This is a genomic window from Catellatospora bangladeshensis, from assembly GCF_016862575.1.
Taxonomy (GTDB): domain Bacteria; phylum Actinomycetota; class Actinomycetes; order Mycobacteriales; family Micromonosporaceae; genus Catellatospora; species Catellatospora bangladeshensis.
In genome coordinates this window covers 1-55,509 of sequence record NZ_BONF01000018.1, presented here as the reverse complement: position 1 = coordinate 55,509, position 55,509 = coordinate 1, and the positions used below count along the sequence as shown (strand labels likewise).

Annotated in this window: 57 protein-coding genes and 1 pseudogene (1 of these 58 only partly in view); 30 read left to right on the top strand and 28 right to left on the bottom strand. The window is 70.3% G+C overall.

From position 1 onward, the window contains the following. Positions 1-73, bottom strand: the 5' portion of a protein-coding gene (locus Cba03nite_RS17365; protein WP_203746961.1) for a DUF2510 domain-containing protein. It extends 455 nt beyond the left edge of the window; 73 of the gene's 528 nt are visible here — the first part of the coding sequence; its start codon is at positions 71-73; the stop codon falls past the left edge of the window. A 184-nt stretch (positions 74-257) separates the two neighbouring features. Here Cba03nite_RS17365 and Cba03nite_RS17360 point away from each other — a divergent pair, with 184 nt between their 5' ends. Beyond that, entirely contained in the window at positions 258-782 is a 525-nt protein-coding gene (locus Cba03nite_RS17360; protein ID WP_239125813.1) for a DUF3885 domain-containing protein, read from the top strand. Between the two features lie 78 nt (positions 783-860). Here the strand turns inward: Cba03nite_RS17360 and Cba03nite_RS17355 are convergent, their stop codons facing one another. Both Cba03nite_RS17355 and Cba03nite_RS17350 read right to left on the bottom strand, forming a co-directional pair. Then, positions 861-1,073 (bottom strand): hypothetical protein, encoded by a 213-nt coding sequence (locus Cba03nite_RS17355; RefSeq protein ID WP_203746959.1) that lies wholly within the window; start codon positions 1,071-1,073, stop codon positions 861-863. Positions 1,074-1,555: 482 nt separating this feature from the next. Beyond that, positions 1,556-2,026, bottom strand: coding sequence for a hypothetical protein (locus Cba03nite_RS17350; protein WP_203746958.1), 471 nt, complete (start codon positions 2,024-2,026; stop codon positions 1,556-1,558). A gap of 256 nt (positions 2,027-2,282) precedes the next feature. Between Cba03nite_RS17350 and Cba03nite_RS17345 the strand changes: the two genes are divergently transcribed. Beyond that, positions 2,283-2,741: a DUF3592 domain-containing protein gene (locus Cba03nite_RS17345; RefSeq protein WP_203746957.1), complete on the top strand. Its 459-nt coding sequence runs from the start codon at positions 2,283-2,285 to the stop codon at positions 2,739-2,741. A 1,052-nt stretch (positions 2,742-3,793) separates the two neighbouring features. On the opposite strand, the gene Cba03nite_RS17340 is transcribed toward Cba03nite_RS17345, so the two are convergent. The 3 genes from Cba03nite_RS17340 to Cba03nite_RS17330 all read right to left on the bottom strand — a co-directional run bounded on the left by Cba03nite_RS17340 (position 3,794) and on the right by Cba03nite_RS17330 (position 7,049). Continuing rightward, the gene (locus Cba03nite_RS17340; RefSeq protein WP_203746956.1) at positions 3,794-3,976 is read right to left on the bottom strand and encodes a hypothetical protein; all 183 of its coding nucleotides are present in this window, start codon (positions 3,974-3,976) and stop codon (positions 3,794-3,796) included. 244 nt (positions 3,977-4,220) lie between these two features. After that, the gene (locus tag Cba03nite_RS17335; RefSeq protein ID WP_203746955.1) at positions 4,221-4,679 is read right to left on the bottom strand and encodes a hypothetical protein; all 459 of its coding nucleotides are present in this window, start codon (positions 4,677-4,679) and stop codon (positions 4,221-4,223) included. Positions 4,680-4,682: 3 nt separating this feature from the next. After that, a complete protein-coding gene (locus Cba03nite_RS17330; protein ID WP_203746954.1) occupies positions 4,683-7,049 on the bottom strand; it encodes a molybdopterin oxidoreductase family protein in 2,367 nt (788 codons plus the stop codon). Positions 7,050-7,144: 95 nt separating this feature from the next. Between Cba03nite_RS17330 and Cba03nite_RS17325 the strand changes: the two genes are divergently transcribed. The 12 genes and pseudogenes from Cba03nite_RS17325 to Cba03nite_RS17275 all read left to right on the top strand — a co-directional run bounded on the left by Cba03nite_RS17325 (position 7,145) and on the right by Cba03nite_RS17275 (position 16,129). After that, positions 7,145-7,474, top strand: coding sequence for a DUF2795 domain-containing protein (locus tag Cba03nite_RS17325; protein WP_203746952.1), 330 nt, complete (start codon positions 7,145-7,147; stop codon positions 7,472-7,474). Between the two features lie 81 nt (positions 7,475-7,555). Beyond that, the gene (locus Cba03nite_RS17320; protein WP_203746950.1) at positions 7,556-8,737 is read left to right on the top strand and encodes an alcohol dehydrogenase catalytic domain-containing protein; all 1,182 of its coding nucleotides are present in this window, start codon (positions 7,556-7,558) and stop codon (positions 8,735-8,737) included. A gap of 152 nt (positions 8,738-8,889) precedes the next feature. After that, a pseudogene (locus Cba03nite_RS40645) lies at positions 8,890-8,976 on the top strand (hypothetical protein); the annotation flags it as partial. A gap of 97 nt (positions 8,977-9,073) precedes the next feature. After that, positions 9,074-9,952 (top strand): RNA-guided endonuclease TnpB family protein, encoded by an 879-nt coding sequence (locus Cba03nite_RS17315; protein ID WP_203746948.1) that lies wholly within the window; start codon positions 9,074-9,076, stop codon positions 9,950-9,952. Positions 9,953-9,964: 12 nt separating this feature from the next. Then, positions 9,965-10,357 (top strand): STAS domain-containing protein, encoded by a 393-nt coding sequence (locus tag Cba03nite_RS17310; RefSeq protein WP_203746947.1) that lies wholly within the window; start codon positions 9,965-9,967, stop codon positions 10,355-10,357. 119 nt (positions 10,358-10,476) lie between these two features. Then, positions 10,477-11,244, top strand: coding sequence for an ATP-binding protein (locus tag Cba03nite_RS17305; protein WP_275411597.1), 768 nt, complete (start codon positions 10,477-10,479; stop codon positions 11,242-11,244). Between the two features lie 85 nt (positions 11,245-11,329). Continuing rightward, a complete protein-coding gene (locus Cba03nite_RS17300) occupies positions 11,330-11,701 on the top strand; it encodes a nitrogen regulation protein NR(II) (RefSeq protein ID WP_203746945.1) in 372 nt (123 codons plus the stop codon). Beyond that, positions 11,698-12,342 carry a PAS domain-containing protein gene (locus tag Cba03nite_RS17295; RefSeq protein ID WP_203746944.1) on the top strand — a complete coding sequence of 215 codons (645 nt, stop codon included), beginning with the start codon at positions 11,698-11,700 and terminating at the stop codon, positions 12,340-12,342. The genes Cba03nite_RS17300 and Cba03nite_RS17295 overlap by 4 nt, the downstream gene beginning before the upstream one ends. Positions 12,343-12,417: 75 nt before the next feature. Continuing rightward, a complete protein-coding gene (locus Cba03nite_RS17290; protein ID WP_203746983.1) occupies positions 12,418-13,650 on the top strand; it encodes a glycosyltransferase in 1,233 nt (410 codons plus the stop codon). A gap of 153 nt (positions 13,651-13,803) precedes the next feature. Next, entirely contained in the window at positions 13,804-14,319 is a 516-nt protein-coding gene (locus Cba03nite_RS17285; protein ID WP_203746943.1) for a hypothetical protein, read from the top strand. A 162-nt stretch (positions 14,320-14,481) separates the two neighbouring features. After that, positions 14,482-15,438, top strand: a complete 957-nt coding sequence (locus Cba03nite_RS17280; RefSeq protein WP_239125811.1) for a cyclase family protein — start codon at positions 14,482-14,484, stop codon at positions 15,436-15,438. 130 nt (positions 15,439-15,568) lie between these two features. Continuing rightward, entirely contained in the window at positions 15,569-16,129 is a 561-nt protein-coding gene (locus tag Cba03nite_RS17275) for a hypothetical protein (protein ID WP_203746942.1), read from the top strand. Positions 16,130-16,333: 204 nt separating this feature from the next. Here the strand turns inward: Cba03nite_RS17275 and Cba03nite_RS17270 are convergent, their stop codons facing one another. Continuing rightward, a complete protein-coding gene (locus Cba03nite_RS17270) occupies positions 16,334-16,966 on the bottom strand; it encodes a DUF305 domain-containing protein (protein WP_203746941.1) in 633 nt (210 codons plus the stop codon). Between the two features lie 122 nt (positions 16,967-17,088). Then, positions 17,089-18,009, bottom strand: a complete 921-nt coding sequence (locus Cba03nite_RS17265; protein WP_203746939.1) for an MBL fold metallo-hydrolase — start codon at positions 18,007-18,009, stop codon at positions 17,089-17,091. A 179-nt stretch (positions 18,010-18,188) separates the two neighbouring features. On the opposite strand from Cba03nite_RS17265, the gene Cba03nite_RS17260 reads away from it, so the two are divergent. Beyond that, on the top strand, positions 18,189-18,824 hold the full coding sequence (locus Cba03nite_RS17260) for a TetR/AcrR family transcriptional regulator (protein WP_275411596.1): 636 nt from the start codon (positions 18,189-18,191) through the stop codon (positions 18,822-18,824). Here Cba03nite_RS17260 and Cba03nite_RS17255 read toward each other — a convergent pair. From Cba03nite_RS17255 to Cba03nite_RS17240, 4 genes are all read right to left on the bottom strand, one after another. Continuing rightward, positions 18,821-19,246 carry a hypothetical protein gene (locus Cba03nite_RS17255; RefSeq protein ID WP_203746935.1) on the bottom strand — a complete coding sequence of 142 codons (426 nt, stop codon included), beginning with the start codon at positions 19,244-19,246 and terminating at the stop codon, positions 18,821-18,823. The genes Cba03nite_RS17260 and Cba03nite_RS17255 overlap by 4 nt on opposite strands. A 70-nt stretch (positions 19,247-19,316) precedes the next feature. Next, complete coding sequence (locus Cba03nite_RS17250; RefSeq protein ID WP_203746933.1) at positions 19,317-21,575, bottom strand: heavy metal translocating P-type ATPase; 2,259 nt, start codon at positions 21,573-21,575, stop codon at positions 19,317-19,319. Further along, on the bottom strand, positions 21,575-22,540 hold the full coding sequence (locus tag Cba03nite_RS17245; RefSeq protein WP_203746931.1) for a DUF8832 domain-containing protein: 966 nt from the start codon (positions 22,538-22,540) through the stop codon (positions 21,575-21,577). Before Cba03nite_RS17245 ends, Cba03nite_RS17250 begins: the two co-directional genes overlap by 1 nt. Then, positions 22,537-22,749: a heavy-metal-associated domain-containing protein gene (locus Cba03nite_RS17240; protein ID WP_203746929.1), complete on the bottom strand. Its 213-nt coding sequence runs from the start codon at positions 22,747-22,749 to the stop codon at positions 22,537-22,539. Before Cba03nite_RS17240 ends, Cba03nite_RS17245 begins: the two co-directional genes overlap by 4 nt. 288 nt (positions 22,750-23,037) lie before the next feature. On the opposite strand from Cba03nite_RS17240, the gene Cba03nite_RS17235 reads away from it, so the two are divergent. Both Cba03nite_RS17235 and Cba03nite_RS17230 read left to right on the top strand, forming a co-directional pair. Next, complete coding sequence (locus Cba03nite_RS17235) at positions 23,038-23,457, top strand: DUF6153 family protein (RefSeq protein ID WP_203746927.1); 420 nt, start codon at positions 23,038-23,040, stop codon at positions 23,455-23,457. 79 nt (positions 23,458-23,536) lie between these two features. Continuing rightward, positions 23,537-24,142: a DUF305 domain-containing protein gene (locus Cba03nite_RS17230; RefSeq protein WP_203746925.1), complete on the top strand. Its 606-nt coding sequence runs from the start codon at positions 23,537-23,539 to the stop codon at positions 24,140-24,142. A gap of 39 nt (positions 24,143-24,181) precedes the next feature. On the opposite strand, the gene Cba03nite_RS17225 is transcribed toward Cba03nite_RS17230, so the two are convergent. Then, the gene (locus tag Cba03nite_RS17225; protein ID WP_203746923.1) at positions 24,182-24,496 is read right to left on the bottom strand and encodes a metal-sensitive transcriptional regulator; all 315 of its coding nucleotides are present in this window, start codon (positions 24,494-24,496) and stop codon (positions 24,182-24,184) included. Between the two features lie 92 nt (positions 24,497-24,588). On the opposite strand from Cba03nite_RS17225, the gene Cba03nite_RS17220 reads away from it, so the two are divergent. The 3 genes from Cba03nite_RS17220 to Cba03nite_RS17210 all read left to right on the top strand — a co-directional run bounded on the left by Cba03nite_RS17220 (position 24,589) and on the right by Cba03nite_RS17210 (position 29,054). Continuing rightward, a complete protein-coding gene (locus Cba03nite_RS17220) occupies positions 24,589-24,846 on the top strand; it encodes a cation transporter (protein ID WP_203746921.1) in 258 nt (85 codons plus the stop codon). Between the two features lie 43 nt (positions 24,847-24,889). Then, a complete protein-coding gene (locus tag Cba03nite_RS17215; protein ID WP_203746919.1) occupies positions 24,890-26,338 on the top strand; it encodes an MFS transporter in 1,449 nt (482 codons plus the stop codon). Between the two features lie 136 nt (positions 26,339-26,474). Next, a complete protein-coding gene (locus Cba03nite_RS17210) occupies positions 26,475-29,054 on the top strand; it encodes a copper-translocating P-type ATPase (RefSeq protein ID WP_203746917.1) in 2,580 nt (859 codons plus the stop codon). A gap of 101 nt (positions 29,055-29,155) precedes the next feature. On the opposite strand, the gene Cba03nite_RS17205 is transcribed toward Cba03nite_RS17210, so the two are convergent. Together Cba03nite_RS17205 and Cba03nite_RS17200 are read right to left on the bottom strand one after the other, a co-directional pair. Next, positions 29,156-30,172, bottom strand: a complete 1,017-nt coding sequence (locus tag Cba03nite_RS17205; RefSeq protein WP_203746915.1) for a C40 family peptidase — start codon at positions 30,170-30,172, stop codon at positions 29,156-29,158. A 290-nt stretch (positions 30,173-30,462) separates the two neighbouring features. After that, on the bottom strand, positions 30,463-31,032 hold the full coding sequence (locus Cba03nite_RS17200) for a TetR/AcrR family transcriptional regulator (RefSeq protein ID WP_203746914.1): 570 nt from the start codon (positions 31,030-31,032) through the stop codon (positions 30,463-30,465). A gap of 126 nt (positions 31,033-31,158) precedes the next feature. Between Cba03nite_RS17200 and Cba03nite_RS17195 the strand changes: the two genes are divergently transcribed. Both Cba03nite_RS17195 and Cba03nite_RS17190 read left to right on the top strand, forming a co-directional pair. After that, positions 31,159-31,302 (top strand): hypothetical protein, encoded by a 144-nt coding sequence (locus Cba03nite_RS17195; protein WP_203746913.1) that lies wholly within the window; start codon positions 31,159-31,161, stop codon positions 31,300-31,302. Beyond that, positions 31,302-31,817 (top strand): DUF2269 domain-containing protein, encoded by a 516-nt coding sequence (locus tag Cba03nite_RS17190; RefSeq protein ID WP_203746912.1) that lies wholly within the window; start codon positions 31,302-31,304, stop codon positions 31,815-31,817. The genes Cba03nite_RS17195 and Cba03nite_RS17190 overlap by 1 nt, the downstream gene beginning before the upstream one ends. Positions 31,818-31,995: 178 nt before the next feature. Here Cba03nite_RS17190 and chrA read toward each other — a convergent pair whose 3' ends face one another. From chrA to Cba03nite_RS17150, 8 genes are all read right to left on the bottom strand, one after another. After that, positions 31,996-33,150 carry a chromate efflux transporter gene (chrA, locus tag Cba03nite_RS17185; protein WP_203746911.1) on the bottom strand — a complete coding sequence of 385 codons (1,155 nt, stop codon included), beginning with the start codon at positions 33,148-33,150 and terminating at the stop codon, positions 31,996-31,998. 139 nt (positions 33,151-33,289) lie between these two features. Beyond that, a complete protein-coding gene (locus tag Cba03nite_RS17180; RefSeq protein WP_203746910.1) occupies positions 33,290-33,682 on the bottom strand; it encodes a VOC family protein in 393 nt (130 codons plus the stop codon). Continuing rightward, the gene (locus Cba03nite_RS17175; protein WP_239125810.1) at positions 33,679-34,434 is read right to left on the bottom strand and encodes an arsenate reductase/protein-tyrosine-phosphatase family protein; all 756 of its coding nucleotides are present in this window, start codon (positions 34,432-34,434) and stop codon (positions 33,679-33,681) included. The genes Cba03nite_RS17180 and Cba03nite_RS17175 overlap by 4 nt, the downstream gene beginning before the upstream one ends. Before the next feature lie 110 nt (positions 34,435-34,544). Continuing rightward, positions 34,545-35,807, bottom strand: a complete 1,263-nt coding sequence (locus Cba03nite_RS17170; protein ID WP_239125809.1) for an MFS transporter — start codon at positions 35,805-35,807, stop codon at positions 34,545-34,547. 1 nt (position 35,808) lies between these two features. Continuing rightward, the gene (locus tag Cba03nite_RS17165; RefSeq protein ID WP_203746908.1) at positions 35,809-37,215 is read right to left on the bottom strand and encodes an FAD-dependent oxidoreductase; all 1,407 of its coding nucleotides are present in this window, start codon (positions 37,213-37,215) and stop codon (positions 35,809-35,811) included. Positions 37,216-37,248: 33 nt separating this feature from the next. Next, complete coding sequence (locus tag Cba03nite_RS17160) at positions 37,249-37,416, bottom strand: hypothetical protein (RefSeq protein ID WP_203746906.1); 168 nt, start codon at positions 37,414-37,416, stop codon at positions 37,249-37,251. A 73-nt stretch (positions 37,417-37,489) separates the two neighbouring features. Then, the gene (locus Cba03nite_RS17155; protein ID WP_203746904.1) at positions 37,490-37,975 is read right to left on the bottom strand and encodes a GNAT family N-acetyltransferase; all 486 of its coding nucleotides are present in this window, start codon (positions 37,973-37,975) and stop codon (positions 37,490-37,492) included. 11 nt (positions 37,976-37,986) lie between these two features. Next, positions 37,987-38,334: an ArsR/SmtB family transcription factor gene (locus tag Cba03nite_RS17150; RefSeq protein WP_373315756.1), complete on the bottom strand. Its 348-nt coding sequence runs from the start codon at positions 38,332-38,334 to the stop codon at positions 37,987-37,989. Positions 38,335-38,423: 89 nt separating this feature from the next. On the opposite strand from Cba03nite_RS17150, the gene Cba03nite_RS17145 reads away from it, so the two are divergent. The 5 genes from Cba03nite_RS17145 (at position 38,424) to Cba03nite_RS17130 (ending at position 41,670) form a co-directional block, all read left to right on the top strand. Beyond that, positions 38,424-38,780: an ArsR/SmtB family transcription factor gene (locus Cba03nite_RS17145; RefSeq protein WP_203746900.1), complete on the top strand. Its 357-nt coding sequence runs from the start codon at positions 38,424-38,426 to the stop codon at positions 38,778-38,780. A gap of 82 nt (positions 38,781-38,862) precedes the next feature. Next, complete coding sequence (locus Cba03nite_RS17140) at positions 38,863-39,180, top strand: ArsR/SmtB family transcription factor (protein WP_239125808.1); 318 nt, start codon at positions 38,863-38,865, stop codon at positions 39,178-39,180. Further along, positions 39,180-39,911 carry an aquaporin gene (locus tag Cba03nite_RS39820; protein WP_239125807.1) on the top strand — a complete coding sequence of 244 codons (732 nt, stop codon included), beginning with the start codon at positions 39,180-39,182 and terminating at the stop codon, positions 39,909-39,911. Before Cba03nite_RS17140 ends, Cba03nite_RS39820 begins: the two co-directional genes overlap by 1 nt. Before the next feature lie 114 nt (positions 39,912-40,025). Beyond that, positions 40,026-40,436, top strand: a complete 411-nt coding sequence (locus tag Cba03nite_RS39815; protein ID WP_239125806.1) for an arsenate reductase ArsC — start codon at positions 40,026-40,028, stop codon at positions 40,434-40,436. 556 nt (positions 40,437-40,992) lie between these two features. Continuing rightward, positions 40,993-41,670: a YncE family protein gene (locus Cba03nite_RS17130; RefSeq protein ID WP_203746898.1), complete on the top strand. Its 678-nt coding sequence runs from the start codon at positions 40,993-40,995 to the stop codon at positions 41,668-41,670. Positions 41,671-42,310: 640 nt separating this feature from the next. Here Cba03nite_RS17130 and Cba03nite_RS17125 read toward each other — a convergent pair. Next, positions 42,311-45,043, bottom strand: coding sequence for a LuxR family transcriptional regulator (locus Cba03nite_RS17125; RefSeq protein WP_203746896.1), 2,733 nt, complete (start codon positions 45,041-45,043; stop codon positions 42,311-42,313). Positions 45,044-45,221: 178 nt separating this feature from the next. Here Cba03nite_RS17125 and Cba03nite_RS40515 point away from each other — a divergent pair, with 178 nt between their 5' ends. After that, positions 45,222-48,731, top strand: a complete 3,510-nt coding sequence (locus Cba03nite_RS40515) for a M28 family peptidase (RefSeq protein ID WP_203746894.1) — start codon at positions 45,222-45,224, stop codon at positions 48,729-48,731. A gap of 152 nt (positions 48,732-48,883) precedes the next feature. Here the strand turns inward: Cba03nite_RS40515 and Cba03nite_RS17115 are convergent, their stop codons facing one another. The 3 genes from Cba03nite_RS17115 to Cba03nite_RS17105 form a co-directional block, all read right to left on the bottom strand. Beyond that, positions 48,884-50,215 (bottom strand): site-specific integrase, encoded by a 1,332-nt coding sequence (locus tag Cba03nite_RS17115; protein WP_203746892.1) that lies wholly within the window; start codon positions 50,213-50,215, stop codon positions 48,884-48,886. A 956-nt stretch (positions 50,216-51,171) separates the two neighbouring features. After that, entirely contained in the window at positions 51,172-51,498 is a 327-nt protein-coding gene (locus Cba03nite_RS17110; RefSeq protein WP_239125805.1) for a helix-turn-helix domain-containing protein, read from the bottom strand. Next, positions 51,495-52,613, bottom strand: a complete 1,119-nt coding sequence (locus tag Cba03nite_RS17105) for a tyrosine-type recombinase/integrase (protein WP_203746890.1) — start codon at positions 52,611-52,613, stop codon at positions 51,495-51,497. Before Cba03nite_RS17105 ends, Cba03nite_RS17110 begins: the two co-directional genes overlap by 4 nt. 168 nt (positions 52,614-52,781) lie before the next feature. Between Cba03nite_RS17105 and Cba03nite_RS17100 the strand changes: the two genes are divergently transcribed. Beyond that, entirely contained in the window at positions 52,782-53,036 is a 255-nt protein-coding gene (locus tag Cba03nite_RS17100; RefSeq protein WP_203746888.1) for a hypothetical protein, read from the top strand. 351 nt (positions 53,037-53,387) lie between these two features. Here Cba03nite_RS17100 and Cba03nite_RS17095 read toward each other — a convergent pair whose 3' ends face one another. Then, complete coding sequence (locus Cba03nite_RS17095) at positions 53,388-54,362, bottom strand: DMT family transporter (protein ID WP_275411595.1); 975 nt, start codon at positions 54,360-54,362, stop codon at positions 53,388-53,390. A gap of 302 nt (positions 54,363-54,664) precedes the next feature. On the opposite strand from Cba03nite_RS17095, the gene Cba03nite_RS17090 reads away from it, so the two are divergent. Beyond that, entirely contained in the window at positions 54,665-55,150 is a 486-nt protein-coding gene (locus tag Cba03nite_RS17090) for a hypothetical protein (protein ID WP_203746884.1), read from the top strand. Positions 55,151-55,509: the final 359 nt, after the last annotated feature.

Below are 55,509 nucleotides of genomic sequence, written 5' to 3'. Positions count from 1 at the left end.
AGCGTTCGCCGGTCCAGTAGCGCAGGTAGTCGTCGGCGCCGGGGTACCACCCGGCTGGTGGCGACTCCGTCATGTGCTCTCCTGGTCCTCGCGTGGAGCAGGAGCCTAGCGGTATCCGTCCGATCCATGTCGCCCGCCCGGTCCCCACAATCCGTGGCTTCCGGGTGCGGTAGAACTGCACGATGATCTCCAGTCGGTACCCGCGACCGCAGGCTCTGACCGACCTGTGGGAGCAACAGTGGCCGGAGTGCCCGCCGATGGCGTACCTGCTGCGCTCGCACTACCCGGATCGGTGGGTCAGGTTCCACAGCTTGCCCGGTTCCAAGCGTTATCCCGAGAACGAAGACGAGTACGGCACGGTGCTCGAACGGCATTACACCGTTCTCGACCAGCTGGGAGCCGGGCCGCTGGTCCTCGTCATCACCACCGAGTGGACCGACACGGAAGAACTCACACCTCAGCGGTGGCCGCGGCGTGCGGAGGTCGCACCTCGGGCACACCACTGGCGAACGTTCGTGGAAGACCCCGAAGATCCGGAGTACCGGACCTGCCATCAGCTCTACGTCGAGGCGTTGCAGTGGACACCCCATTGCGTCGACGGACTGCTACGAGCCGTCGCCGACGACGAACTCGCGAACGTCATGGTCGCGCCCCTGGACCTGCGCTGGCTCTACCACCCGTACGACGGTGGGGCCGACGTCGTCCTGCCGACGCGCGAGCAGCGCGATGAGCTGAAGCACCGCTACCGCGACTGGCTGTCCGACCACCCGTCAGGGCTCTGATCCGTTTGCCATCCGTGGCCAGACCGGGCTTGCCGAACGGTATGGGGTAGCCGGGCGTCTGCCCTTGATCACCACCGTTCACTTGGCGACCAGCAGCGCCTGGGGTGCGGCGGCCTTGAGCTGGGTGGTGAGCCAGCCCTGCTGGACCTTGGTCTCGGCCTGGCAGGCGGCGACCACGGCGATCAGCTCATGGTCGTGCAGGGCCTGCGCGGCCTGGCACACGGCGGTCCAGCTGCAGTCCACCAGCGTGGCAAGCAGCAGCAGGTCCTGCAGGTCCCGCAGCATACGCACGCTGCCGGTGGGACTCCGGCAAGGGCGCGATCGCGAACTTCACCGCCGGTCTGGCACAGCTGCCCGGCGACCGCAGCATCCGCGTCAGCCCACAAGCACATGTTCACCCTGGCCGACGGCACCGGCGTCACCGGCCTGGATCAGTGGGACGGCGACGCCCCGACGGCAGAATCGACAGCCCCACCACGAAGCTGAACCGGCTGGCGCCGGGCGAGCAGTTCGCCTACGTCTTCGACTTCGGCAGGAACTGGGCCTGTGGTAGGCGGGTTGGCCCAGGCCGCCAGCGGCAGCATGCGCATCAATCAACATCATCCGACCCATCGACTAACGTCACTGTCCACAAAAGGATGCCGATCGCACGCTCAGCGTAGGCCGCCGCAACGAGGGGGCGGCTGAGTCCGGCTGAGTCCGGCCCTCTACGACTGTTCACGGGAACATGACGGGACGGCTTCGGACACCGGTTGGTAACTCTGATCGCAGTGTCACCCGTTGACCTCGGCATCACACTCGTCAAGCACATTCAGTAGGTCTAAGGCTGCTTGCCGCGTCCCTCGATCTGGGGCGTTGAGTAACCGCAGGTAGTCACCTCGACCGGCTCGGATGGCCCGCTGCGTCCGTTCGTGCACTCCGGAGTTGCCGTGGGTGATCTCGGGGTGAAACGGCTCAGTGGTTAGGTCGATGAGTAGAAGGAGCGACTGGCGGACTACTGCCGGCCGGTCTGATGAACACAAGCCGACCAGGAACGGAGCCACATACTCGGCGCTCTGGACGATGCAGGCTGAGTGTTCGTGCACGACGAGCTGGTGCAACCTGTCGGCCCATTGCTCGGGAACGCCGTCGACCTCCTCGGCGAGTCGGCGCAACTGCAGCGGCACTTCGAGCGAGTTGTTCAGGCTGCTCGACCGGATGTGAGCCCAGGGGACGAGGTCAAGGCCGATCAGCGTGTCTGTCACAACAGGTCAGCGTAATGCTGGATCTTGACGTGTTGCGGGATGGGTGGATCGCTACGACGACGAGTGAACGCCTAACTCCGCTTCCACGACTTCCTACTGCCGACCCTGGACCTACGGATTACTGGCGACAAGGTCGGCAGCGGCTGTAGACGATGTTCTCGGCAGGCTCGGGGTCGAACACGGCTGGGTGCGGGCGTCAGGGTTGCTGTACATCGCTGCTGTACTAAAATCGGGCGTTAGATGATCATGAACGTAGATGGGTGAGGCGATGGCGCTATCGTCGGGTACAGCACGTTCTCTGCGGTTGGTGATCATCGGCAGTCTGTTCTTGGCCTTCGCCGTCGGCCTGTACTTCTACCTGGACGATGTGATCGAGGACCGGCGCGACGGTGGAATTCAAACCGTCGGCACGGTTGTCGACCGCGATGATCTGCGCATGAGCAGGGCAGCGAAGGAGTTGCGGTTAACAATCCGGTACCTGGCTGACGTTCGCACGGTGGAGGTTAAGGCAATGGCGCTGAACTTTGGTGCGCCAGAGATCGCCGTCGGTGAGGCCATACCTCTGTCGTACGACCGTGACGCTCCCGAGCGCATGGCAACCGAGAGTGGTTACGCGAGCGAGGACGTTGTGCTCATCTTGCCCAGGCTTATGGGTGTTATTGGTCTCTGTTTGCTTATGGTCGCGATGGTCAACTACCTCGTTTCCACTCGTTGATCGGTACGGCCGTAACACGATCTTGTGCGCCTGCTGGCAGAGAGCTGATCCCCTCGGACTGGCGGGCTCTGCCTAAGCGCAGGGTGGGGTCCGGAGTACCTATCGAGGCTTCAAGATTCTTTCTGCCGTAGGCGTTCAGAAAGAATCTTGGAGTGGCAGGTACGGAGTGGCCCCAGCCTGTGCTTACCTGTGGCGACTGGCCGAGGGGATCTTGCCGATCCCCGAGCGTCGGGCCGGGGTTTGGGGCGGAGCCCCAAGGTCTTCGCCTTGAAGGCGGCAGGCCGCACGAGTGTCAGCGGCGGGAGCTACGGGGATGTAGTCCGGCTTGAGTACGACAAATTGATTATAAAAATCATCATCAAACGATCTTCACAATCGTGATCATCTTGACGACAAAGGATCAAATCATCTCGCCGAGCGGTCCCCCAAGCCTGATCATCTCCGGCGCGCTCTGCCGCTTCACGTCGCTGACTAGCATCGCGGCGACAGCCGCTCCGATCATCAGCAGCACTGATCAGACGCTGACCTGCGGCTACCCGTTTCGCCTGGTCGCGGTCGGTCTTCCCTGTCGTGGTGTGGCGTCTGCATCTGGCTGCCGGGGTCCGGGGTCAGGGACGGCGCGCGCCGAAGGCTGGCGTGTCGGCCCGGTGCCCCTGGGGCCCCGGCGCGGCCGCTTGCGGCCGCCTTGACCCTCGTGAGGAAAGTTTCGACAGCGCCGTCGATGCTCGGCATATGAGCTTTGAAGGCCCACGTGTCACTTGGCGTTGAACTGATGGGCCAGCCCGGCAGCCTGCCGCGAGGTGAGGCGTCGGGCTTTCTGCCAGCGCGAACGCTGGCAACGTTGGTCGTCATTGGTGGTCACCCATTGACCTCCGACGGCCTGGCGACGGCCTGGCGCTCATCAACCCGCGGAAGGGGTTCGTCAATCGTGGGCACCAGCCCGCCGGACTTGGCGCTTTTGCTCGACGAACCTGGATCGCGCTCTAGATCATTTTGTGTATGTTCCGCGCGATGGCGACCCAGTTCCCAAGGAACGCGCGTCCTGCGCTAGCTCAAGAAGACGGATGGGAATGGTCGCTGGAGCCGAACTCAGCCGCCATAGCCGCGCGGCAGCGGGCCACTTGGTCGGAGGCTTCCTCCATGAACCAGCGCATGATCTCGAACGGGACAACCCGCTCGTCCTGAGCGCGGATGTGGATGGTCGGCTCCAGGTCCGGATCTTCGTCGGGCACCATGGCGACTATGAACGCGGGTCCATGCACGTGCGTAAGCGCACCCGGGACGTCAACCCGCGGCTTCGCAACTGGCCTCGCCTCGCTCAGTTCCACACACCAGGCATCGTCACTTAGGGCGTAGTGGAACACCAGGGCATAGTGACGACCGGCATGTTCTCGCAGTTCAGGCACGCTCGATGGTCCCACAAGCAGCGAACCTTGGGGGTAGAGAATCTCGGTCTGGCGTGCTTGAAGAGTCCGTGCTTCACCTGGCGACCAGTAGCGCCTGGGGTGCGGCGGCCTTGAGCTGGGTGGTGAGCCAGCCCTGCTGGACCTTGGTCTCGCCCTGGCAGGCGGCGACCACGGCGATCAGCTCATGGTCGTGCAGCGCCTGCGCGGCCTGGCACACGGCGGTCCAGCTGCAGTCCACGAGCGTGGCGAGCAGCAGCAGGTCCTGCAGGTCGCGCAGCAGACCCACGCCGCCGGTACGGGCCTCCGGCAGCGCTTCGGCGTGCAGCCGGTCCGGCTCGTCCTCGCGGTGCTCGCCGTAGCGCTCGACGATCGGCGCCAGCGCGTTCACATGCGCGCGGCACTGCGCGGCGAGCAGCCGACAGGTGTGGGCGATCCCGGCCTCGTCGGCGTGGCCGGTGCGCACCACGTCGTAGGTGTCGGCGAGCGCGTTCTCCCCGCCGTGCAGCAGTCCGAGGTAGGTGGCGATGTGCACGGTTCAGCCCTCCCTGCCGGCGGCCGCCGAGGCGGTCTGCGCGGGTGCCGGGGCGGTGCCGTCGTCGGGTCCGGCGCGGCTGAGGCGTACCGCCGCGAGTTTGAACTGCGGCTGTTTGGAGACCGGGTCCCAGGCGGTCTCGGTGAGTTCGTTGGCGGCCCGGTGCGGGTCGGCGGGGTCGTCCCACCAGCCGTAGTGGAACGGGATGAACACCACGCCGGGGCGGCCCCGCGCGATGCGCACGGGCAGCCGCACCGCGCCGCGGGCCGACTCGACCAGGGCGAGGTCGCCTTCGGCAAGGCCGAGTTCGGCGGCGTCGGCGGTGCTGACCTCCACCCAGGGCGCGGGTGCGGCCGCGTTCAGGTGCGGGGCCCGCGCGGTCTTGGTGCGGGTATGGAAGTGGTACGCAGTCCGGCCGGTCGTCAGCAGCAGCGGGAAGTCGCCGGCGCCGAGGTCGGGCCGCAGGTAGTGGGCCGCCTTGAGCACGGCCCGGCCGTCGGGGCGCAGCAGCGCGTACTGCTCGGGTGTGACGGCCGCGCCGGTGAGCAGGTCGTGGCCGTAGGTCTCGCACTGCTCGGCGCGGGTCGGGAAGAAGCCGTCGGTGTAGAGGCGCTCGGTGCCGCCGGGCCGGGCGTCGTCGCACGGCCACTGGACGGGGCCTTCGCGCAGCCGGGCGTAGCTGAGCCCGGTGTAGTCGCAGGGGCGGCCGCGGCTGCACTCCTGCCAGGCCGTGAACGCGCCCTCGGGGTCGGTCCAGCGGATCAGCGGCCCGCCGTCGCGGTCGCGCAGGTCCATGCGGTGCGCGTAGTCGAGGAAGATGTCGAGGTCGGCGCGGGCCTCACCGGGCGGGTCGACGGCTTTGCCGCTGTGGTGCACGGTCCGGTCGGTGTTGGTGAACGTGCCCTCCTTCTCGCCCCACATGGCGGCGGGCAGCACCAGGTCGGCCAGCTCGGTGGTCTCGGTGGGGAAGCAGTCCTGCGCGATGACGAACAGCTGCTCGGCGGCGAGCAGCCGCCGGATGCGGGCGACGTCGGGCAGGGTCACCACCGGGTTGGTGCCGACGATCCACAGCAGCCGGATGGAGCCCTGCTCGGCGTACCGGATGATCTGCATGGCGTGGGTGGGTTCGGCCCAGTGCGGGATCACCATCGGGTCGACCCGCCACAGCTTGGCCAGTTCGCCGATGTGGGTCTGGTTGGCCCAGTTGCGGAAGCCGGGCAGGTCGCCGTCGGCGCCGCATTCGCGGGTGTTCTCGGAGGTGGGCTGGCCGTTCATCTGGAGCAGGCCGCAGCCGGGGCGGCCCAGCATGCCGCGCAGCAGGTGCAGGTTGTTGACCTGGCACGAGGCGGCGGTGGCCTGGTGGGACTGGTAGACGCCCTGCAGCACGGTGGACAGCACGCGTGGGGCGTGGCAGAAGATCTCCGCGGCGCGGCGGATGTCGGCGGCGGGCACGTCGCAGATCCGGGCGGCCTCCTCCGGCGGGTACGCGGCCGCGGTGCGGGCCAGTTCGTCGAAGCCGACCGTGTGCGCGGCGACGTAGCCGGACTCGACCGCGCCGGTGCGGATGACCTCGTGGATGAGCGCATTGAGCAGCGCCACGTTGGTGCCGGGCCGGATCGGCAGGTGCACCTCGGCGGCGTCGGCGACGTTGGTGCGGCGCGGGTCCACGCAGACCAGCGCGGGCCGGTCGGGTCCGGCCAGCCGGTCGAGGATGCGCGCCCAGAGCACGGTCTGCGTCTCGGCGACGTTGTGGCCATACAGGAAGATCGCGTCGGCGCTGTCCACGTCGGCGTAGGAGCCGGGCTGGCCGTCGCAGCCGAAGGTCTCCTTCAGCGCCGCGGCGGCGGTGGCGGTGCACAGCCGGGTGTTGCCGTCCATGTGCGGGGTGCCGAGCCCGGCCTTGCCGATGACGCCGAGTGTGTAGTACTCCTCCAGGAACAGCTGGCCGGTGGTGTAGAAGCCGTGGGTGAGCGGGCCGCCCTCGTCGAGCAGCCGCCGCGAGGTGGCCGTGAGCAGGCCCATCGCCTCGTCCCAGCTGGTCTCCACGAGCCGGCCGCCGCGCCGGACCTGGGGGCGGCGCAGCCGGTCGGGCGCGGAGGCCGCCTGCCAGCCGGCGAACAGGCCCTTGGGGCCGAGCCGGCCGTGGCTGATCCGGTCGGCGGCGTGGCCGCGTACGCCGACCATCCGCCCGTCCTGGACCGCGATGTCGCAGCCGCAGCCGTTGCTGCACAGCACGCAGGCCGACGGCACCCAGCGCACCCGGCCGGGGTCGGCGTCCGGTGCGAGCTGCTCGTCGACCCGGACGGGCCACTCCTGCCCGGCGGCGTACGGCGTACGGGCGCCCCAGATGTCGCTGATGCGGTCGGCCATGGCGACCACCTCCGGCCTGTACCTTGCCCCCGGCACCTTTCCGGCAAACAAGGCGTACAGGTTTCATGGGGCGAAGTGGGGGAATGTTGTACCGCATGACGCACACACCGTATGGCAGCAGGCAGCTCGGCGACCCGATCGAGGACGACCTCGACCGGCGGTCCTGGGACACTCCCGGCCGCGACGGCGTCGTGACCGGCGACGAGACCGACCCGGACCGGCGCGAGCTGCGCGCCCGCATCGGCGAGCACGTCTCGCTGGCGACGTTCCCGGCGACGACCGAGGACCTCACCGAGACGGCGGTGCGCAGCGACGCTCCGGACGAGGTGATGGAGTCCCTCGGGCTGCTGGAGCGCGGGCGCACCTTCGCCAACACGCGGGAACTGTGGCAGGCGCTCGGCCTGGAGGTCGAGCAGCGCTTCTGAGGGGGCACAGGCGCGGCCGGGCGCGAGTGACAGCGCGCCCGGCCGCGCCGCGTACCGGGACGACGACAGGGGATTGGGCTCATGAAGGCAGTGGTGTGGCACGGCAAGCGTGACGTTCGCGTGGACACGGTCGACGACCCGGTGATCCAGGAACCGACGGACGCGGTCATCAGGGTCACCTCGAGTGGCATCTGCGGCTCCGACCTGCACCTGTACGAGGTGCTGGGCCCGTTCATGACGGAGGGCGACATCCTCGGCCACGAGCCGATGGGCATCGTGGAGGAGGTCGGCCCGCAGGTCACCCGGCTCAAGCCCGGCGACCGGGTGGTGGTGCCGTTCCAGATCGCCTGCGGCGGCTGCTGGATGTGCGCGCAGGGGCTGCAGACCCAGTGCGAGACGACCCAGGTGCGCGAGGAGGGCATGGGCGCGGCGCTGTTCGGCTACACCCGCCTCTACGGGCGCGTCCCCGGCGGCCAGGCCGAGTACCTGCGGGTCCCGCAGGCGCAGTACGGCCCGATCACGGTCCCGGTCGGCCCGCCCGACGACCGGTTCGTGTACCTGTCCGACGTGCTGCCGACGGCCTGGCAGGCGGTCGAGTACGCCGCGATCCCCGACGGCGGCACGCTGCTCGTGCTCGGCCTCGGCCCGATCGGCGACATGTGCGCCCGGATCGCGCTGCACCGCGGCGCGGGCCGGGTCATCGGAGTGGACCCGGTGGCCGAACGCCGTGACCGGGCCCTGGCCCGCGGCGTCGAGGCGCTGGACCTGCACGACCGTGACGAGGTGCTGACCGCGATCCGGGAGCTGACCGGCGGCCGCGGCCCGGACTCGGTGATCGACGCCGTCGGCATGGAGGCCCACGGGTCGCCGACGACCAAGGCGGTGCAGCAGATGGTAGGCATCCTGCCGGACGCGTGGGCGGCCAAGATCATGGAGACCGCCGGGGTGGACCGGCTGGCCGCGCTGGACCTGGCCATCGAGGCGGTCCGCCGCGGCGGCACCATCTCGATCATCGGCGTGTACGGGGGCATGGCCGACCCGCTGCCGATGCTGACGCTGTTCGACAAGCAGATCCAGCTCCGGATGGGCCAGGCGAACGTGCGCCGCTGGGTGGACGACATCCTGCCGCTGCTCACCGACGCCGACCCGCTGGGCGTGGAGAGCTTCGCGAGCCACCGCGTGCCGCTGTCCGCGGCGCCGATCGCCTACCAGCAGTTCCAGGAGAAGAAGGACGGCGTCGTCAAGGTCCTGCTGCAGCCCTGATCGGGTCGGCGTCATGCGGGTCGGCACAGGGGTATCCAACTGCTGGTGGTTGAGTGAGCTTTGGTGTGCTCCAGCGTGCGCTGGCGTGCTCGGCCCGGTCGATGTCTGCGTGCGATGGCGGTCTTGTCGTACGGGTCGCCTAGCCTGCTCGCGTGTCCGATGTGGCTGGTGGTGTGGTGGTGCAGGCGTACCGGTTCGCCCTGGACCCGACCCCGGCCCAGGACCGTGACCTGCACCGCCATGCCGGTGCGGACCGGTTCGCGTTCAACTGGGCCCTGGCGGCGGTGCGCGCCAACCTCGGCCAGCGCGCCGCCGAACGCACCTACGGCCTGGACGGTGAGCAGCTGCCTGCAGGCGGGCACGGCCCGGATCATGTCGGCCACCGTCCGGCACACGGGTGGGCGCTGGCATGTGTCGTTCACCGTGCAGGTCACCCGCACCATCCGCACCCCCGCGTATCCGCCGCGCACGGTCGGTGTCGACGTCGGTATCAGCAACCTGGCGGTGCTGTCGACCGGGCAGGTCGTGCCCAACCCCCGCCATCTGGCCGCCGCTGCTGGGCGGCTGCGCGCCGCGGCCCGGACCATGTCCCGCCGGCAAGGTCCCGACCGGCGCACCGGCCGGCAGCCGTCCCGGCGCTGGCAGCAGGCCAAAGCCCGCCTGGCCCGCGCACACGCCCGGGTCGCGAACCTGCGCGCCGACGGCCTGCACAAACTCACCTCGTCCCTGGCCGGCACCTACGGCACGATCGTGGTCGAGGACCTCAACGTCGCCGGGATGATCCGCAACCGGCGCCTGGCCCGGCACATCGCCGACGCCGGGTGGGCCACCCTGCGCCGGCACCTCGAATACAAGACCACCTGGAACGGCGGCCGCCTGATCACCGCCGACCGCTGGTTCGCCTCCTCGAAGACCTGTTCGTCCTGCGGCGCAGTGAAACCCAAACTGCGCCTGCGGGAACGGACCTACACCTGCGAGCACTGCGGCCTGCGCTTGGACCGTGATCTGAACGCCGCGATCAACCTGCAGCAGTACGTCGCCCGGAGTGGCTGGGAGACGTTAAACGGCCGTGGAGCCGACCTTAAGTCCACCCTCGTGGTGGCAGGTGGCTGTGAAACGACCACCCCGCACCACCCGCCCGGTGGGTCAGACGGGGACCGTCGGCCGACTGCAACACGAGTGCTCACTAGAGCTCACTCCACTGCAACGGCATGACACTATGGGACTGTGTCCGGCACTCCCGCATTCGAGGTCCGCTGCCGACCAGGCCCGGACGGTGTCGATGTCGCCGTCCGCGGCGAGATCGACCTCGCCGTGTGCGACCTGCTCGTCGCTGAGCTGCGAGATGCGGTGAAGCTGGGGGACCCGGTCGTGGTGGACCTCGCGGAGGTGACCTTCATCGACTCGACGGGCGTGCGTGCGCTCTTCGAGGGGTACCGGGCGGCCGAGCAGATAGGGCACCGCCTGCGGGTGAAGAACGCCCACGACTGGGTGGCGCGGGTGCTGAGCATCACCGGTGTGCTGGACGTGCTCGGTGCGCCGGAGGAGGCCGATGAGGCACCCGGTATCCGGGGCGGGCTCGCCGAGCCTCCGGGTGGGGCGGAGCCGCCCCGGCGGTAGGGACGCGTTTCACCGGCTCGCCGTCGGGTACTTCTACCGAAGACCATGACGCGCCACCGGTGGCTTCCACGTTGCGCCCCTCTGCAGAGGCGAACCGGGCTCAGTGGAAGGCAAGGGCCATGGGAACGAAACTTACGAATCCCGACATTGCATCCGCCGTGCCGGGTCCTGTGCTCACGGTCCGGGCGGAGGGTCGGCTGGATCTGGCCGGGTACACGCGCATGAGGACGATGCTGCTGAAAGCACTCGCCGAAGGCCCGGGCGCACTGCTGGTCGATTTGTCCGGGTTACAGGTGATTGACGAGGTTCATCTCGCGGTGTTCCCCGCGGTGCTCAGGCAGGCAGATGCGTGGCCGGGCTGCCGCGTGGTGTTGTTCGGCGCCGCGCCGGAGGTGGCCGGTGCGTTGCGCGTGCTCCGCATCGGCGAGCACCTGACCGTCTGCTCCACCGAGAGCCAAGCCCGCGTGGCCGCCGAGCAGCCGGCCGGAGTCGGCGCCCAGGTCGCGCACTTCGCGAGCGAGCCGCAGGCGGTGGCGCAGGCGCGAAGGCTCGTGGAGACGTGCTGCGCGCAGTGGGCAGTGCCCGAGCCGGTGACCGCCACCGCGCGGCAGATCTGCAGCGAGCTGGTCGCCAACGCCGTACGGCACGCCCATACGCCGTTCGAGCTGCACCTGCGCTGCCGCACGCGTTACCTGCACGTCGCCGTCCGCGACTTCGGCACCGGCGACCTGGCCGAGGTCGTCGCCCGGACCGGTCCACCGGCCAGCGGGCTCGCGGTGGTGGCCGTGCTGGCCGGCGGCTGGGGCGTCACCCGCACGGTGGACGGAAAGGTCGTCTGGGCGACCCTGAGCCGATCCGAACCCGGCAGGCAGAGCGCCGTCCGTTAGGTCACGAACGGGTCCGCGGGGAGCAGGCAGGCGCAGAATGGCAAGTGAGGAGCGCGGAGCCGTCGCCTCGGTGAGGAGGTTCGCCGTGGCAGGAAAGGCAGGGGCCACGGGCGCGCTCGACAGCGTGCGCGACGAGGCGTTCATGTCGGCCAGCGTGGCGCAGATCGTGGTCACCCCCGACGGCCTCGTGGCGATGGCCAACCGCCGCGCGGAGGCGCTGTTCGGCGTGCCGGCGCGGGACACGGGCCAGCCCTTCGGGGAGCTGGACGTCGTCTGCCGCCCGCTGGAGCTGCGCCTGCCGATCGCGGCGGTGGAGCTGGACCGCCGTGTCGTGTGGATGAACGAGGTCGAGTACGAACGCGCCGGTGCCGCCGCCGTGCGCCTCGACATCCGGCTCGCGCCGCTCATCGACGTCGACCTGAGGCTGCTCGGGGTGGCGCTGTCGTTCACGACGTGACCGCGGCGCGGCGGCTCCAGGACGAGCTCGGGCGCGCCGACGTGCGGCTCGACGTCGCCTACGAGCAGCTACGGTCGATGAACGAGCGCCGGGAGACCGCCGACGAGGAACTGACCTGCACGGTCGAGGAGCTGGAGGTCGTCAGCGAGGAGCTCCAGTCCACCAACGAGGAGCTGGAGACCCTGAACAGCGAACTCCAGTCCGCCGGCGACGAGCTGCGCCTGGTCAGCGACCGGCTGCGCGACAGCTCGGCCGAGCTGGGCGAGGCGAACGCGTTCCTCGACGCGCTGCTGGCCGGGCTGCGGGCCGGGGTCGCGGTGCTGGACAGGGAGCTGGTGGTCCGGGTCTGGAACCGGCGGGCCGAGCATTTGTGGGGGCTGCGGCGGGAGGAGGCCGTGGGCCGAGGGCTACACAACCTCGATGCCGGGCTGCCCGCCGGGCGGCTGGCCTCCATGATCGGCGAGGTGCTCCGGCTGCCGGTCGTGAGCGGGGTGATCGGCCCCAGCCGGACGGCGCACATGGCCGCCGGCGACCGGCACGGCCACCGCATCGACGTCCGGGTGACGTGTGTCGCGCTGGCTCCCGACGGCGTGACCTCCGGTGTCATGCTGATCATGGAGCCGGTCGGCACCGCAGCCTGACCTGCACCGTTTCGCGATGTCCAGCCTGGGTACTTCTCCGTCCTGCCTTCGTCGAGGGGGTGCGGGATGAGGAAGCTGCGCGCCGCGCTGATCTCCGAACACGCCAGTCCGCTCGCCGCCCTGGGCGGCGTCGATGCCGGCGGCCAGAACGTCCACGTGGCCCGGCTCGCGGGGGCGCTGGTGCGGGGCGGTCACGAGGTGCGGGTGTACACCCGCCGCGACCGCCCCGACGCCGAGCCCGTCGTGCGTGTGGCCGACGGCTACACCGTGGAGCATGTGCCGGTCGGGCCTCCGGAGGAGATCCCCAAGGACGACCTGCTGCCCTACATGGGCGCCTTCGCGGACTGGCTGGTGCGCTCCTGGCACCGCTCCGGGTTCGATCCCGACGTGGTGCACGCCCACTTCTGGATGAGCGGCCTGGCCGCCATGGACGCCGCCCACCGCCACGACCGGCCGTACGTGGTCACGTACCACGCGCTGGGGTCGGTCAAGCGGCGGATGCAGGGCGCCGCCGACACCAGCCCGCCCCGGCGCATCGAGCTGGAGCGGGCCGTCGGCAACGCCGCGGCCAGGATCATCGCCCAGTGCTCCGACGAGATCACCGAGCTGCTCGGGTACGGCTTCCATCGTGGCAAGATCGAGACGGTGCCGTCGGGCGTCGACACCGTCACGTTCTCGCCTGCTGACGGCTGGTCGGCGCACGGCGCGCGGCCCCGCCGGGTGCTCAGCGTCGGCCGGCTCGTGCCGCGCAAAGGCTTCGCCGACCTGATCGAGGCCATGGTGCGGGTACCGGACGCCGAGCTGGTCATCGCGGGCGGCCCGCCTGCCGACCGGCTGGCCGCGGACCCGGAGGCGCAGCGCCTGACCGCGCTGATCGCACGGCTCGGCCTCGGCGACCGGGTGCGCCTGCTCGGCGGCGTGCCCCAGGCGGGGATGCCGGACCTGTACCGCTCGGCCGACGTGGTGGCCTGCACGCCGGACTACGAGCCGTTCGGCATCACCCCGCTGGAGGCCATGGCCTGCCAGATCCCCGTCGTGGCGTACGCCGTCGGCGGCCTGACCGACTCGGTCCGCGCCGGGTTGACGGGTGAGCTGGTGGTGCCGCACGACCTCGACGGGCTCGCCGGGGCGCTGCGCGGGCTGCTCGGCGATCCGCTGCGGCGGCTGCGCTACGGCCAGGCGGCCGGGTCGATCGTGCGGGCCGGATACACCTGGGCGCACACGGCCGAACGGATCGCCGAGGTGTACCAGCGCGCGATCGCCACGGAACGCGTACGGGCGCTGACCGCTGCCTCCCGCTACTTGTGACGCACGAACCACGTTGACTGGTAGTCCGCCGAACCGGCGCATCAGCTCGGGGGCTTCACGTTGCCGCCGATCGCCACGATCAACTATCGTGCGGCGGTGCTATCCGTCTTGTCCGGACGGTGCGCCGGGGTGCGCCGTCCAGGAGCCTCCCGTATGCGCCGTACCGCCTTCTTCATGCTGCTCGCCGTCGTCGTGGCGGGTGCCGCAGCCTGCGGTGACCAGGCACAGCCACAGGCCGTGGCCTCCGCCGACGCCCCCGCCCCCACGGCCCCCGCCGGCAGCGCCGCGGCGGACGCCGTCGCCAGTATCGCTTTCGCCTGCGAGGCGGCCGACGGCCTGTACGCCACCCTGAACAAGCAGACGCAGGCGCACATCCAGCGCGGCTTCGAAGCCGAGCAGCGCGGCGACACGGCGGCGGTGGCCAAGGAGCTGCAGGCGCTGGAGCCGATGTTCCGCACCGTGTCCGCGAAGTTCGGCGAAGCCGCCGACAGGGTGGCCGACCCCGAGGTCAAGGTGGCCCTGAGCGACCTCGCCGAGGCGGCGTCCACAGCGTCGTCGTTCACCAAGTTCAGTGATTTCGGCGCCATGCAGCAGCTGACTGTCTCCGCCGAGCTGGTCCTCATCCGCAAGTGCCGTTACTCGGGGTACAAGATGGTCAACCTGGTCTGATCGCCAGGTCCGCTGAACCGCCGGTGGCCGCTGACCGGCCGGCTGCCGACCGCGGTTGTAGTGTCATGTCAGCCCAGGTGCGTGCCGCGGCATGCCGAAGGAGGGCGGGACGGCCCGCCCTCGCGCGCCCCCAAGCCCGTGAGCCGAGGAGTCGATGCTGCGATGACGGCTGACCGACCGATGCCCACACAGGACGACGTGCTCGGGTACTTCAACACGCTGTCGAACTGGGGGCGGTGGGGTGACGACGACGAGTGCGGCACCCTGAACCACATCACCGACGACGTGCGGGCGGCGGCGGCGCGGGCCGTGCGCCACGGCAGGAGCGTGTCGTGCGCGTGGGAGATCACCGTGCCGCAGGAGATGGAACGGTCGACGACGGCCTGCCCGTGCGCCGCCGACATGCCCGGGGCCGAGAACATGCCGGTGGCCGCCTTCCACGCCGACCGGCGGTGGGGCTTCTCATCCGAGCAGCTCCAAATCTCGTTCCACGGCAACACGATCACCCACCTCGACTCGCCGTGCCACATCTTCTGGGACGGGATGATGTACAACGGGCGGTCGCACTCGCTGGTCGACGGCGCGACGGGATCGGCGTGGGCGGCCGTCACGGCGGCGGCGAACGGGATCGTCACGCGGGGTGTCCTGCTGGACGTCGCGGCGGTCCGGGATGTGCCGTGGCTGGAGCCGGGGCAGGGCGTGCATCCCGATGACCTTGAGGAGGCCGAGCGCCGCCAGGGTGTGCGGGTGCGGCCCGGCGACGCGGTGCTCCTGCGGACCGGCTTCGGCCGCTTCCGGCACGAGGGCGGTGTGGTCGACGGGTTCGCGCAGGCCGGCTGGCACGCGTCCTGCCTGCCGTGGCTGCACGAACGGGGGGTCGCGCTGATCGGCGCGGACACTCCCCAGGACGTTCAGCCGTCGGGCTACGCAGACGTGCTGATGCCGGTTCACGCCGTGAGCCTCGTCGCCATGGGTCTGTGGATGCTCGACAACTGCGACCTGGAGGCGTGCGCGGCGACGGCCGCCGAACTCGGCCAGTGGGACTTCCAGCTCGCGGTCGCGCCGGTCCGCTTCGCCGGAACCTCTGGCAGTCCGGTCAACCCGATCGCCACCTTCTGACCGCGGTGACAGCCCGGCCGTCGAGGTCCGGCGCCCATCGACCTGCTTGAGGAGCAGCTCCCGAGCCGGTTCGGAACAAGGCCCGCGCGGCCGGTGGCGTCTTCGGTCCAATCACGAGACACTCGCCGTCATGCGGCCGATGCGCGGCTGGTGGCGAAGCGTACGCAACTGGTGGGCACTGGCCGCGGTCGCAGGGATGGCGGCGCTGCTCGCGGCAGTCGGCCAGGTTTACACCGGTGCCGGCGCCGGGGCGGCGATCCTGACCCTGTCCGCGCGTTTCGAGGAGGCGGTCTGGCGGCCTCGGGTGGACGGCCCGGCGGAGGGGGTGCGGTGCTGGTCCGAGCTGCTGGAGTTCGCCCAGGCGGAGCAGGCGGAGACCGGCTGGAGCTTCGTCGTCTACGGGCTGGGCAACATGGGCGAATGGCAGATCAAGGCCGGTGACACCGCGGCCGGCCTGGACTCCATGCGCAGGGCGGTCGAGACCGCCTACACCGGCTACGGGCCCGGCCACTTCCACGTGCTCATGACGGAGTACGCCTACGCGCACGCGCTGCACAACGCCGGTGAGCGCGAGCAGGCGTACGAGCTGATGAACCGGCTCGCCGAGGAGGCCGGCCAGCTGCTCGGCGAGGCTCACCAGCTCACCACCGACGCGCGTGAGGCGCTGCGGAGCTGGTCTGCCTCCGGGTAGCTACGGCCGAAAGAGGTGATCTCCATGGGTGGTCTTCCGCGGCCGGTGTGCCCCTGGGGATAGATCACCGCATCCCACTCGCCTGACCGGGCCGACACCGCCACTGGGCACCGCTATGACGCACCATGGCCGGTCCCGCGTGCTCCGGCGACGCTCCGGCCCGGACCCCGCATCGGGCGTTCCGGGCCGCACGGCCATGGTGCGTCAGCTGGTGGGGCTCGGGGTGGCGCCGAGCAACTGCCGCATCTGCTCGATCTGTGCGGTCTGGCTGGTCTCGATCTTCTGGGCCAGTTCCTTGGCGGCCGGGTTCGCGCCGTTGGCGATCTCGGCTTTGGCCATCTCGACGGCGCCCTGGTGGTGGGCGATCATCATCTGCAGGAACATGTTGTCGAACTGCTCGCCGGTCATGTCGTTCATCTGTCCCATGTCAGGCATCGCCGGCATCGACGGCATCGCCCCCGGGCCCATCGGCGGCATCGACGGCATGGTCATTCCGGGGCCCATCGACGGCACCGGCTTGCCCCATTGGGTCAGCCAGGCGCTCATCTGTTCGATCTCGGGTGCCTGTTCCTGGCCGATCTGCGCCGCGAGCTGCTTGACCTGGGCACTGGCCGCCCTGCCCGCGGCCATCTGCGCCATCATCAGCGCCTGCTGGTGATGGGCGATCATCTGCTGGGCGAACTGGACGTCGGTGTCGTTGAACTGCTGCGTCGGGCTCGGCTGCACGACCGCCGGGGGTGGCTGCTGGGCTTGGGTGCCGGCGCATCCGGCCACTGTCGTCCCGATCAGCGCAGCCGCGGCCAGTGTCAGCAGCCCACGGGCGGTCGAACGTGCCATCGCGACCCTCCTTGCAGCGTTTCCCCGACTACCTAATCAGCAAAATGTCGGCCTGCGCGGGGTTTTCGACATCTACCGATGTGTCGGCGGGACTGCGTGCGGTGGGCGATGCGATCGCAGGGTCACGAACCTCTGCGCGGCGACGGCAACGCCGCGCCGCGCGACACCGGCGGCAGAACAGCGAAGCCGCCTGCGACGTCGCGGCCGATGCGCACGGCTGACATCAGGTGTGTGAACAGGATGAGGGCCCCGGTGTCGGCGTAGCGTTCGAGGACACGCCGGCGGCTTGCCGACGAGGCGGCGGGGTCGTGGCACAGCGCGGTGGAGATCTCGGGGCGGATCAGCTGAAGCGGGTGGTGGATGAGGTCCGCGGCAAGCAGCGCGGTCTGTCCCTGGCTGCTGATCTCCACTGCGACGTGGCCCGGGGTGTGGCCGGGCGCGGGCACCAGACGCACGTCGTCGTCGATGCGCGTGTCGAGGTCCACCAGGTCCAGTTGCCCGGCGGCCTGCACAGGCAGGACGCCGTCGGCGATGTGCCGCCGGGGGCTGCCTGCCGTGGCGTGCGCGTACTCCGCACCGGTGATCAGATACCTCGCCGCAGTGAACGTCGGCCGCAAGCGGCCGCCCGTCAGGACGGTGTTCCAGCCGATGTGGTCGTGATGAAGGTGGGTGTTGACGACCGTGTCGACGTCGGCGGGCTTCACGCCTGCGGCTGCCAGAGCCGCCAGCCACTGGGAGTCGAACCCGGGCCGTGGCTGCGCTAGGGCGGGTTTGGGCCCGCCGAGGCAGGTGTCGACGATGATGACCCGGCCGGCGCCGAGGATCGCGAAACCCTGCGACGCCATCCGCAGATGCGTGCGGGTGTCGTCGCAGTAGTCGTCGCCACAGGAGTCCAGTAAGGCGCGAAGGTCGGCTGCCGGCAGGTGCGGGAACGTGGCCCGTGCGGGCAGCGCGGGCCCGACCGCCTCGACCAGTGGCACCACGGTGCGCCGACCGACAGCGATGGCCGCGGGTTGGCTGTCTGGGACGGTGAGCGTGGACAAGGCGCCTCCTCGGACGGTGTCAGGTACGGACCGGAACCTGGACGGTGTGGCTGTTTCTGAACAGCGTGTCCATAATCGGTAGCCAATACGGTGACGGGCCGACGGGCAAGAATCAGCTTCGGCCAGAGCATGCGGAACTGGACACCGGCTGCCGCACTGTCCACGATCGGAGCGAGAAGATGGTCACCACACCTGACCGGCGAGTGCGGCGCACGCGCAGAGCCCTCCTTGACGCCCTGCTGGCCCTGATGGCTGACAAACCGTTCGACGCGATCACCGTGGCCGACGTCATCGACCGCGCCGACGTCGGCCGCTCCACCTTCTACAACCACTACACCGACAAAGCCGGCCTGCTCGCCGACGGGTTGGCTGCCTTTCGCGCCGCCGTCGAACAGCCCGCCTGCGGGCCGGCCGCCGGTCGGCTACTGCCGCACAGCCTCAACGTGTTCAGCCACGTCCACGCACACCAGCCCCTGGCGCGGGCGCTGTTCGCCGGACCTGCGGGCGCACCGGTGCTGCACCAGGCGCAGGCCGTCCTGGCCGACGTCGTACGCGCCGACCTGCCCTCAGACCCACACGAGATGCTCGCGGTGCCCACCGAGGCGCTGGTCGGGTTCGTGACCGGGGCGTACCTGTCGCTGCTGCGGTGGTGGCTCGACAGCGACACTGGCAACACCCCGCAGGAGGTCGACCGGATGTTCCGCGCGCTGGTGGTGCCGGGCGTGCGCGCCGCCGCCCGCCCGGCGGTCGCGCCGCATGCCGGTGCCGCCCGAACGGCGTCGGGCGGCACCGGTGCCGCGACGGCACGTGCCTAGGCAGTCGGCTCCAGCACCGCCGGGTGTCCGGCTGCGGTGATCGCGTCCGCATCGCCGCCCTTGGCCAGGTGCCGGCCGGGTGGCTGCACATGCGGGCGCAGCAGCACCGGAAGCTCGGCCAGTCCGGGGCCGCCGCCGGCGGCCCAGTCGGCCACGGCCTGGGTCAGGGCCGGGTCGAGGATTCGCCCGAACCATGTCACGGTCCCGCCTGCGGCACGACCGGCAGCCGAGGGCAGCACCACGAGGGTATTGCTCCGCTCGCAGTTGCCAAGGCATTCGGTCACCAGCAGTGCCACGCCTTCGGCGTCGGCGAGCTGGTCGGCTTGCTGCTGGTGGTCGGTGTCGGGGTGTTTGCCGGTGGTGCCGCAGCAGCAGCCGCGGCACAGCACGACCCGGCACCTCGCGGCGGCGGAGGTGGTCATCGATGTGCCCTCTCGAAAGACGTGGGCCGGTGGCGCCGCCCGGCTCGGGCGACGCCACCGGGAGGGGCCGTCAGTGGGTGGTGACAGCCTTGAAGCCGCGCAGCCGCAGGCTGTTGGAGACGACGAACACCGACGACAGCGCCATCGCCGCACCGGCGATCATCGGGTTGAGCAGGCCCAGCGCCGCCAGCGGCAGGGCGGCCACGTTGTAGGCGAAAGCCCAGAACAGGTTCGTCTTGATCGTGGACAGGGTCCGGCGGGACAGCCGGATCGCGTCGACCGCCGCCAGCAGGTCGCCGCGCACCAGGGTGAGGTCGGCTGCCTCGATGGCCGCGTCGGTGCCGGTGCCCATGGCCAGGCCCAGGTCGGCCTGGGCGAGTGCGGCGGCGTCGTTGACGCCGTCGCCCACCATCGCCACGACCTTGCCCTGCTCCTGCAGGCGCTTGACGACGTCGACCTTGCCCGACGGCAGGACCTCGGCGACGACCTCGGTGATGCCGACCTCGGCCGCGATGGCGTGGGCGACGGTGGTGTTGTCGCCGGTCAGCAGCACCGGGGTGAGCCCCAGCGCGCGCAGGCCTTCGATCGCCGCGGCGCTGGTCGGCTTGACCACGTCGGCGACGGCGAACAGCGCCCTGGCCCGGCCGTCCCAGCCGGCGAGCACCGCGGTGCGTCCGGCCTGCTCGGCGGCCTGCCGGGCGGTGTCGAGCTCGGCGGGCACGGGCAGGCCGTGCTGGGCCAGCAGCGCAGCCCGGCCCACCACGACGGCCGTGCCGTCGACGGTGCCGGTCACGCCCAGCCCTTGCGTGTTGGCGAATCCGGTGACAGCGGGCACGTCGCCGGCTTCGGCGGCGGCCGCGGCGATCGCCTGCGCGATCGGGTGCTCCGAGGCGGCCTCGGCCGCTCCGGCCAGCCGTAGCGCCTGCTGCCTGCTGACGTCCCCGGCGGTGACCACGTCGACCAGCGTCATGCGGCCCGTGGTGACGGTGCCGGTCTTGTCCAGTACGACGGTGTCCACCTTGCGTGTCGACTCCAGCACCTCCGGGCCCTTGATCAGGATGCCCAGCTGGGCGCCTCGGCCGGTGCCTACCAGCAGTGCCGTCGGCGTGGCCAGGCCCAGCGCGCACGGGCACGCGATGATCAGCACGGCGACCGCGGCGGTGAACGCCGCCGCGGCCCCGTTGCCGGTGCCCAGCCAGAAGCCCAGCGTCGCCACCGCGAGGGCGATGACGATCGGCACGAACACCGCCGAGATCCGGTCGGCCAGCCGCTGTACGGCGGCCTTGCCGGTCTGGGCCTGCTCGACCAGCCGCGCCATCTGCGCGAGCTGCGTGTCCGCGCCGATCCGGGTCGCTCGCACGATCAGGCGGCCGCCGACGTTGACCGTCGCACCCACGACCGTGTCCCCGGTGGCGACCTCGACGGGCACGGACTCCCCGGTCAGCATCGACGCGTCCACCGCCGACGCGCCGTCGTCGACGACGCCATCGGTGGCGATCTTCTCGCCGGGCCGGACGACGAACAGGTCGCCCACCGCCAGCTGCCCGGTCGGGATGCGCTGCTCGCGGCCGTCGCGCAGCACCGTGACGTCCTTGGCGCCCAGCTCCAGCAGCGCCCGCAGGGCGGCACCCGCGCGGCGCTTGGACCGGGCCTCGAAGAACCGGCCCGCCAGGATGAACACCGTGACCGCGGCGGCGACCTCGAGGTAGATGTTGCCCGCGCCGTCGCTGCGGGAGATCGACAGCGTGAACGGATGGGTCATGCCGGGCTGTCCGGCGGTGCCGAAGAACAGTGCCCACAGCGACCACCCGAACGCCGCCAGGGTGCCGACGGAGATGAGGGTGTCCATCGTCGCGGCGCCGTGGCGCAGGTTCACCCAGGCGGCGCGGTGGAACGGCGCACCGCCGTAGACGACGACCGGGGCGGCCAGCATCAGCGACAGCCACTGCCAGTTGGTGAACTGCCACGCGGGGACCATGGCGAGGACGACGACGGGTACCGCGAGCACCAGCGACGTCCACAGCCTGCGGCGCAGGCCCGCGAGCTCGTCGGCGGGCTCGGCCTCAGCCGTGCCGGCCTGCGGCTCGGTGACCGGTACGACCGCGGTGTAGCCGGTGGCCTCGACGGTGGCGATCAGGTCGTCGGTGGATACGGTGTCCGGGAAGCTGACCGACGCCTTCTCGGTGGCGTAGTTGACGGTCGCGGTGACGCCGTCCATGCGGTTGAGTTTCTTCTCGATCCGGGCGGCGCAGGAGGCGCAGGTCATGCCGCCGATGGCGAGTTCGATCTGCTGGGTCGCCAGGACCAGGGGTTTGCTGTCGGTGCTCATCAGTGCCCTCCGTGGCCGTGGGTGGGGCTTGGCGCAGGCGTGGGACTGGGCGGTGCCGGCGCGGCAGGGGCCGCCGTTCCGGCTGCGGCGGTGAAGGCCGCGGTGCGCACGACGCCGTTGTGCTGGAAGTCCAGGAACAGCCGGTAGGCGCCGGCTGAGGGGACCTCGGCGTGGAAGACGATCTGCGGTCCGGCGGTGGTGCGGCCGTCGCCGGGTTCGCCGTCGGGGTGCACGTGCAGGTAGGCCAGGTCGCCGTCGCGCAGCGCGACCAGGTGGCCGTAGGCGGCCAGGTAAGGCTGCAGGTCGGTGACCGGCTTGCCGTCCTTGGTCACGGTCAGCGTCAGCTTCGACGAGGTGCCCGGGACCAGGTCGCCGTCGAGGGTGACCGTGTAGCCGTCGATTGTCGCGGTGCGGGCGGCGGCCGGCAGCGGCGCCGGTTGGTACGCCCCCGGTGCGGGCAGGTCGACGCCGAGCGTCAGGCCCTGGCTGCGGGCGGTGGGCTGGAAGTCGGCGAACAGCCGGTACTGCCCGGGGCCTGCACCGGCGTGCAGCGGGATCTCCCAGACGCCGCCGGCGCCCAGGGTGGGGTGCACGTGCTGGAAGCCGGCCAGGTCCCGGCGGACCACGATCAGGTGCAGGTCCTTGTCGTGGGTCGGGGTGTAGGCGGTGACCGGGGCGCCGTCGGGTCCGAGGATCCGGAACCGCAGCGGCTGCGGCTGCGCGGTCGACAGCTGCGTCGACAGCGGCTGCAGGCGGTAGCCGTCCTGGGCGACCTGAAGCCCGCCGGGCACCTCAGCCGTGCTGTTCTGCGGGCCGGCGGTGTCGTGGGTTGCGTGTGAGGTGCTCTGGTGGCCGGCGGGTGCCGTAGCGGGGGAGGGGCCGGCCAGGTAGCCGGCCCCGTACGACGCTGCGAACACCGCGGCCAGCCCGAGCCCGAACAGGCTCAGCTTGAGCGGGGTGTTCATGACCGTGCTCCGACCAGTTCGTAGCCTGCCTCGTCGACCGCCGCGGCGACCGCGGCCTCGTCGAGGGCGCCGGCGCTGGACACGGTGACCGCGCCGCCGGCCAGGTCGACCTGCACACCGGTCACGCCGTCGAGCTTGCTGATCTCGGCGCTGACCGAGTTGACGCAGTGCCCGCAGGTCATGCCCTTGACGGTGTATACGGTCTCCATCGCGATCCCTCCTCGCCACTATACCCCTGTGGGGTATCTCAAGGCCGACCGTAGCATACCCCCCAGGGGTTTGTGTAGGGGAAGTGGATGGTTCACGTCACACCCAGCCGAGGTGCGCGCGCTGCCTGCCGCGCAGTGGCCGGTGCCGAGAGGCGGACATGCAGTTCAGAAGGCCGCAACACCCCCACGGTACCCCCGGCGGGTATGGGGGCCGGCGGGCGTGGCAGTCTGCTCGGGGTCGCTGGCCGGCCCTGCGAGTCACCGACGTGTCGATACGGTGGGGGAGTGATGACCGGTGTGCGCCGCGCCGTCCCGCGGGCACTGCTGCTGGCAGTGCTGTTCGGGCTCGCGATCATGCACACCTTCGGTCACGGCGCACACAGCCGCCACGCCACCGGCCCCCATCACGCACAGCCTGTCCCCGCGATACACGCGCCGGCCGGCCAGGGGCTCATCGCGGTGACGCCCATCGCCGACGATGGCGACTGCCACGGCTGCCGGCACACGGGATGGCATGTGTTCAGCGTCTGCCTGGCGGTGCTGTCCGTGCTTGTCCTCGTGGCGTTCGTCGCGCTGCGGATACGGCTGCGCCTGGCTGGCCTGCTCGCCCTGGCCGGGCTGCGGGTCGCCAGGGCGGTGTCGCGTGGTCCGCCGGACCCGCCGCCGCTTCGCCTGCGCCTTGCCCGGCTGTCGGTATCTCGGACATAGCGGCCACGGGCGGTCCCACTCGGGCCGCGCCGTCTGCTGCTCATGCACTCCATCCGAGACACCGATGAAAGGCTTCAACATGTCCGTAAATACGCTGCTGCGAAACTTCGCACTGGCCGGTCTTGCCGCCGCCGTGCTGACCGCGGCCGGCTGCGGCTCCAGCACCCCGCACAACCCGGGCGGTGGCCACGACATGCCGATGGCGTCCGTGCCCGCCGGCGCGAACTTCAACACCGCCGACGTGTCGTTCGCACAGATGATGATCCCGCACCACGAGCAGGCCGTCCGCATGGCCGAGTTCGCCGGGACCCGCGCCAGCGACCCGCAGGTCCAGCAGCTGGCCATGCAGATCAAGACCGCGCAGGGTCCGGAGATCGAGACGATGAAAGGCTGGCTGAGCGCCTGGGGCCAGCCGACCGCCGCACCGATGGGCGGCATGCGCGACGGCATGCCCGGCATGATGACCGAGGAGCAGATGGGCTCCCTGGAGAACCTGACCGGCACCGCGTTCGACCGCGAGTTCGTCCGCATGATGATCGCCCACCACCAGGGCGCGGTCCAGATGGCCAGGACCGAGCAGGCCCAGGGCGCCGACGCCGACGCCAAGGCCCTGGCGGCCACGATCGAGAAGACCCAGACCGCGGAGATCGCCACGCTGCAGCAGGTCCTCGACCGGCTGAAGTGACACGGAGGGGCGGGCGCCGGTCTGTCGGCGCCCGCCCGGTCAGCCTCGCTTCATCAACCGGCCGACCGCGGCCATCAGCTCGGTGGCCATCTCGTCGCCGCGGCCTTCCTCGGCACCGTGCTGCATGCAATGGCGGGCGTGGCCGTCGAGCAGGCCCAGGCCGACCTTGTCCAGCGCCGCTTGGATGGCCGAGATCTGGGTGAGCACGTCGATGCAGTACCGGTCGTCCTCGACCATCTTCTCGATGCCGCGCACCTGGCCCTCGATACGGCGGATGCGCGTCAGCAGCTGGTCCTTGCTCGCGGTGTAACCGCGTGTCGTGGCCGCCTGGGGAGTGTGCGCTTGCGTCGTCATGAAACCAGTGTAGCCAAACCCCTGGGGGGTATGCTAGCGTTCCGCCGAGCCGATACCCATAGGGGGTATGGGTATATGAGGAGGGATCTCTCATGGGCTGCTGCGACAGCGGTACCTGCACCACCACCCCTGCCGCCACCGACGGCGTGATCACCGGCCGTGCATTCGCCGTCTCCGGCATGACCTGCGGCTCGTGCGCCGCCCGCGTGGCCACCGCGGTGCGCGCCGTGCCCGGGGTCACCGACGCCACCGTCGACCTGGCCACCGCCACCCTGACCGTCACCGGCCCCGCATCGGCCGCCGCGATCACCGCGGCCGTCACCGCCGCCGGCTACACCGCACACCCCTAGACCCCGGCCGGCCAACCACGCCGGCACGTGAGAGGACACGGAAATGTCAACGCCAACGCGGCGCTGGTGGGCCCTCGGCCTCATCGCCACCGCACAGTTCATGGTCATCATGGACACGTCGATCATCGGCGTGGCCCTGCCCCACATCCAGGCCGACCTGGACTTCACCCAGCAGAACCTGTCCTGGGTGTTCAACGCCTATGTCGTGGCCTTCGGCGGCCTGCTGCTGCTCGGCGGCCGCCTGTCCGACCTGTTCGGCGCCCGCCGCATGTTCGTCACCGGCTGGGCGATCCTGCTGGCCGGCTCCGCGGCAGCCGGCGCCGCGGGCACCGTCGGCGTCGAACTGGCCGCCCGCGCCGTCCAGGGCGCCGGCGCGGCACTGATCGCCCCGTCGTCGCTGACCCTGCTGATGATGCTGTTCGGCGCCGACCCCCGCGAACTGACCCGCGCACTGGCCCTGTACGGCGCGGCCGCGCCGGCAGGCGGCACCGCCGGAGTGTTCCTCGGCGGCGCCATCACCCAGTACCTGTCCTGGCCCTGGATCTACTACCTCAACATCCCCGTCGCCATCGCCGCGATCATCGCCGCCCCCGCGCTCATGCCCGCCGGCGCCCGTACCCGCGGCCGCATCGACTGGGCAGGCGCGATCACCGTCACCACCGGCCTGGCCGCCCTCGTCTACGGCATCGTCGCCGCACCCGAACACGGCTGGACCTCACCGATCACCTGGGCCGTGCTCGGCACCGCGACCGCCCTGCTGGCCACCTTCGTGATCATCCAGGGCGTGCGCAAGGCGCCGCTGCTGCGCCTGTCGCTGCTGCGCGCACCGAACCTCGCACCGGCCAACCTCGCCCAGGCCCTGCTGGGCGCCGCATGGATCCCGATGTGGTTCTTCCTCAACCTCTACCTGCAGCAGGTCCTCGGCTACGCCGCACTTCCCGCCGGAGCCGCGCTGCTGCCCATGACGGTGCTCATCATGGCCGCCATGATCGTGCTCGCCCCGCGGGTCATCGCCCGTTTCGGCCCGAAGGCCACCACGGTCACCGGACTGGCGATCCTGGCCGCAGGCATCGGCTGGCTGGCCTCGGCCCGCCCCGGCGGCACCTACACCGCCGACGTCCTGCCCGCCACGCTCGTCGCCGCGATCGGCATGGCGCTGGCGTTCATCCCGTCACTGGGCACCGCCATCTCGGCCGCCCCGCCGACGGAGGGCGGACTGGCCTCCGGCCTGGTCAACACCAGCTACCAGGTCGGATCGGCGCTCGGCCTGGCCGCGATGACCGCCGTGGCCGCCTCCTATGGGGCCGGCGCCCTCGGCGACCCGCACGCGCTGACCGAAGGATTCACCGCCGCGTTCACCGGCGCCGCCGCCCTGGCCGCACTCGCGGCAGTCCTGGCAGCGACGACCCTTCGCACCGCCCGGTCGGCGGCACCGCAGCCGCCCACCGACACCCAGCACGTCCCCGAGGCCGAAGCAGCCCTCCGCGGCTGACCCAGGTGGTGGGACGCCGCACAGAGGCGTCCCACCACCCACCCGCATGGGTGCCATGCAGAAAACACGACCGTGAAAGGTACCCCCTCGGGGTATGTTTGAAGTTGATCGAGAAACACAGACTGGGGAGCCTGCGATGAAACACGACCACGACACCGGCCGCCACGGCCACCACCACGACACCGGTGGCCGCGTCGCCGAGGTCGCCCTCGACTTCTGCTTCTGCGCCACCGAACTGGCCGCCATCGAACGCTTCCTCATCCGGCAACCGGCCATCACCGCAGCCCACGCCGACCGCACCCGCGCCGTCATCCACGTCGCCTACGACCCCGAACGCACCGACCCGGACGGCATCCGGCAGCTGCTGGCCGGGCACGGCTACCGGTGCGACTGCGCCGACTGCCCGGCGTCGTGCTGCCAGCCCGACCACCCGGCGGCAGGGCTGCCCGACCAGACCGACACGCACAGCCACCACCCCAGCCACACCGCCGCAGACAAGCACACCACCTCCGACCACGCCCACGGCGGCCACAGCACCGCAACAGCCCACAGCACCGCAACAGCCCACGGCACAGAGGCACCTCACAGCGACCACACCGGCACAGCGGCCATGGACCACACCGGACACGCCAGCGCCACCGCCGCCGGCCATGCGGTGCACGACGAGCACGCAGGCCACGCAGAGCACGACGAGCACGCGGGCCACGGCGAGCACATGGTCGCCTCGATGCTGCGCCGGTTCGCCGCCAGCGCCCTGCTGACCATCCCGATCGTCGTGTTCTCACCCATCGGCGCCGCGATCGGCCTGCCCGAGCAGCCGCCGTTCGGGCTGTCCATGGGCTGGTTCGGGCTGATCCTCGCCACCCCGGTCGTGTGGTGGGGCGGCTGGCCGTTCATCTCCTCGGCCGCCCGCTCGCTGCGTATCGGCGAGGTCACCATGATGACGCTGATCGCCGTCGGCATCCTGGTCGCCTACTTCTACTCGGTGGCGTCGACGCTGCTCGGCGGACACGAGGTGTTCTTCGAAGCCGCCGCCATGCTGACCACGCTCAGCCTCCTCGGGCACTGGCTGGAGATGCGCTCGCGCTTCGCGACCGGCCGCGCCGTGGAGGCACTGTTGTCCCTGGCGCCGCCGACGGCGATCGTGCGCCGGGACGGCCACGACTCCGAGATCCCGCTCGAGCAGGTCCTCACCGGCGACGTCATCGTCGTCAAGCCCGGAGCGAAGGTCCCCGTCGACGGCACCGTCGCCGACGGGCAGTCCTATGTCGACGAGTCGATGATCACCGGTGAGCCCGTTCCCGTCAGCAAGAAGACCGGTGACGCGGTCGTCGGCGGCACCATCAACACCACCGGCGCTTTCACGTTCACCGCCACCGCCGTCGGCGCCGACACCGCACTGGCCCGCATCGTCGCCATGGTCCAGAACGCCCAGGCGTCGAAGGCCCCGGCCCAGCGCCTGGCCGACACCGCCGGAAAGTACCTCGTCTATGTGGCGCTGGCCGCCGGTGCGCTCACCTTCACCGCCTGGATGCTGTGGGGCGGGCACGGCGCCGCGTTCGCCGTCACGGCCGCGGTCTCGGCGATCGTCATCGCCTGCCCCGACGCCCTGGCCCTGGCCACCCCGACCGCGATCACCGTCGGCGTCGGGCAGGGCGCCCGCGGCGGCGTCCTGTTCAAGAACGCCACCGCCCTGGAAGCCACCGCCGGCGTCGACACCGTCGTGTTCGACAAGACCGGCACCCTGACCGCCGGCAAGCCGGCCGTCACCGACCTCGTCCCCGTGGACGGCACGACCGACGACGAGCTGCTCCACGCCGCGGCACGGGCCGACCAGCCCTCCCAGCACCCCCTCGCGGCCGCGATAGTCGACGCCGCCCGGCAGCGGGGCATGGACGTGGCGCCGCCGCTGCGGTTCGACTCCATTCCCGGCCACGGCGTGCGGGCCACCGTCGACGGCAGGCAGATCCTCATCGGCAACCTGCGGCTCATGCAGCGCGAACACGTCGCCGTCGACGGGCTGACCTCCTCGGCCGCGGCGCTGGCCGCCGACGGCAAGACCGCGATGTACGTCGCCCGCGACGGTGCCGCGCTCGGCGTGGTCGCGGTCGCGGACCCCGTACGTGAATCGGCCGCAGCCGCGATCAGCGTCTTGCACCACGCAGGCGTCCGTACTGTCATGCTCACCGGCGACCAGCGCACGACAGCCGAAGCCGTCGCCCGCGGGCTCGGCATCGGCACCGTCATCGCGGAGGTGCTGCCCGAGGACAAGGCCGGCCACATCACCGCGCTGCAGCGAGGCGGAGCCAGGGTTGCGATGGTCGGCGACGGCGTCAACGACGCGCCGGCGCTGGCCCAGGCCGACATCGGCATCGCCATCGGTGCGGGTACCGACGTCGCGGTCGAGACCGCCGACGTGGTACTCATCCGCGACAACCCCGCCGACGTCGGCTACGCCCTGTCCATCGCCCGCGCCGTCCGCACCAAGATCAAACAGAACCTGTTCTGGGCCGCGATCTACAACCTGCTGGCGATTCCGGTCGCCGCCGGTGTGCTGTATCCGAGCCTGGGCATCCTGCTGCAGCCGCAGTGGGCGGCACTGCTGATGAGCGCCTCGACGATCATCGTCACCTTCAACGCACTGCTCCTGCGCCGCCACACCCCACCGGCGCCGCAGCCGACAAGCACGCCTGCCACTGCCGTCGCAGCGAGCTGAGCCGGCTCAGGCCGCGAGCAACTGCCCATACCGAGAGGCGGCTGACGGGAATCTCTCCGTCAGCAGCCTCTCGGCCCTGGTGAGGCGCGTGCGAGCGCTGGTCAGCTCGGGCGTACGTAGCCGGCCAGGGGCATGACGTCGATGTACTGCATGCGCACGACGTCGCCGGTGTGCGGCGCGTGGACCATCACCTTTCTGCCGTTGACCTTCCCGACGTACATGCCCATGTGGTGCAGGTTGTCGTTCGGGTAGAAGAAGACCAGATCGCCGACGATGGGGGTGCTCACCCGCTTGCCCTCGGTCCACTGGGCCTTGGTGTAGTGGGTCAGCTCCACGCCCGCCTTCGCCCACGCCCACTGGGTCAGGCCCGAGCAGTCGAAGGTGTCCGGGCCGTTGGATCCGAACACGTACTTCTTGGAGATCTGCTTGCACGCGGCGAGCGCCGCGGTGTTGCCCTTGCTGGACGTGTTGTCCTGCGTGCCGAGCGCGGGCACGGGGCACAGGTTGCCGATCTTCAGCGAACCGCCCGGGCCGCCGCTGCCATATGCCTTCTGCCGCAGGTCCGCGAGCCGCTGCAGGTCGGCTTCGATGGCCTTCTTCTTCGCCGCCATGTCGGCGTCCTTCTTCGCCTGGTCGGCGATGATCTGGTCCAGCTCGGCCTTCTGGCGGTCGAACTCGGCCTTTACCTCGGTAGTCTTGGCGATCTCCTGCTGCTTGGAGTGCGCCAGCTGCGTCAGGATCGACAGCTGCTGGGCGAACTGCGCAGGTGACCCCGTGGACAGCAGCGAGTTGATTTCCTGGGTGCGGCTGCCTTTGTAGTACTCGGCCGCGATGGCGCCGACCCGGGCGCGGCTGACCTGGACCGTGAGCCGCAGCGGCGCGAGCTTCGCGTCCAGGGTCGCGGCCTTATTCTTCAGTTTGTTGAGCTCGGAGTGGACGTGGTTGTACTCCTCGATCACCGGTTCGAGCTTGTTCCACGCTTCGGTGAGCTGGGCTTCGATCTCAGCGGGGGTCGGTTCGGCGTGCGCGGGGACTGCTGCGAGCAGTCCGGCCGTCAAAGCTGCCACCACGAGCAGCACCCGCGCGAGCGGGCGCGACGCGGTATGGAGGGGGGACACCGGATCTCCTTTGCCGCCGACCGCAGCCAGGCGGTCGGAGGGTGGGCCCGGCGGCGGTGACCGCCGCGGGGTCGCAAGGGGTGCAACCAGGCGTACGCGGCAGTTGGCCACCAACCCTAGGAAATAAGGCGAGCCGGTTTCAACCTGAGGCCAGGAAAACTTCGCTGAGCTGCGGCGATGTTACGCACCGTCAGGCTGCGGTTGAGCCGCGACGGCGATCGACGCATCGACTGACTTTGCGATATCGGAGGTGGGCTGGTTGTGGCGGCGGCCGCTGCGGTCGTGTCGGATCAGGCAGGTGGGCGCAGGCCGGCGAGGGTGACGGCGACGAGCCGGCTGAGCGCCGCTTTCGAAGTCAGGCTGGCGGCTGCGCGCAGGGCGTTGAGGCAGAACCCGGCCAGCTCCGGCGCGGGTACGTCGTCGCGTACGTCGCCAGTGCGCACGCCGTCGGCGAGCAGCTGTGCGACCAGCGTCTGCAGGTGCTGGTGGGCGTGGGCCATGTGCGGGCCCTGATGCAGCATCGCAGCCACGTCGCCGCCGTGCTGCGCCTGGCAGATGCGGGCGTACGTCTCCAGCACCGTGACCAGTGCCCGGCCTGGGTCGCCGGCCTGCTCGCGCACTGCCTGAAGCTGGTGCAGGTGCGCGCCGACCTGCCGTTCGTGCCAGGCCCGCAGAATCGACTCGACGTCCGGGAAGTACTTGTACAGCGTCGCCCGGCCGATGCCGGCCGCCTCGGCGATCTGCGACATCGTCACCGAAGCCACCCCGTGCGCGGCTGCCAGGCCGGCGGTGGCGTCCAGCACCGCCTCGCGCACCGCGTTGCGGTGCGCGTCGATCGTGGCGTCCCACAGCTTCGGCACCTGACGATTGTACGAGGCGTAGAGAGGCGATACACAACGTCTTGTCTAAGACACTGTGTATCGTTAAAGTCTGCGCTGAGACGGCAACCTCGCCCGTCCGACTGCCACGACCGGAGGGAACCAGCCATGACCGAGCCGCGCGCCGTCGATGACCGAGCGCCCAGGACGCCCCGCTGGGTCAAGATCTCAGCGCTGGTCGTCCTGATCCTGGCCGCAGCGTTCATCGCCATCCATCTGACCGGCAACAGCCCGTCCCACGGCGGCAACTGATGCCCATGCCGCCACGGCTGCGCAAGACCGCCCTCACCGTGCACGTCACCACCTCACTGGGCTGGCTCGGCGCCGTGACCGCCTTCCTCGCCGTCGCCGTGGCCGGCCTGAACAGCACCGACCCGGCTCGCGCCCACGCCCTCTACCTGGCCGCCGACGTGATCACCTGGGCCGTCATCGTTCCCCTGGCCCTGGCCTCGTTCACGACCGGCGTCATCCAGTCCCTCGGCACCACCTGGGGATTGATCCGCCACTGGTGGGTCATCGCCAAGCTCGTCCTCACCATCCCCGCCACCGGCCTGCTACTGCTGCACACCCAGCCCATCGGCCGCCTGGCCGACCCCACGGCCACCACCATGATCGCCGCAGGCGGCCTCCACGGGATGCAGGTCCAACTCGTCGCCGACGCCGCCGCCGCCATCGTCGTCCTGCTGGCAGCGACCGCGCTGGCGGTGTTCAAACCACGCGGCCTGACCACCCACGGCTACCGCAGAACCCGGCCCGCGCCCGCATAGCCGCCACAGCAGGCCGTTTCCCCGGCCATGGCCCCGAAACGCGCTCGCCGCCGACCCTCGCCTGGTCCCAGGCGGCCGTCGGCTGACTGTGCCACGTCGCTGACGGCGGCTTCCGGCAGGCCCGAGGCTCGGGCGCGTCGGCGGGAGAGTCGTGCGGCGACTTCACGCGTAGTGCGAGTCACAGGACCATGTGAGCGAGGCCGATGGCGGCCCCGCCGGCGATGTACCAGGCCGTGTTGCTCTTGGCGCGCCACTGCAGGATCAGGGTGACGGCCGCGACGGCGACGGTGAGCGGGTCGATGAGCGCGGTGCGGCCGAGCTGGACGGTGACGCCTGCCATCAGCGCCAGTGCGGTGGCGTTGACGCCGTCGAGGAACCCGGCTGACCAGGCCCGGTTGCGAATCTTCACGACGATGCGGGTGAGCAGCGCGACGAACAGGAACGACGGCAGGAAGACCCCCAAGGTGGCGGCGATCGCGCCGGGCAGGCCGGCGATCTGGTAGCCGATGAACGTGGCGGTGGTGAACACGGGACCGGGCGTGACCTGGCCGATGGAGATGGCGTCGAGCAGCTGGCTTTCGGTGAGCCAGCCCAGACGCTGCACGAAGTCGCCGCGCAGGAACGCCAGCAGGACGTAGCCGCTGCCGTACAGCACCGACCCGATCTTGAGGAAGGCGAGGAACAACCGCGCCAGCTGTCCTGTGGTGGGGTCGGGCAGCAGCGGTGCGGCCAGCAGCGCCGGAGGCAGGACCGACATCGCGCCGTCACCGCCGCGCGGCCACCAGGCGGACCGGGTGCGGGCGGCCGTCACCAGCAGGCCGCCCACGGCGAGGACGGCGAGTTCGTTGACGCCCAGCAGGTATGCCGCCAGCGCCGCGACCGCGGCGGTCGCCGTGACGATGTCTTTGACCGCGGTACGCAGCAGACCGATCAGCGCCCAGATGACGATCGCCACCACGACCGGTTTGATGCCGTAGAGCAGGTTGGCTGCGGCGGGGGTCGTCCCGTAGCGGTCGTAGGCCCAGGACAGGGCGAGCACTATCAGGAAGGCCGGGGCGATGAAGCACACGCCGGCGGTGACCAGGCCTTTCCAGCGGGCGCGGTCATAACCGAGATGGATGGCCAGCTCGGTGGAGTTCGGCCCGGGTATCAGGTTGACGGCGCCGACCAGGTCGAGGAAGTGGGCGTCGGTGGTCCACCCGCGGCGGCGGACCACCTCTTCACGCATCATCGCGATGTGGGCGGCGGGTCCACCGAAGCCGATGGTGCCGAGTTTGAGGAACACGGACCCGACCTCGCGCAACGGGCGTGGCGGGTCGTGATGGTCGGTCATGCGTGTCCTCGGGGTGTGGCGTGGGCGGTGTGGCGCTGGCAGCCTGCCCGGCCGGGTTGAACCTGCGGTTAACCGCCGATGACGCCACGCGTGACGTCGTGGTGTGTCGTGGTGCGGGGGTGCCGGAACTCGTCCGGGCTTAGTGCTGGGCTGGCTGGAACAGCTCGACGGGGTTTCCGGCGGGGTCGTCGAACACGGTCTGGCGGCCGCCGGGCCCGGAGATGATCTCGTTGCGGAAGCGCACGCCGGCGGCGCGCAGCCGGGCGGATTCGGTGTCGATGTCGTCGACGATGAGGTGGATGCGGTTCCAGCCGCCGGGTTGCGGGGTGCGCCCGTCGGGCATGGGCCGCCCGGCCGAGCTCTGCGGCCCGGACAGCAGCAGGCGCAGGTTGCCGCGCCGGACGTCGGCGAACGCGGGCGGGAAGTGTGTGCCGAGGGTGAAGCCGAGGTGGGTGGTGTAGAAGTCGACGGCGGCCTGTACGTCGTCGACGAGGTAGCGGACGTGCACGGTCGGGTCGTCGTGGCTGTTCATGATGCCTCCAGTGGCTGCGGTTCGGTCAGGGCGTGGATCAGAAAGCCCACGCGTTCGGCGAGTTCGGCGGCGACGCGTTCGAATGCCGGGTAGCCGCCGGGGTCGCGGGCCGGGTCGGGGATGCTCCAGTGGGCGGTGCGCCGGGCGGGCAGCTGCGGGCAGGTCTCCCGGAGCCGGTCGCAGACGGTGATGACGTGGTCGAAACGTGTGCCGGCGAAGACGTCGAGGTGCTTGGGCTGTGCGGTGCTCAGGTCGATGCCGTGGGCGGCCATGACCGCGATCGCGTGCGGGTGGACGGGTTTGGGCTGGCTGCCCGCGCTGAACACGGCGACCGATCCGGCGGTGCGCTGGCGTAGCAGCGCCTCTGCCATCTGCGAGCGGGAGCTGTTGCCGGTGCACAGGAACAGCACCCGCCCGGCCACCGGGGTGCTTGGTGCCGAGGGGCGGACCAGGCCGAGCGCGGGGTGCAGGGCGCTGCCGGTGGCGGCCAGCTGGGCCGCGCACAAGGCGAGGTCGAGGCGGTAGTAGGTGTCGCGGCCGTCAGCGCTGCTGCGGCGGCCGGTCACGAGGCCTGCGGCGCGCAGCTGTGCGAGGTGGTAGGAGACCAGGTTCTGCGGCTGGTCGAGCATCGTCGTCAGCTCATGTACGCGCCGGTCGCTGACGGCGAGTTCGGTCAGCAGCTGCCAGCGCAGCGGATGCCCGACCGCCCGCAGAAACCCTGGCGCCTGTGTTCGAGCAGGACGTACCACCACCCCGCCAGGATACATCAAATTGATTTGATGCACCTGGCTGATCGGACCCGGGGCTGAACGAAGCCGGAGGACGGCTGCTGGTCAGCCGTACCCCGGCCTCGGTTGCCGGGTCAGCCGTCCTCGGGTGCAGGCCCGGGCCGGGATGCATCGCCGACGACTGCCGTCATAGGGGTCGGCAGCCGTAGGGCCAAGGCTCCGGCCAGGCAGAGTAGAGCGACCGTGGCCATGAGAACGTTCGCGCTGAGGCCGGCTGCGGCGAGGGGTGCTGCGGCTTTGGCGAGCGTGAGCGGAACGGTGAGGGTGCCGGAGATCGTGCCGTAGTCGGTGGCTCCGTATCGCTGGACCACGATGGCCGGGCGGGCGATGGTGCCGACGCCGAATCCGAGGCCGAACGCGGCGACGCAGGTCACGGCGCCCGCGACGGTTGCGCCGAGCCACGGCAGGGCGGCTGCGGCCGTGGCCTGCAGGGCGAACACCGCCGCGGTCGTGGTGGTGATCTGCCAGCGGCGGGTGGCGGCGGTGGCGGCGATGCGGCCGGTGACCGACAGCGCGCCGAGCATCCCGGCGATCGTCGCGGCGGTGGTGGCGGGGTGGCCGATGTGGGTGAGGTAGCTGACGAGGTGGACGCTGACGGCGGAGGTCGCCGCGCCGTGGGCGACGAACGCCACGATCAGCAGCCAGAATCCGCGATCGCGCAGCAACCGGCGAGTGATGCGTGCGGGCGGCGGTGTGTCGTGCCCTCTGGCGGCAGCCGCCGGTGCGGTGGCGGGGATGGCAAGGGCATGTCCGGTGATGGTGATCGCGGCGTGGAGTCCGGCGAGGATGATCAGCGCGGTCCGCCACCCGTACGCGTGGTTCAGCCAGCCGGTGGCCGGGATGAAGATGGTGGAGGCCAGTCCGCCGACGATGGTGATGGTCAGGACCGCCCCGGCGCGGCGTGCGGCGCCGAGCTGGTGGACGACGACGGTGAACCCGGCTTCATAGAGGCTGGCGGCTGCGGCGATGCCGATGAGGACGAACGCGGCGTAGACCTGCCATAAGGCGGTGGCCCGTGACAGCCCGGCGACCGCGGCGGAGCCGAGCGCGGCGGTGACTGTCATGAGGCCGCGGGCGGGGCGGCGGTCGAGGTAGCGGCCGACGGGCACGGCGACCGCGGCGGCGACCAGGACGCTGAGGGTGTACGCGCCGGTGACGGTCGTGGTGGTGGTGTGCAGGTCGGCGGCGATCGGGGCGACGACGACGGAGAAGGTGTAGAACAGCACGCCGTAGCCGACGGTGGCGGTGATCGCGAGCACGGCGATCAGCCGGCGGTCGGATGCGGCAGTGCCGCCGCCCCGGGCGGGGGCGGCGGCACGGTCGGCGGTGGTGGTCACCTCAGCTGCCGCAGCAGCCGCCACCGGTGCCGGCCTGCTCGGCGACGGGCTGGACGACCGGCAGGGTCAGCAGCCCACCGGCGACACCCGTCGCCAGGCCGCGGGGCGCTTCGACCGCCTGCGGCGCCGGAGTTCCGCAGCACGACTCGGCGTCGTCGGCGCCGAGCGCGGCCGCCGACGAGCACACCCCGGTCTCGGGCAGCTCCAGCTGGACGTCGCGGGCGGCCTCCCAGTCCCCGGCCAGCGCGGCGACGACGGAGCGTGCCTGCTCGTAGCCGGTGGCCATGAGAAACGTCGGAGCCCGGCCGTATGACTTGGCGCCGATGGCGAAGTAGTCCGGTTCGGGGTGGGTGAGCTCGTCGACGCCGTGCGGCGGCACGGTGCCGCACGAGTGCTGGTTCGGGTCGATCAGCGGCGCCAGGGCCCGGGTGGATCCCATGATCGGGTCGAGGTCCAGGCGCAGCTCGGCGGCGATGGTGTGGTCGGGCCGGAACCCGGTGGCCGACACGATCCGGTCGGCGGTGACGGTCGCGCCGCTGCGGGCGGTCACAGCCACCTGCTCGCCGTCGACGGCGATGGAACGCACCGAGAACCCGGAGTGCAGGGTGATGGCGCCGGAGTCGACCAGGGCCCGGACCCGTGAGCCCAGCGCGCCGCGGGCGGGCAGGGCGTCGGCGTCGCCACCGCCGTAGGTGCGGGTCGCCGCACCCGTGCGGATCGCCCAGCTCACCTTCGTGCCCGGTGCTTCGGTGGCGAGCTGAGCGAGGGCGAGCAGGGTGTTGGCGGCGGAGTGCCCGGCACCGACGACGAGGGTGTGCTTGCCGGCGAACCGGTCGCGGTCGGTGCCGAGCACGTCGGGCAGCGCAGTGTCGATGAACGCGGCGGCGGCGTCGGCCTCGCCGTGGGCGGGCAGGCCGGATCCGCCGATCACGTTGGGGGTGGGCCAGGTGCCGGAGGCGTCGATGACCGCGCGGGCGGTCAGTTCCTGCCCGTCGGCGAGCCGGATGAGGAACGGGCTGTCCTCGCGTCCGGTGGAGCGCAGGCGGTCGAGGCCGTCACGGCTGATCGCGATGACCTCGGCGCCGTAGCGGACGCGGCCGGCCAGGGCGGGCAGCTTGGTCAGCGGGGCGAGGTAGTCGGTGACGATCTGGGAGCCGAGCGGGAGGTCTTCGGGGTTGGGTGCGATCCAGCCGTCGGCTTCGAGCAGGCGGCGGGCGGCGGCGTCGATGTTGAACCGCCACGGGCTGAACACCCGTACGTGGCCCCAGCTGCTCATCGCCGCGGCGGGCCCGTTGCCGGCTTCCAGGACGACGAAGTCCAGGCCGCGTTCGGCCAGGTGGGCGGCGGCGGCCAGGCCGACCGGGCCGGCGCCGATCACGGCGACCGGGAGGGTGCTGTGCGGGTTCATGCTGTTCTCCTGCGGTGTGGTCGGGTCGGGGCGTCAGATGCGGAAGCCGACGGCGGCGGCGTGCTCGTGGCCGCGGGTGCGCGCGGCTTCGGCACGGCAGGCGGCGGTGCAGACCGGTTCGGGGCACTGCTCGCAGTAGGTGGTGGTGGCGGCGATGCGGGCGGCGCGGGCTGCGGCGGCGCGGCGGATCAGGGCGAGCATGACGGAAGCTCCTTGTTTCGATGTTTCTCTAAGCGACTTGTTTAGAGTGCCGCCTACTTAGAAACATGTCAACTCAGCCTGGTGTGGTGCCCGCCACCGCGCTGCGCCGCTCGATCGCCACGACATCGCGCCATACTCCGTGCAGGCAGGCCGGCCGCTGGCGTACTCCGACGACCCGGAATCCGGCCCGCTCGTGCAGGGCCAGGCTGGCGGTGTTCTCGGGGAAGACGCCGGACTGGATCGTCCAGATCCCGGCCGCCTCGGTCGAGGCGATCAGCGCTTCCAGCAGCGCCCGGCCCACACCCCTGCCGCGGGCGTCGGGATGGACGTAGACGCTGTGCTCGACCACCCCGGCGTAGGCCGGCCGCGCCGAGACGCTGCTGACGGCGACCCATCCGAGCACACGACCACCCTCGTCGCAGGCGACCAGGCGATGATCGGGCCGGCGCCCGGTGTCGAACGCCTGCCAGGTGGGTGCGCTGGTGTCGAAGGTGGCGTTGCCGGTGTCGATCCCCAGCTGGTAGATCGCCAGCACCGCGCCGGCGTCGGCGGGCGTCATCGGCCGGATGGTCAGCACGGCGTCTGCCCGGGGGAGGCGACCGGCCGACCCATGACCACGTCGGCGGCGGTGGGGAAGCACTCCAGGCACTTGTCGTTGATCCGGTACAGGTTGGCGTTGCCCGACGGCTCCACCAGCACGAACCGGACCTCGGCCAGGATCTTCAGGTGCTGGGAGACGGTCGACTGGGCCATCCCGACCGCGGCGGTGATCTGCCCGACGGACATCGGCTCACGGCGGCGGGCGAGCAGCTCGGCGATCTGGATCCGGGTCGGGTCGGCCAATGCCCGGAACCATGACGCGTACCGCTGTGCGACCTCGCGGTCGAGGAGTTCTTCCATGGACATCTCCAACATCATCGTTTATCGCCGATAAACGATGATACGGTGGTGGGTGACCTGCGACAAGCCGCATTGCCGCCTGCTTCGAGATCTGTCAACCTAAGGGCATGTCGAAACAGACGCTCACCGTCCTGGAACCTGACGTGTGCTGCGCGCCGCTGGCCACCTCGGCCGTGCCCGCCGAGGCCGCCGCCGACCTGGCCGCCTCGTTCAAGGCTCTCGGCGACCCCGTACGCCTGCAGCTGATGTCGATGATCGCCTCCGCCGACGGGGGAGAGGCCTGCGTCTGCGACCTCACCCCGGCCTTCGACCTGACCGGCCCGACCATCTCCCATCACCTGAAAGTCCTGCGCGAGGCGGGCCTGGTCGAGTCCGACCGCCGCGGCACCTGGGTCTGGTACCGCGCCAACCGGCCGCGGCTGGCTGCCCTGTCCGCGCTGCTCGATGTCGCACCGGCTGCGTGACCTGCGTCCGCGCAGCGCCCGCCACCGAATGTTCATGATCGGCAAGTTGACGGGCTGACCGGTCGCCAGGTCTCATAAGCACGTGGTGATATCAGTTTCCGGTGATGCGCCGGGGGAGGTGGTGCGGCTGCTGGCAGACCCGGCCCGCGCCGCGATCGTCGACGCCCTCGCCGCAGGCCCCGCCTGCACCTGCCACCTCGTCGACGACCTGGGCCTGACCCAGCCGAACATCTCCAACCACCTGCGCGCCCTACGCCACGCAGGAGTGGTCAAGGCCGAACCGTACGGCCGCTACACCTACTACCACCTCAACGCCGACGCCCTCGAAGCGGCGGCCGCTCACCTGACCGACCTGGCCGCGCGCGCCCGAGCCAGCTCCGGCAACCGTCGGGAATGCTGATGCCCGCAACGCTGCCCCGCCGCCTGCTCGCCGAGTTCCTCGGCGCGATGCTGCTCGTGACCGCCGTCGTCGGCTCCGGGATCATGGCCACCACGCTGTCGCCGCACGACGGCGGCCTGCAGCTGCTCGAGAACTCGACCGCGACCGTGTTCGCCCTGGCCGTGCTGATCCTGATCCTCGGCCCGGTCTCCGGCGCACACTTCAACCCCGTCGTGACCGTCGCCGCATGGTGGACAGGCCGCCGCGAACCCGGCGCCCTGACCGGCGGCGACACCGTGGCCTACATCGCCGTCCAGACAGTCGGCGCGATCACCGGTTCGGTGCTGGCCAACGCGATGTTCGGCGTGAGCCAGGGCCTGTCGGTCAAAGACCGCAGCGACACGCACCTGTGGCTCGGCGAGACCATCGCCACCGCCGGTCTGCTCCTGCTCATCTTCGCGCTGGTGCGCACCGGCCGCGGCGCGCTGGCCGCGCCGGCGGTCGCGGCCTACATCGGCGCGGCGTACTGGTTCACCAGCTCCACCAGCTTCGCCAACCCCGCCATCACCATCGGCCGGGCGTTCACCGACACCTTCGCCGGCATCTCACCCGGCTCGGTGCCCGGATTCGTCGCCGCACAGATCATCGGCGCACTGATCGGCCTGAGCCTGGCCGCCGTGCTCTACCCCCGCCCCCAATCCGCCGCCGCGTTCCAGACCGAGACGCCCGTGCCGGTCGCGGCCGTGCCATGAGCTGCACCGTCCCGACCGCCGCCGCGTCGGCGGCCAGACGGGCCGTCCACGACGACACCGACGCCCCCGGGCGACACCTCACCCAAGACCCGATCGCCACAGCAGGAGAGCGCGATGACTGACAAGAAGCCGAGTGTGCTGTTCGTGTGCGTGCACAACGCCGGCCGCTCCCAGATGGCCGCCGGCTGGCTTCGCCACCTCGCCGGCGACAGTGTCGAGGTCCGCTCCGCAGGGTCGGCTCCCGCCGACCAGATCAACTCCGTCGCGGTCGACGCGATGGCCGAGGTCGGCATCGACATCACCGGCCAGAGCCCGAAGATCCTCACCCCGGAGGACTCCGAAGCGTCGTCAGTGGTGGTCACGATGGGATGCGGCGACGTCTGCCCGTACTTCCCCGGCCAGCGCCACGAGGACTGGAAGCTCGACGACCCAGCGGGCCAGGGCATCGACGCCGTGCGCCTGATCCGCGACGAGATCCGCGACCGCGTCCAAGCCCTCGTCAAGGACCTGCTGCCCAACCGCTGACCGCCGGCAACTACTGACCGGGCGTCCCCACCTGGCCAACACAAAGGCTGGGTCCCATCCGTCGCCGCGTCGCGACCGCGCCGTAGATCGGCATCGTGCCGGTCGTGGCGCAGGCGCAGCTGCAGAACCATCTGCAGTGCCCATGCTGACCGCAGTCGGCCACCCGACCGCCCCGGCACGGGTGGGGAAGAGTCAGAACCTGCCGGCTTATGCCGTTGACGTGCCGCCAGCCCGTTGGGAACCGATGGTCTCCGGTTGGCTCCATCGGATGCGGATCGGGCAGCGTGCCCTACTCGAAAGGGTTCAGCTGATCGGGTCTGTCGCGGCGGCGGCGGTCAGACTCGACTGTTTGATCGGAAAGGCCCGGTGCCCGGCTGTCGATTGGTGCTGCACTGTCCCGCGATGTGTTGTGCCCTGTGTTAGCGCTTGAATTCGTTCAGTGTTGGCAACGGTTGGCCTCACCACACGCTGGCAAGGCTAACGTTCGCGGGAAGGCGCAGAGATGAAAGCGTGTGGGTTGAGGAGGGCCCGGCGTCCCGTCGGGATCTCCCTGTCGATGCTGGCAATCGTGTGCAGCCTCGTGACCGGCTTTGCAGACACGGCGGCCGCCGAGACAGTGGCACCCCGGCCGGTCCTGTACGCGACGGACGCGAACAACGCCAAGGTTGTGCTCATCGACCCGCTGACCGAGCAGATAGCGGGTGCCATCGCCGTGGGGGACCAGCCGGTCGCGATCGCACTTAGCCCGGACGGCATGCGAGCGTATGTGGCGTGTTCGGGCAGCAACACCGTCACCGTGATCGACACGGCCTCGAACACCCCTCTCGCAAACGTGGCCGTGGGCATTGAGCCGGTGAGCATCGCCGCCGCCCGTGATGGTTCGAAAGTGTTCGTTGGGAATCTGCGCAGCGGTCCGATCTCGGTGATAGACACGAGCACCAACACGTTAACCCCGCTGGGCGCATTCTCCGGCGCAGACGGCGTCCTGGGCATGGCGCTCTCAGCCGATGGCCGCCACCTGTACACGACAAACCCATTCAGCTTGAGTGTGAACAGGGTGGACACAGTCTCTGGCGCGGTGACCCGGCTGCGTTTCAATGACCAGACGGCGGGGATCGCGCTCTCGCCCGATGACAGCCGGGCGTACGTCGCTGTGGGCTTTGATGTCGTGACGATCGACACCGCAACGATGACCGTTGTCAGCACCGTCGCCACGACCGGATACGCGGTGTAGCTGGCGGAGCGTATATATTCGGAATCTGCGGTATTCCCTCGACCTGCGCGCACAGGTCGCCCTCGCCTGGCTCACTCACGCCGCCTACGGCACCCGCGCGAACAGGCTGGTGCAGAGGCTCAGCGCGGCGTTCACTAGATGGGATATCTGCCGCTGGTATTCCAGGTCCCGTCCCGACCTCCGGCGTAAGGCTCACCTGCTTGATGTCCGGTCGCGAGATCGTGAGGAGTGCGCCTGCTACGGCGGCCCGGGATCAGCACCGCTATGACCTCCTGAAGACTGGACACATCGCGCCCTTTCGCCATCCACATGAGCGGACCGTGCTGGCGTCTGCGAGACGCGCGCTGCCGACGATAAAACCCGAGAGCACCGGGCGTCTCCGGATGCCGGGAATTGCGGTTGCCGTGGCCGGCGGGTAAGGCTTGCCTTCGCCAGAGCGGAGGCCGTGGCGTCCGCCGACGAGCAGCGGTCGGTCCTCGTCCGAGGACGACTTCACCCGGTAAACCGTTGCCGATGTTGGACGCGATGGCCTGCCGGGCTGCCGCCGCGGTGCCGACCAGCGCCGCGGTGAACGTGGCGGGGTGTGCGTGTCCCGGATCGGACGCGGGTCCCTCTGGGAGCCGTTGCGATAGGTCGTTATTTATGTGCCGGGGATGACAGCGTGTGCGAGTTGGATGCGTGAGTGGAGGCCGAGTTTCCGGTAGACGCGGGTGAGGTTCGCTTCGACTGTTTTGACGCTGATGGTGAGGGCTGTGGCGATGTCGCGGTTGCTCGCTCCGCTGGCGGCGAGCTCCGCGCAGCGCTGTTCGGCGGTGGTGAGGCGCGGGAGCGTGTCGCGGTGCGTGCGGGCGGGGTCCAGCCGGTGGAGGGTTCGGATGGCGGCTTCGTTCCAGGGGTGTGCCTGGTGGGTGTTGAAAAGCTCGGCGGCGCTCTGCGCGGCGGTGCGGGCGCTGGCGCGGCGGCGCCCGCGTCGTTCGGTGTGGCTGAGTGCCAGCAGGGTCCGGCCGCGTTCGATGGGCAGGTGGTGGAGGTGGTCGGCTGCGTCGGTGAGGCGCTGGGCGGCTGCGTTATAGTCGCCCAGGGTGGCGTCCAGGAGTGCCTGGGAGCGTTCGAGCGCGGGCAGGACGGAGCTTCTCCCCAGGTCGGTAGCGGTGCGCCGGGTTTCGGTCAGCAGGTCTCGGGCTTGGTCGAGGTGGCCGAGGCAGATGAGGGCTTCGGCGAGGTCGGCGTGCCAGCGCAGGACGGATGGGTCGCGGACCTGCTGCCGGGTCTCAAGTGTCCGGACCTCCTCCAGCGCTTGCAGGGCTTCTTTCGGATGGCCGGTGACCAGCAGAAGGTGTCCGAGGGCGAAGAGGTTCCGGGAGAGGAAGACCTTGTTGTCCTCCCGGCGGGCGGTGTCGGCCCCGCGGCGTGCGTGCGCGAGGGCGGAGTCGGTGTGCGAGGCGATGCCTTCGACGAGTGCGGAGGTGTAGCACGCCGGTCCGGGGTCCAGGCCCGCGCCGTCTGTCAGCGACTGGGCTCGGTCGGCGTAGTTCAGGGCACGTGCGCATCGTCCGGCGCGGATCTCGACTTCGGCGAGGCTGCGCAGGATGTCGACGGTGCCCTCGGCGTCTCCCGACCGCTCCGCTTCGACAAGCAGTGGCAGCAGGGCGTTGCGGGCTTCGTCCAGGTGGTCGTCGAAGAGGGCGTGGCGGGCACTGAGCTGTTCGGGTGTGGCGTTGACGGGGATGTGTGTGCTGCGTGGCAGGGACAGGGCGTGGCGGAGCGTTGTCTGGGCTTCGGGGTGGCCGAGGATGCGTTGGACGCGGGCCTGCATGGTGAGGGCCATGGCGGTGGTGGCGGTGTCGCCGGCGGTCCGGGCCAGGCTGGCGGCCTGGGCGGCCAGGGCGCATGCCCGGCCGGGGTTGCCTTCGTTGACGTTGGCCCAGATCGCCTGGCGGATGAGGATCTGCGCGGTCAGGTCCGGCTGGTCGGCCGCCTCGTGGAGTGCGTCGGCGAACAGTTCGTCGGCGCTGTGCAGGTGCTGTCCGCCTGAGTCGATCAGGGTGATGAGGGCGTTGACGCGTTGGGCGGGGCTGCTGTCGTGGTGCAGGACGAGGCGGACCGCGATCTGGCCGCGGAGCAGGTCGCCGCAGTGCGCGGCGTCGCGGACGGCGGTCAGCGCCCGTTCGGTGAGCAGATCGGTGTCGGCGTGCGGGGTGCGTTCGGCGGCGAGCAGCGACAGTTCGGCCGCTAGTGCGTGTTGTCCGCGCAGCCTGGCGCGGGCGGCGGCGCGGGCGGCGTGGTAGGCCGACTGCGGGTCGGTGGTGTCGGCTGCCAGCGTGGTGTGACGGTCCCGGCGGACGCTGTCGTGGCTGGCTTCGGCCAGGCGGGTGTGCAGGAGCCTGCGTGCGGCCGCTGGCGGCCGGGCCGCGAGTTCTGCGCCGATCGCGGCGGCGGTGAACCGGATCTTCCCGTCGGGCTGCCCGATGTCGATCAGTCCGGCTGCCTCGGCCTCGGCCAGGAGGCTCTCGGCGGCCGGACCGGCGAGGCGGCTCAGCAGTACGAGGTCGGGCTGATCGTCGAGCGCGGCGAATGTCAACAGGTGCTGGACGTCGGCCGACACGGTTCCCAGCCATTCGCCCACCAGTCTTCGGGCCGCCGAGGGGAGCAACGGGTCGCCTTCGGGACCCCGAGTGGCCGACATGTTCGCGGTACGGTCGTGGGCCCCGGCCAGTGCCAGGGCCAGGGCCGGGTTTCCGCCGCTGCGGGTGTGGGCCTGGGTGACCTGGTTGGCGGACAGCCGGTACGGCGACAGCAGGGCCGCGATCTGCTCGGCCGTCATCGCGGGGATGCGCACGGTGCATGGGTCCTCCCCGCACCAGTGGCCTGCGGCCCCGGGATGCCACGTGCGTTCGGCCGCGATGACGGGAAGGTTCGGGGCCATGCGCAGGGCCCAGCGCAAGATGGCCGCGCTGGCCGGGTCCAGCCACTGGGCGTTGTCCACCAGCAGCGTCAGGGGCGGTGTGTCGCGCAGCAGTGCGGCGGTCAGCCGGCGCAGCCGCAGGGCGGTCTTCGTGTGATCGACCGAGCCGGGCTCTGCGGCGTCGTCGAGCCCTGCCGCCAGCTTCTGGGCGCCAGGCTGGGGCTGCAGGGCGAGCGCGAGTTCGAGCAGTGCGGCGTGGGGGATCCGGCTGTCTTGCGGGCCTGGGGCCAGACGCACGACGGGCAGGTTCAGTTGCTGCCCGAGGACACCGGCTGCGGTGGTCTTGCCGATGCCGGGTGGCCCGAACAGCACGACCCGTCGGGTGCGGTACACCTCGGCCGGTATCACTGGCAGCAGGTTGCCAGGCGGCTGCTGGAACGCACTCGTCACCGTCGGGAAGTCTGCCATCGGATCATGATGCACCCGAGGTGCATTGTGCGCCAGGACAAGGGGTTGCCCTGATTTCGGCCAGCCTCCGCCTTGCCTAAGGTCGTCGCCAAAGCCGAGCTGTCACCGGCTGCCGGACACCCCGCTAACCCGGGTCCTGCGGCCACCCCCTTAACCCCAGCCCGGCGGAAGGATTGCGATGTATCGAAATAATGCCGCGGCGGCCGCTGCCGTGGTTCTGTTCGCCCTGGGCGCCGTGACCGGGGTGGCCGCCCCGTCGACCGCGGCCACCCCGCCGCCTGCGCCCGCGGTGGCGCAGAGCCCGTTGTCGCTGGCGATCTCCGCGGCCGACCGGGCGGCCGACGGCGGTCACGACGCGCTGGCCAAGGGCCCCTTCGAGCAGTACGACCGGCGCATGGTGATCCCGTGGGTCGACGGGCTGTTCTCCATCGCCTACACACGCACCTACCGGGGCCTGCCGGTGGTCGGCGGCGACGCCGCCGTGCTCGCCGACGGCAAGGGTGCGATCCGGGCGATCTCCGCCGCCACCAAGACGAAGATCAACGTGTCGGTGGTGCCGACCGTCGCCGTCGACCGTGCCGAGCAGACCGCCAAGAGCCTGCTCGCGAAGGTCGACCGGGTCGAGTCGCGCACCCTGGTGGTGCACGTCAAGGACAGCACCGCCCGCCTCGCATGGGAGGTCGTCGTCGCCGGACGCACCGCCTCGGCGCCCAGCCACCTGCACGTCTTCGTGGACGCGCGCACCGGCCAGGTGCTGGCCAAGCAGGAGGACGCCGCGGCGGGCTCCGGCACCGGCAAGTGGAACGGGCCCAGTCCGCTGACGATCACCACGTCGCAGTCGGGCAGCACGTACTACCTGCGCGACACCACCCGCTCCGGCCTGAACTGCCAGGACTACAGCACCAACACCGTCTTCTCCGGCCCGGACGACAGCTGGGGCAACGGCGTGGGCACCAGCAAGGAGACCGGCTGCGTCGACGCCCTGTACTCGGCGCAGAAGGAATGGGACATGCTGTCGAGCTGGCTGGGCCGCAACGGCCACAACGGCAACGGCGGCAGCTGGCCCATCAAGGTGGGCCTCAACGAGCAGAACGCCTACTGGGACGGCTCGACGATCACCATCGGCAAGAACCAGGCGGGCAACTGGATCTCCTCAATGGACGTGGTGGGCCACGAGTTCGGCCACGGCCTCGACCAGAACACCCCCGGCGGCACCAGCTCCGAGGCCGGCCTCGGCGAAGCCACCGGCGACATCTTCGGCGCCCTGACCGAGGCATACGCCAACCAGTCCAGCGCCTACGACGAACCCGACTACCTGGTCGGTGAGGAGATCGACCTCGTCGGCGACGGCCCGATCCGCAACATGTACAACCCGTCGCTGGTCGGCGGCCACCCGAACTGCTACTCCTCGTCGATCCCGAACACGGAGGTACACGCGGCCGCAGGTCCGCTCAACCACTGGTTCTACCTGCTCGCCGAGGGCAGCGCGCCGGGCGGCGGCAAGCCGAACAGCCCCATCTGCTCGGGCGGCCCGTCGTCGGTCACCGGCGTGGGCATCCAGTCCGCCGGAAAGATCTTCTACGGCGGCATGCTGCTGAAGACCTCCGGCATGACCCACAAGAAGTACCGCACCGCGACCCTGACCGCCGCGAAGAACCTGGACTCCTCGTGCGTCCTGTTCAATCGGACCAAGGACGCGTGGAACGCGGTCGCGGTCCCGGCCCAGACCGGTGACCCGACCTGCACCGGTTCCAGCACCGACTTCTCCGTCTCGGTCAGCCCCACCTCGGGCAGCGTCAACGCGGGCTCCTCGGTCACCGCGACGGTCAACACCGCGACCGTCTCCGGCAGCGCCCAGACCGTGTCGCTGACCTCCTCGGGTGCCCCGTCGGGGGTCACCGTGTCGTTCAGCCCGACGTCGGTGACGTCGGGCAACAGCTCCACGATGACGGTGGCGACCACGTCCAGTGCGGCTGCGGGCACGTACACCATCACCGTGACCGGCACCGGGTCGGTCACCCACACGGCCCAGTACACGCTGACGGTCAACGGCGGCACCCCCGGCGGCACCGCCCCGGACATCAGCGTGTCCAACGTGCAGGCGCACCTGACCCAGCTCAACACCATCGCCACCAACAACGGCGGCAACCGCCGCTCGACCGGCCAGGGCTACCTGCAGTCGGTGGCCTACGTCAAGGGCAAGCTGCAGACCGCCGGCTTCACCGTCACCGAGCAGCCCTGCACCTCGGGCTGCACCAGCGGCGCCGGCCCGAACCTGATCGCCGAGTGGCCCGGCGGCAACGCCAGCAACGTCTACATGTTCGGCGCCCACCTGGACAGCGTCTCGGCCGGTCCCGGCATCAACGACAACGGCTCCGGCTCGGCGGCGCTGCTCGAGGTCGCCCTCGCGCTCGCCGCGCAGAACCCGACCATGCTGAACAAGGTCCGCTTCGGCTGGTGGACCGACGAGGAGCAGGGCCTCAACGGCTCGAAGTTCTACGTCAACTCCCTCACCAGCACCCAGCGGACCGCGATCAAGGCCTACTACAACTTCGACATGATCGGGTCGAAGAACGGCGGCTACTTCATCAACAACATCAGCTCGACCGCGTCGCAGCCGATGAAGGCGTACTGGGACAGCCTCAGCCTGCAGCCGGAGGAGAACGTCGAGGGCCAGGGTCGCTCCGACGACTACTCGTTCCAGAACGCGGGCATCCCGACCTCCGGCTACGCCATGGGCGCCAGCGCCACCAAGACCTCGGCCCAGGCGTCGAAGTGGGGCGGCACCGCCGGTCAGGCGTACGACTCCTGCTACCACTCGTCGTGCGACACCACCAGCAACATCAACGCCACCGGCCTGGACCGGGCCGCCGACGGCATCGCCTACACGCTGTGGAACCGGGCCGTCGGCACGTCCACCCCGACCGACGACTTCTCGATCTCGGCCAGCCCCGCGTCGGGCACCGTGAACGCGGGGTCCAGCACCACGACCACCGTCGGCACCGCCACCACCTCGGGCAGCGCCCAGACGGTGAACCTGACCGCCAGCGGCGCCCCCACGGGCGTGACGGTCTCGTTCAGCCCGGCGTCGGTGACCTCCGGCAGCTCGTCGACCGCCACCATCTCGGTCGGCTCGTCGGTGGCCGGCGGCACCTACACCATCACCATCACCGGCTCGGGTTCGGCGACGCACAGCACCACGTACACGCTGACCGTGCCCGGCGGGCCGGGCGGCTGCACCGCCGCCCAGCTGATCCTCAACGGCGGGTTCGAGACCGGCACCTCGCCGTGGACCGGCTCCACCGGCGCGATCGGCACCTCTATCGGGCAGGTGCCGCGCAGCGGCACCCGGTACGCGTGGCTCAGCGGCTACGGCTACACCGCGACCGAGGCCATCAGCCAGACCGTCACCATCCCGTCGGGCTGCACCAGCGCGGTGCTGAACTACTGGCTGCACATCGACACTGACGAGTACGGGGCGGTCGCCTACGACACGTTCACGATCAAGGCTGGCGGCACCACCCTGGTGACGCTGTCCAACGTGAACGCGGCGGCGGGCTACACCCAGCGCACGGTCAACCTCGGCGCGTACGCCGGCCAGACGGTCACGCTGACCTTCACCGGCACCGAGGACGCCTACCTGCAGACCAGCTTCGTGCTGGACGACGTGACCCTGCAGGTCGGCTAAGTTCAACGGCAGGGTGGGGCGCTCGCCCCGCCCTGCCGCCTGTCCCGTTCCTCTGGTCACTGGTCCTCGGCCTGCAGCAGACGCCCGTGCGGCCCGGTGCGGGTCGTCAGCGGTCAACACACCACGGCTCGAGCCGGTTGTGTGGGAGGTGGTCATCGCTGTGACCGGCTCGCGGCCGACGCAGCGCGTTCGCCGACGAAGCCGAGCCAGTCCCGCCTGGCGTAGCGCGTCCATCTGATCGCAGCCGTGATGCTGATCCCGAGGATCTTGCTCAATACCGGCGCGGGCAGGTCCTCAGCCAAGCTGATCAGTGCGGAGTTGCGCGCACGGCGAATTCGGATTCCGTGCTGGCGCAGTCTTTGGCACAGGGCGGCTGCCGAGATGGGCCGACCCGCCAGGCGACCGGGAAACAGCCACGGGGTGCCGGGCACAGCGCGCCCGACCAGCGACGAGGTGCGCGCTGCGGACGCGGCTTGCGTGATCAGGGCGGCGACGGCGGGCGGCAGCTGCGTACGATGTTCCTTGACCTGCAGGAAGTGCTTGCCGCTGCTGGTGGTGACATTGTCGGTGGTCAGGGTCGCGATGAACGTGACCGGCAGGCCGTAGATCAGCAGCAGCGACGCGGCCGTCCGGACGTCGACGGAGATCGTCGTGTCGTGCAGGAGGCGGTCGAGCAGCGCCCACCTCTGGTCTTCGGTCATGGACAGGTCGGGCCCAGACGGGGTGATCGCGGCGACGGACAGCTTCTGGGCCAGTCCTCTCCGGCTGGCCCATGTGAGGAAGCCGCCGAGAAGCCGCCGATTGAGGCCGCCGTCCTCTATCCATGTGTCGACGTGTGCCTGGCGAGCCCGCTTGAGGGTGAGGTCGGTCGTGTCGAGCCAACGCAGGAACGTCAGAGCTGTGGAGACTTTGAGGCGGGCGTTGCGCGCGCTGGCGGCGGTGAACCGGGTCCTGTCCGCGCGCAGCCTGGCACGCCTCAGTACCGACCAGTTGCCGTAGGCGCGCAACACCTGCCGGTGATGGGCGGGTGCGGTGGACAGGGTCCGGCTCAGCCAGGGAGCCAGCCGCTCGAGTTGCTCGTCGCGGCGGGGCAGGACACCGGCGTGGACGAGCATCTCACGTAGTGCGGCAGCGGCTTGCTGCCGCGTTGCGGCATCGAGGGCCTCATGCGTGATAGCGCAACCGGATCGCAAAAGGTCACGTAGCAGTGCCGCACTGCCGTCACCACGCTCGACCCATGCCAGCACCGAACGCGGCCGATGCGCTGCGGCAAGCGCCGCCAGCAGCGGCGTGAGCTCCGCCGGAACAGATCCGTCAGGCCTGCGGAACTGGTCTTCCAGCTTTGATCGCGCGACGCACCGGACGCATTCGCCGTGCCGGTATCGTTCCTCGGCTTGCCCGCAGGTACGGCATGTGTAGTCGATCGTGGTACCGGCGCACGGCCCACACACGTCGCGGCCTCGGAAATCGGCCGCGACGAGCACGCGTACTTTGCCGCAGGAAGGGCAAGGCGACGGGTTGGCGCGGGCGTGGCGGTAACAGTGGCGGCAGACCCCACCTATGGGCCAACGGGCGGCGGGCTGGCAGCTTGTGCCGCACCGGGCACATGGCGTGGCACGTCTCGGCCGGCACGACACGCATAGCGGCCGCGCCGTGGCCGCGAAGGCGCAGGGTCGAAGCCGCTTGCAACCAGCACACTCCACCACGGGTTGCCGGTTGCAGCGCCGGCACAGGTCCGGGCCGCCGTCGCGACCGCGCACGGAAATCCGCCCCGTCCGGCCGCAGTGGCCGCAACGGCGCGGCTGCCGCCCGCCGCGCTCGTAGCAGGGCGGGCACAACGGCCCGTCCGGCCCGCGACGTGCGACCTTATCGACCCGCCCACACTCAGCACAGATGTGGACCGGCTTGCCATGGCACGTGCTGCACAGCGGCGACCCATCCGCAAGTCGACCGTTGACCCGCCGGGCTCGACCGCATCGCGAACACGGCTCGTGCCGACGCGGATCCCGGTCACGGCACGGATGGCACAGCGGACCTTCCGGCTCGATCACGGCTACGGGTCGGGTCTGCCCGCACCGCGCGCACGGGCGGGCCCGTGCCTTGGCCACGCAGCTCTGGCACACGCGACCACGACCGCCGCGCCCAGGCAGATGCGTCCGCCGCAGGCCGCACTCGGCGCAGACCGGCACCCGTACTGGATGGCCCTCGCCCTCCAGCAGCACCAGAAGCCGAAACGCGCCCGGCGGCGTGTCGGACGATGCCGACACCAGGACGTCGAGCCCGCGCTGCAGAAACGCATCGAGCTCCCGCAGACCGCGGCGCTTGTCCGCGTTGGCCGCCGCGACCAGCCGGACGGCGTCAACCTGGGCCAGGCCGGGCAGGCAGGCACTGAGCCGGTCGAGCACCCGCTGGCGCATCGCGCCAACGAGTGCCTCCTTGGTCATTCGGCTGCCGGTCGACGAATGGCGGTCCGCCGCACTGGCGGCGGACCGGACCGGTCGACCTCGCCCACCGCCTTACGCACCGCAGCCTGCACCGGCTGCACTTCGATCAGATCGTTGGGCGTGCAACCGAGGATGTCGCACAACGCCGCCAGGGTGTCCATGCTCAGCCGCTGCGGAGGCTGGGTCACCAGCCGGAACACCTGCTCACGGGACAAGTCAACGCCGCGCTCGGCCAGCAGCGGCACCAGCTCCGTCGTGGCGTACATGCCCTTCTCGGCCATCCGCAGCCGCAGATGCCAGGAAATGGCAAACCCACCGGTCACAACGCCTCCCACAGGTTCGGTCCCCGTGCTTGAAGCGCACGGGTCAACAGCCGGTTGCGGTACTCGTCGGACACCCCGGTGTACAACGCGGTGGTGGAGGCATAGGCGTGGCCGACCTGCTCCTGCACGAACCGCTCGGGATACCCGAACTCGATCAAGTGAGTGACGTAGGAGTGCCGCAGACAGTGCAGGTCCAGGACCGGGTCAAGCCCAGCCGCCTCCCGGGCCGCGACGAACGCGTCGTTGAGGCTGCGCCACGACACCCGCTCATGGCGCTCATTGACCCACAACGCGGCAAGGCCAGCAGGCTGAAACCTGGGCCGCACTTCGTCCAGCCACTGCCGCAGCACCGCGACGATCCAGTCCATCTCCGGCACCAGCAACACCGTGCGGCGCTTGGGCGGGCTGCCCCGAGACGACTTGCCCCAGCGCACCAGCACCGCGCCGAACTCACCGAAGTCCGGCACCCGCGGATTGCGACGAAGATCGGCCAGATCCAGACCCCACGCCTCCCGCCGCCGCAGCCCGAACGCATACACGGCCTTGAGCATCGCCGAGTCCCGCTGCGCGGCCAGCCCGCCTTTGCGGCCCCGAGACCTGATCACCTCGACACGCCCATCCGCGGCATCGAACAACGCCTGGACCTCGTCATAGGTCAACGGACGCCGACCCGGCCGGCCCTCGTACTCCGAGACGTGCGCAATGGTGTTCCACTCGCCCAGAACCTGCTGCGGAGCACGCCCGAACCGCTCCTCGCACAGCTGCTGCCACTCGTAGCGCGGATCGGTGACGTACTCCAGGAACAACTGGATGCCGTTGAGGTAGGCCCTCGCCGTCGAGTACACGATCGGCTTCGGCCCACCCCGCAAGTGATCAACGAACGCCTCGACCTCCGACGCGCTCCACTCCCACGGGTACTGATTGGCAAAACGCGACAGCCGCCTCACCAGGTCCACGCGCCGCCGGATGGTCTCCGCCTTCAAGAACCGCACCCGCTGCTGCCGAGACCAGCCCTCCAGCATGGCCTCCAGCGTCGCCGGCGCCGGGTCTAGAAACACAACCCCCGATGACGGCAACAAGTTGGGGGCCACGATCGAGGCAGCGAGCTCCTGCATGATTGCATTAAACACAACATTGCGTCGTTAGTACCGCTACGACCTCTTTAATCCAAGCTAACGGGTGCGTGATGGTCACTCGTGCGGCCGATTCCAGTTGTCACCGAATGTGCGCATCAGTTGCATCGGAAGCAACTCCGCTCGTATAACCCAACAGGCGGTCCGGGCATGTTCAAGCGGACGAATAAAGCGCGACGCGATGATCTCGGGATGCTGAGAGCCTCGGATATTCGCACACTGATGGGATTGTGGATCTGGTATCAAATAATCGGGGACAAAGATTCCGCCCGTGCCCTCCCGGACAGTCTGCCCGAGGGTGACCGTGACGAGCTCGCCTTTATGGAGGCTGCCTTCGGCATCGCCATCAGAGGCCAGGCGAAGAAGGGATGGAGCGATGCCCGCTTCCAAAGCCTCGCATCGTAGCTCGGCTCGCGATGGGAGGGCGAGGGCTACTCCAGCCAGGACGTCCTCGCCATCATGAGTGATGGCCTCGTCGCACCACTTGACCTGGAGCGATGGAGTGACCATGCGCGGCTCTTCCAGGTGATGCTGGCTGCCTCGTGACAATCATCCAAGAAGAGCGATGGGAAGAATGGATGATTGTGAACATGCTCAATCTGTCCGCCGATGTCGCCGAACATGGGGGTTACCAGCCCACCCGGCGACCTGGACTTGTGAAATGAGCCTGAGCTTGAAGCGTGCCACGAGGCGTTTCTGGGCAGGAAGATCAGTTCTCGGCTTCCTGTATCGGCCGGGCCTGACGGGTTGACGGGCTCACAGCGCCCGGACCGGAATCAGCGTCGGCCTGGGGAGTGCTACCACACCCGGGCGGGAGCCTGCTGGGTATGGCCGCGGAGCAGAAGTCGGCCGCAGCAGCCCGGTGAAAAGCCCGGCCGCGACCGCAGCGGCACCGAGCATCGACTCGGGCTCGGGCGGCGCGCCCTCGGAGATTGCGGCCGCCGCGATGGCGGTCATCGGCACCAGCGCTATGAAGAGCCCCGCAGCGTCGGCGCCGAGGACGCTGACGCCATGAAACCAGGCGAGGAACATGCCCGCGGTCAGTACGACCCCCAGAAAGCCGACGACGCCCACCTCGGCGAGGGTTGGCTGCCGCAACGCTGCGCCCTCGCCGGTGGCAGCGGCGACGCAGACAAGCATCGGCACTGCGAGCGTACAGCTGTACGTACTTACCCGTAGTGCGCCGAGGCGGGGAGTGAGTCGCGCTGCCAGCAGAGTGAACACGACGTCACAGGTCATGGCCAGTACCGCTGCGGCGACCCCCATGACGGAGGCGGTGCCAGCGCCGTGTACGAGGGTGGTGCCTGTGACGACGAGCGCGGCGGCGGCGAGCGTGCGTGGTGTAGGCATGCGTCGGGCCAGTATCGGTGCGACTGCAGCCAAGCCTAGTGGGACGCAGCCGACGATCGCGGCCACGATCGGGGCGTCGGCGTGGCGTAGCGCGGTCATGAGCGACAGGTTGAATCCGGCCAGACCCAGACCGGCCATGAGCGCCAGGCCCAGCCAGTCGCGGATGTGAACGCGCACGGCGGGCGTCCGGGTTGTAGCCAGCGTGGCCAGCAGGGCCGTTGCGGCAAGGGCGTAGCGTGCCGCTTGGGCAGTGGCGGTCGGGTAGTCGGCCAGGGCAGTGCTGGCTTGCACCGAGCCTCCGAGCACAACCATCGCGACGGCGCAGCAGGCGACTCCGACGCCGTACGGTGAGCGGTGGCTGGTTGTCCCAGGGGTGGGCATCGGTCCTCCGTTGACACGGCTATGTCTAGTTGAACCCGGCTGCAGTTGCACGTGGTCGCGGTGCGTTCTCGGGCGTCAAGAGTAAGAGTGGTCATGGTCGCGGCAGTTAGGCAGGCGATGATCGCTGAATGTTGCAGCGCGTCTGTTGCCTGCGTGCCCGCCGCGCGCCTAACATCTGCTGACTACTGCTAGACAAACACGACGATACCCATCTTGGCGGAGATATGGCGAGAGGTGCCGACGGGGACGGCTCAAAGGTGCACGCGCGGCGGATAAATCTGCCACGCGCAGAGGAGCCGAGAGTGCACGTCGACGGTCCGGCGATGCCGGGGGAAGCCGAGCCACTGGCCTACGAACCTGGGCGCGGTCCGGTCACCAAAGACGAAGTGCTGGGCAACATGCGCCGGCGTCAACGGATCAAGAACATGGACCAGCCGCGGGAGCGGCAGGTGAGCCTGGCGGAGAGTCTGCCCGATATCACGGGGGAGAAGACGCCGGTCGGGATCCGGCTGCCGACGGTGCTCGTGGAGTACATGCACCTGATCGCGCTGCTGGAAAACCTGCCGTTGATCGCGGTAATCGAAGCGGCGCTGATGCATAAGGCGCTGAGCGCGCCCAGCCCGCCGGAGCAGGCCAAGGAGAGCTACCTAGGTCTACAGGAACTGCTGTCCGGCGATGACCGGCCATTGCAGAAGCAGGGTGATGATCTGGACCTGCGGCGGCTCCGCGCCAAGGCTCGCGATCTGCTCGCTACGATTGACAAGCTCGAAGGGCGCAGCAGCGGCTGACGAGCCCGCAGGCCACCGCCAGCCGGCCGAGTCAGCGCCGACCTGCTATCCGCCGGAACCAGCTGCGGACACGCGCTCTGCCCGGTCATCGGCTTGGTACAGAAATCGCAGGCGGTGACGCTACTCGCCGCGTCCTTGCCCGCAGCTCTCGGTGATCATCTTGTTGTCTACGCAAGTCGATCACAAGTGAAGAGCCGCGGGCATGGAAGATGGTACGACCCGGCTGCTGGGCCTCGACGGCCTGGCTGTCATCGGGGTCGCCGACGGGCCGCTCAGCCCGGTCGTTGATCTAATCACCGCTGATGAGCAGGCACGCCGGGGTCCGGAGTGCGGCATGCCGGCACGCCGGTCGAAGGGCC

Coding starts and splice junctions, on each gene's coding strand:
- Cba03nite_RS17360 (WP_239125813.1), top strand. CDS start 258: ATGGCGTACCTGCTGCGCTCGCACTACCCGGATCGGTGGGTCAGGTTC.
- Cba03nite_RS17345 (WP_203746957.1), top strand. CDS start 2,283: ATGGGTGAGGCGATGGCGCTATCGTCGGGTACAGCACGTTCTCTGCGG.
- Cba03nite_RS17340 (WP_203746956.1), bottom strand. CDS start 3,976: ATGGTGCCCGACGAAGATCCGGACCTGGAGCCGACCATCCACATCCGC.
- Cba03nite_RS17330 (WP_203746954.1), bottom strand. CDS start 7,049: ATGGCCGACCGCATCAGCGACATCTGGGGCGCCCGTACGCCGTACGCC.
- Cba03nite_RS17325 (WP_203746952.1), top strand. CDS start 7,145: ATGACGCACACACCGTATGGCAGCAGGCAGCTCGGCGACCCGATCGAG.
- Cba03nite_RS17320 (WP_203746950.1), top strand. CDS start 7,556: ATGAAGGCAGTGGTGTGGCACGGCAAGCGTGACGTTCGCGTGGACACG.
- Cba03nite_RS17305 (WP_275411597.1), top strand. CDS start 10,477: ATGGGAACGAAACTTACGAATCCCGACATTGCATCCGCCGTGCCGGGT.
- Cba03nite_RS17285 (WP_203746943.1), top strand. CDS start 13,804: ATGCGCCGTACCGCCTTCTTCATGCTGCTCGCCGTCGTCGTGGCGGGT.
- Cba03nite_RS17280 (WP_239125811.1), top strand. CDS start 14,482: ATGACGGCTGACCGACCGATGCCCACACAGGACGACGTGCTCGGGTAC.
- Cba03nite_RS17275 (WP_203746942.1), top strand. CDS start 15,569: ATGCGGCCGATGCGCGGCTGGTGGCGAAGCGTACGCAACTGGTGGGCA.
- Cba03nite_RS17270 (WP_203746941.1), bottom strand. CDS start 16,966: ATGGCACGTTCGACCGCCCGTGGGCTGCTGACACTGGCCGCGGCTGCG.
- Cba03nite_RS17260 (WP_275411596.1), top strand. CDS start 18,189: ATGGTCACCACACCTGACCGGCGAGTGCGGCGCACGCGCAGAGCCCTC.
- Cba03nite_RS17255 (WP_203746935.1), bottom strand. CDS start 19,246: ATGACCACCTCCGCCGCCGCGAGGTGCCGGGTCGTGCTGTGCCGCGGC.
- Cba03nite_RS17250 (WP_203746933.1), bottom strand. CDS start 21,575: ATGAGCACCGACAGCAAACCCCTGGTCCTGGCGACCCAGCAGATCGAA.
- Cba03nite_RS17245 (WP_203746931.1), bottom strand. CDS start 22,540: ATGAACACCCCGCTCAAGCTGAGCCTGTTCGGGCTCGGGCTGGCCGCG.
- Cba03nite_RS17240 (WP_203746929.1), bottom strand. CDS start 22,749: ATGGAGACCGTATACACCGTCAAGGGCATGACCTGCGGGCACTGCGTC.
- Cba03nite_RS17235 (WP_203746927.1), top strand. CDS start 23,038: ATGACCGGTGTGCGCCGCGCCGTCCCGCGGGCACTGCTGCTGGCAGTG.
- Cba03nite_RS17230 (WP_203746925.1), top strand. CDS start 23,537: ATGTCCGTAAATACGCTGCTGCGAAACTTCGCACTGGCCGGTCTTGCC.
- Cba03nite_RS17225 (WP_203746923.1), bottom strand. CDS start 24,496: ATGACGACGCAAGCGCACACTCCCCAGGCGGCCACGACACGCGGTTAC.
- Cba03nite_RS17220 (WP_203746921.1), top strand. CDS start 24,589: ATGGGCTGCTGCGACAGCGGTACCTGCACCACCACCCCTGCCGCCACC.
- Cba03nite_RS17215 (WP_203746919.1), top strand. CDS start 24,890: ATGTCAACGCCAACGCGGCGCTGGTGGGCCCTCGGCCTCATCGCCACC.
- Cba03nite_RS17210 (WP_203746917.1), top strand. CDS start 26,475: ATGAAACACGACCACGACACCGGCCGCCACGGCCACCACCACGACACC.
- Cba03nite_RS17195 (WP_203746913.1), top strand. CDS start 31,159: ATGACCGAGCCGCGCGCCGTCGATGACCGAGCGCCCAGGACGCCCCGC.
- Cba03nite_RS17190 (WP_203746912.1), top strand. CDS start 31,302: ATGCCCATGCCGCCACGGCTGCGCAAGACCGCCCTCACCGTGCACGTC.
- chrA (WP_203746911.1), bottom strand. CDS start 33,150: ATGACCGACCATCACGACCCGCCACGCCCGTTGCGCGAGGTCGGGTCC.
- Cba03nite_RS17180 (WP_203746910.1), bottom strand. CDS start 33,682: ATGAACAGCCACGACGACCCGACCGTGCACGTCCGCTACCTCGTCGAC.
- Cba03nite_RS17165 (WP_203746908.1), bottom strand. CDS start 37,215: ATGAACCCGCACAGCACCCTCCCGGTCGCCGTGATCGGCGCCGGCCCG.
- Cba03nite_RS17160 (WP_203746906.1), bottom strand. CDS start 37,416: ATGCTCGCCCTGATCCGCCGCGCCGCCGCAGCCCGCGCCGCCCGCATC.
- Cba03nite_RS17155 (WP_203746904.1), bottom strand. CDS start 37,975: ATGACGCCCGCCGACGCCGGCGCGGTGCTGGCGATCTACCAGCTGGGG.
- Cba03nite_RS17150 (WP_373315756.1), bottom strand. CDS start 38,334: ATGATGTTGGAGATGTCCATGGAAGAACTCCTCGACCGCGAGGTCGCA.
- Cba03nite_RS17145 (WP_203746900.1), top strand. CDS start 38,424: ATGTCGAAACAGACGCTCACCGTCCTGGAACCTGACGTGTGCTGCGCG.
- Cba03nite_RS39820 (WP_239125807.1), top strand. CDS start 39,180: ATGCCCGCAACGCTGCCCCGCCGCCTGCTCGCCGAGTTCCTCGGCGCG.
- Cba03nite_RS39815 (WP_239125806.1), top strand. CDS start 40,026: ATGACTGACAAGAAGCCGAGTGTGCTGTTCGTGTGCGTGCACAACGCC.
- Cba03nite_RS17130 (WP_203746898.1), top strand. CDS start 40,993: ATGCTGGCAATCGTGTGCAGCCTCGTGACCGGCTTTGCAGACACGGCG.
- Cba03nite_RS17125 (WP_203746896.1), bottom strand. CDS start 45,043: ATGGCAGACTTCCCGACGGTGACGAGTGCGTTCCAGCAGCCGCCTGGC.
- Cba03nite_RS40515 (WP_203746894.1), top strand. CDS start 45,222: ATGTATCGAAATAATGCCGCGGCGGCCGCTGCCGTGGTTCTGTTCGCC.
- Cba03nite_RS17105 (WP_203746890.1), bottom strand. CDS start 52,613: ATGCAGGAGCTCGCTGCCTCGATCGTGGCCCCCAACTTGTTGCCGTCA.
- Cba03nite_RS17100 (WP_203746888.1), top strand. CDS start 52,782: ATGTTCAAGCGGACGAATAAAGCGCGACGCGATGATCTCGGGATGCTG.
- Cba03nite_RS17095 (WP_275411595.1), bottom strand. CDS start 54,362: ATGCCCACCCCTGGGACAACCAGCCACCGCTCACCGTACGGCGTCGGA.